This is a genomic window from Streptomyces sp. ISL-43 (assembly GCF_018614195.1).
Lineage (GTDB): Bacteria > Actinomycetota > Actinomycetes > Streptomycetales > Streptomycetaceae > Streptomyces.
This window is the reverse complement of sequence record NZ_JAGGOT010000045.1, coordinates 1-53602: the sequence shown is the minus strand read 5'-3', so window position 1 is coordinate 53602 and position 53602 is coordinate 1. Positions and strand designations below refer to the sequence as shown.

The 53602-nt window shown below is 68.9% G+C and carries 64 protein-coding genes and 1 pseudogene (1 of these 65 cut by a window edge); 39 read left to right on the top strand and 26 right to left on the bottom strand.

The window, feature by feature from the left end:
* Positions 1–241: the 5' portion of a low molecular weight phosphatase family protein gene (locus tag J7F03_RS25725; protein WP_214953418.1), read on the bottom strand. The gene continues 389 nt to the left of window position 1, outside the view; 241 of the gene's 630 nt are visible here — the first part of the coding sequence; it begins with the start codon at positions 239–241; the stop codon falls past the left edge of the window.
* A gap of 76 nt (positions 242–317) precedes the next feature.
* Between J7F03_RS25725 and J7F03_RS25720 the strand changes: the two genes are divergently transcribed.
* The 6 genes from J7F03_RS25720 to J7F03_RS25695 are packed head-to-tail and all read left to right on the top strand — an operon-like array spanning position 318 to position 4707.
* Entirely contained in the window at positions 318–632 is a 315-nt protein-coding gene (locus J7F03_RS25720) for a helix-turn-helix transcriptional regulator (RefSeq protein WP_214953416.1), read from the top strand.
* Positions 633–682: 50 nt separating this feature from the next.
* A complete protein-coding gene (locus tag J7F03_RS25715) occupies positions 683–1477 on the top strand; it encodes an aquaporin (protein ID WP_214953414.1) in 795 nt (264 codons plus the stop codon).
* The gene (locus J7F03_RS25710) at positions 1474–2532 is read left to right on the top strand and encodes an ArsO family NAD(P)H-dependent flavin-containing monooxygenase (RefSeq protein WP_214953412.1); all 1059 of its coding nucleotides are present in this window, start codon (positions 1474–1476) and stop codon (positions 2530–2532) included. The genes J7F03_RS25715 and J7F03_RS25710 overlap by 4 nt, the downstream gene beginning before the upstream one ends.
* Positions 2533–2566: 34 nt before the next feature.
* Entirely contained in the window at positions 2567–3349 is a 783-nt protein-coding gene (locus J7F03_RS25705; protein ID WP_214953410.1) for a MerR family transcriptional regulator, read from the top strand.
* Positions 3346–3654 (top strand): hypothetical protein, encoded by a 309-nt coding sequence (locus tag J7F03_RS25700; protein ID WP_251072474.1) that lies wholly within the window; start codon positions 3346–3348, stop codon positions 3652–3654. The genes J7F03_RS25705 and J7F03_RS25700 overlap by 4 nt, the downstream gene beginning before the upstream one ends.
* A gap of 60 nt (positions 3655–3714) precedes the next feature.
* A complete protein-coding gene (locus J7F03_RS25695) occupies positions 3715–4707 on the top strand; it encodes an arsenic resistance protein (RefSeq protein ID WP_214953408.1) in 993 nt (330 codons plus the stop codon).
* Here the strand turns inward: J7F03_RS25695 and J7F03_RS25690 are convergent.
* On the bottom strand, positions 4694–5092 hold the full coding sequence (locus J7F03_RS25690; RefSeq protein WP_214953406.1) for a heavy metal-responsive transcriptional regulator: 399 nt from the start codon (positions 5090–5092) through the stop codon (positions 4694–4696). The two genes, J7F03_RS25695 and J7F03_RS25690, sit on opposite strands and share 14 nt — an antisense overlap.
* 84 nt (positions 5093–5176) lie before the next feature.
* Here J7F03_RS25690 and J7F03_RS42735 point away from each other — a divergent pair, with 84 nt between their 5' ends.
* On the top strand, positions 5177–6154 hold the full coding sequence (locus J7F03_RS42735; protein ID WP_214953404.1) for an alkylmercury lyase family protein: 978 nt from the start codon (positions 5177–5179) through the stop codon (positions 6152–6154).
* Positions 6155–6268: 114 nt separating this feature from the next.
* Here the strand turns inward: J7F03_RS42735 and J7F03_RS25680 are convergent, their stop codons facing one another.
* The gene (locus tag J7F03_RS25680; RefSeq protein ID WP_214953402.1) at positions 6269–7084 is read right to left on the bottom strand and encodes a sulfite exporter TauE/SafE family protein; all 816 of its coding nucleotides are present in this window, start codon (positions 7082–7084) and stop codon (positions 6269–6271) included.
* A gap of 236 nt (positions 7085–7320) precedes the next feature.
* Between J7F03_RS25680 and J7F03_RS25675 the strand changes: the two genes are divergently transcribed.
* Positions 7321–7884 (top strand): DinB family protein, encoded by a 564-nt coding sequence (locus J7F03_RS25675; protein ID WP_308379964.1) that lies wholly within the window; start codon positions 7321–7323, stop codon positions 7882–7884.
* A gap of 14 nt (positions 7885–7898) precedes the next feature.
* Here J7F03_RS25675 and J7F03_RS25670 read toward each other — a convergent pair whose 3' ends face one another.
* Both J7F03_RS25670 and J7F03_RS25665 read right to left on the bottom strand, forming a co-directional pair.
* Positions 7899–8393, bottom strand: a complete 495-nt coding sequence (locus tag J7F03_RS25670) for a GNAT family N-acetyltransferase (RefSeq protein ID WP_214953400.1) — start codon at positions 8391–8393, stop codon at positions 7899–7901.
* Positions 8390–8755 carry a helix-turn-helix transcriptional regulator gene (locus J7F03_RS25665; protein WP_214953398.1) on the bottom strand — a complete coding sequence of 122 codons (366 nt, stop codon included), beginning with the start codon at positions 8753–8755 and terminating at the stop codon, positions 8390–8392. The genes J7F03_RS25670 and J7F03_RS25665 overlap by 4 nt, the downstream gene beginning before the upstream one ends.
* Before the next feature lie 114 nt (positions 8756–8869).
* On the opposite strand from J7F03_RS25665, the gene J7F03_RS25660 reads away from it, so the two are divergent.
* The 5 genes from J7F03_RS25660 (at position 8870) to crcB (J7F03_RS25640) (ending at position 13254) form a co-directional block, all read left to right on the top strand.
* Complete coding sequence (locus tag J7F03_RS25660) at positions 8870–10228, top strand: FAD-dependent oxidoreductase (RefSeq protein ID WP_214953396.1); 1359 nt, start codon at positions 8870–8872, stop codon at positions 10226–10228.
* Positions 10229–10234: 6 nt separating this feature from the next.
* Positions 10235–11509, top strand: coding sequence for an MFS transporter (locus tag J7F03_RS25655; protein WP_214953394.1), 1275 nt, complete (start codon positions 10235–10237; stop codon positions 11507–11509).
* 568 nt (positions 11510–12077) lie between these two features.
* Positions 12078–12539, top strand: coding sequence for a fluoride efflux transporter CrcB (crcB, locus tag J7F03_RS25650; RefSeq protein ID WP_214953392.1), 462 nt, complete (start codon positions 12078–12080; stop codon positions 12537–12539).
* The gene (locus J7F03_RS25645) at positions 12536–12883 is read left to right on the top strand and encodes a DUF190 domain-containing protein (protein ID WP_214953390.1); all 348 of its coding nucleotides are present in this window, start codon (positions 12536–12538) and stop codon (positions 12881–12883) included. The genes crcB (J7F03_RS25650) and J7F03_RS25645 overlap by 4 nt, the downstream gene beginning before the upstream one ends.
* Complete coding sequence (crcB, locus tag J7F03_RS25640) at positions 12880–13254, top strand: fluoride efflux transporter CrcB (protein ID WP_214953388.1); 375 nt, start codon at positions 12880–12882, stop codon at positions 13252–13254. Before J7F03_RS25645 ends, crcB (J7F03_RS25640) begins: the two co-directional genes overlap by 4 nt.
* A gap of 212 nt (positions 13255–13466) precedes the next feature.
* Here the strand turns inward: crcB (J7F03_RS25640) and J7F03_RS25635 are convergent, their stop codons facing one another.
* Both J7F03_RS25635 and J7F03_RS25630 read right to left on the bottom strand, forming a co-directional pair.
* Positions 13467–14168 (bottom strand): pyrroline-5-carboxylate reductase, encoded by a 702-nt coding sequence (locus J7F03_RS25635; RefSeq protein ID WP_214953386.1) that lies wholly within the window; start codon positions 14166–14168, stop codon positions 13467–13469.
* Positions 14169–14259: 91 nt separating this feature from the next.
* Positions 14260–14583: a hypothetical protein gene (locus J7F03_RS25630; protein ID WP_214953384.1), complete on the bottom strand. Its 324-nt coding sequence runs from the start codon at positions 14581–14583 to the stop codon at positions 14260–14262.
* Between J7F03_RS25630 and J7F03_RS42405 the strand changes: the two genes are divergently transcribed.
* The gene (locus J7F03_RS42405; RefSeq protein WP_308379963.1) at positions 14572–15531 is read left to right on the top strand and encodes a PDR/VanB family oxidoreductase; all 960 of its coding nucleotides are present in this window, start codon (positions 14572–14574) and stop codon (positions 15529–15531) included. The two genes, J7F03_RS25630 and J7F03_RS42405, sit on opposite strands and share 12 nt — an antisense overlap.
* Positions 15532–15584: 53 nt before the next feature.
* Here the strand turns inward: J7F03_RS42405 and J7F03_RS25620 are convergent, their stop codons facing one another.
* Positions 15585–15851: a cation transporter gene (locus J7F03_RS25620; RefSeq protein ID WP_251072472.1), complete on the bottom strand. Its 267-nt coding sequence runs from the start codon at positions 15849–15851 to the stop codon at positions 15585–15587.
* 13 nt (positions 15852–15864) lie between these two features.
* Entirely contained in the window at positions 15865–17028 is a 1164-nt protein-coding gene (locus J7F03_RS25615; RefSeq protein ID WP_214953382.1) for a sulfite exporter TauE/SafE family protein, read from the bottom strand.
* Positions 17029–17747: 719 nt separating this feature from the next.
* On the opposite strand from J7F03_RS25615, the gene J7F03_RS25610 reads away from it, so the two are divergent.
* On the top strand, positions 17748–17978 hold the full coding sequence (locus J7F03_RS25610) for a hypothetical protein (protein ID WP_214953380.1): 231 nt from the start codon (positions 17748–17750) through the stop codon (positions 17976–17978).
* Between the two features lie 330 nt (positions 17979–18308).
* On the opposite strand, the gene J7F03_RS25605 is transcribed toward J7F03_RS25610, so the two are convergent.
* The 6 genes from J7F03_RS25605 to J7F03_RS25580 form a co-directional block, all read right to left on the bottom strand.
* Positions 18309–19010, bottom strand: a complete 702-nt coding sequence (locus J7F03_RS25605) for a Crp/Fnr family transcriptional regulator (protein WP_251072471.1) — start codon at positions 19008–19010, stop codon at positions 18309–18311.
* A gap of 176 nt (positions 19011–19186) precedes the next feature.
* On the bottom strand, positions 19187–19672 hold the full coding sequence (locus J7F03_RS25600; protein WP_214953376.1) for a hypothetical protein: 486 nt from the start codon (positions 19670–19672) through the stop codon (positions 19187–19189).
* An 89-nt stretch (positions 19673–19761) separates the two neighbouring features.
* A complete protein-coding gene (locus J7F03_RS25595; protein ID WP_214953374.1) occupies positions 19762–20592 on the bottom strand; it encodes a class I SAM-dependent methyltransferase in 831 nt (276 codons plus the stop codon).
* Entirely contained in the window at positions 20589–22163 is a 1575-nt protein-coding gene (locus J7F03_RS25590; RefSeq protein WP_214953371.1) for a radical SAM protein, read from the bottom strand. The genes J7F03_RS25595 and J7F03_RS25590 overlap by 4 nt, the downstream gene beginning before the upstream one ends.
* A 29-nt stretch (positions 22164–22192) precedes the next feature.
* Positions 22193–22507 carry a hypothetical protein gene (locus J7F03_RS25585; protein WP_214953368.1) on the bottom strand — a complete coding sequence of 105 codons (315 nt, stop codon included), beginning with the start codon at positions 22505–22507 and terminating at the stop codon, positions 22193–22195.
* Positions 22488–22943 (bottom strand): MauE/DoxX family redox-associated membrane protein, encoded by a 456-nt coding sequence (locus J7F03_RS25580; protein WP_214953366.1) that lies wholly within the window; start codon positions 22941–22943, stop codon positions 22488–22490. Before J7F03_RS25580 ends, J7F03_RS25585 begins: the two co-directional genes overlap by 20 nt.
* 197 nt (positions 22944–23140) lie before the next feature.
* Here J7F03_RS25580 and J7F03_RS25575 point away from each other — a divergent pair, with 197 nt between their 5' ends.
* Together J7F03_RS25575 and J7F03_RS25570 are read left to right on the top strand one after the other, a co-directional pair.
* Positions 23141–24109, top strand: a complete 969-nt coding sequence (locus tag J7F03_RS25575; RefSeq protein ID WP_214953364.1) for a DUF3179 domain-containing protein — start codon at positions 23141–23143, stop codon at positions 24107–24109.
* Positions 24106–24798 (top strand): hypothetical protein, encoded by a 693-nt coding sequence (locus J7F03_RS25570; protein WP_214953361.1) that lies wholly within the window; start codon positions 24106–24108, stop codon positions 24796–24798. Before J7F03_RS25575 ends, J7F03_RS25570 begins: the two co-directional genes overlap by 4 nt.
* A gap of 83 nt (positions 24799–24881) precedes the next feature.
* Here J7F03_RS25570 and J7F03_RS25565 read toward each other — a convergent pair whose 3' ends face one another.
* On the bottom strand, positions 24882–25181 hold the full coding sequence (locus tag J7F03_RS25565; protein WP_214953359.1) for a hypothetical protein: 300 nt from the start codon (positions 25179–25181) through the stop codon (positions 24882–24884).
* 65 nt (positions 25182–25246) lie between these two features.
* On the bottom strand, positions 25247–25819 hold the full coding sequence (locus J7F03_RS25560; protein WP_214953357.1) for an SRPBCC family protein: 573 nt from the start codon (positions 25817–25819) through the stop codon (positions 25247–25249).
* Positions 25820–25975: 156 nt separating this feature from the next.
* Between J7F03_RS25560 and J7F03_RS25555 the strand changes: the two genes are divergently transcribed.
* The gene (locus J7F03_RS25555; RefSeq protein WP_214953355.1) at positions 25976–26644 is read left to right on the top strand and encodes a CDP-alcohol phosphatidyltransferase family protein; all 669 of its coding nucleotides are present in this window, start codon (positions 25976–25978) and stop codon (positions 26642–26644) included.
* A gap of 586 nt (positions 26645–27230) precedes the next feature.
* Complete coding sequence (locus J7F03_RS25550) at positions 27231–27749, top strand: DM13 domain-containing protein (protein WP_214953440.1); 519 nt, start codon at positions 27231–27233, stop codon at positions 27747–27749.
* 84 nt (positions 27750–27833) lie between these two features.
* Here J7F03_RS25550 and J7F03_RS25545 read toward each other — a convergent pair whose 3' ends face one another.
* Positions 27834–28388, bottom strand: a complete 555-nt coding sequence (locus tag J7F03_RS25545; protein WP_214953353.1) for a carboxymuconolactone decarboxylase family protein — start codon at positions 28386–28388, stop codon at positions 27834–27836.
* Positions 28389–28495: 107 nt separating this feature from the next.
* On the opposite strand from J7F03_RS25545, the gene J7F03_RS25540 reads away from it, so the two are divergent.
* On the top strand, positions 28496–29083 hold the full coding sequence (locus tag J7F03_RS25540) for a TetR/AcrR family transcriptional regulator (protein WP_214953351.1): 588 nt from the start codon (positions 28496–28498) through the stop codon (positions 29081–29083).
* 73 nt (positions 29084–29156) lie between these two features.
* Here the strand turns inward: J7F03_RS25540 and J7F03_RS25535 are convergent, their stop codons facing one another.
* Both J7F03_RS25535 and J7F03_RS25530 read right to left on the bottom strand, forming a co-directional pair.
* Positions 29157–29660 (bottom strand): hypothetical protein, encoded by a 504-nt coding sequence (locus J7F03_RS25535; protein ID WP_214953350.1) that lies wholly within the window; start codon positions 29658–29660, stop codon positions 29157–29159.
* 178 nt (positions 29661–29838) lie between these two features.
* Positions 29839–30231, bottom strand: coding sequence for a hypothetical protein (locus tag J7F03_RS25530; RefSeq protein ID WP_214953348.1), 393 nt, complete (start codon positions 30229–30231; stop codon positions 29839–29841).
* Positions 30232–30756: 525 nt separating this feature from the next.
* Here J7F03_RS25530 and J7F03_RS25525 point away from each other — a divergent pair.
* The 3 genes from J7F03_RS25525 (at position 30757) to J7F03_RS25515 (ending at position 32966) form a co-directional block, all read left to right on the top strand.
* Positions 30757–31386 carry a tyrosine-type recombinase/integrase gene (locus J7F03_RS25525; RefSeq protein ID WP_214953346.1) on the top strand — a complete coding sequence of 210 codons (630 nt, stop codon included), beginning with the start codon at positions 30757–30759 and terminating at the stop codon, positions 31384–31386.
* Between the two features lie 218 nt (positions 31387–31604).
* Complete coding sequence (locus J7F03_RS25520) at positions 31605–31811, top strand: AlpA family transcriptional regulator (protein WP_214953344.1); 207 nt, start codon at positions 31605–31607, stop codon at positions 31809–31811.
* 87 nt (positions 31812–31898) lie between these two features.
* Positions 31899–32966, top strand: a complete 1068-nt coding sequence (locus tag J7F03_RS25515; protein ID WP_308379962.1) for a tyrosine-type recombinase/integrase — start codon at positions 31899–31901, stop codon at positions 32964–32966.
* Positions 32967–33052: 86 nt separating this feature from the next.
* Here the strand turns inward: J7F03_RS25515 and J7F03_RS25510 are convergent, their stop codons facing one another.
* Positions 33053–34042 carry a hypothetical protein gene (locus J7F03_RS25510; RefSeq protein ID WP_251072470.1) on the bottom strand — a complete coding sequence of 330 codons (990 nt, stop codon included), beginning with the start codon at positions 34040–34042 and terminating at the stop codon, positions 33053–33055.
* Positions 34043–35188: 1146 nt separating this feature from the next.
* Here J7F03_RS25510 and J7F03_RS41330 point away from each other — a divergent pair.
* The 3 genes from J7F03_RS41330 (at position 35189) to J7F03_RS42730 (ending at position 36914) form a co-directional block, all read left to right on the top strand.
* The gene (locus J7F03_RS41330) at positions 35189–35773 is read left to right on the top strand and encodes a hypothetical protein (RefSeq protein ID WP_251072469.1); all 585 of its coding nucleotides are present in this window, start codon (positions 35189–35191) and stop codon (positions 35771–35773) included.
* Positions 35774–35883: 110 nt separating this feature from the next.
* Positions 35884–36579 carry a hypothetical protein gene (locus J7F03_RS41325; protein ID WP_251072468.1) on the top strand — a complete coding sequence of 232 codons (696 nt, stop codon included), beginning with the start codon at positions 35884–35886 and terminating at the stop codon, positions 36577–36579.
* A 179-nt stretch (positions 36580–36758) separates the two neighbouring features.
* A complete protein-coding gene (locus J7F03_RS42730) occupies positions 36759–36914 on the top strand; it encodes a hypothetical protein (protein ID WP_214953342.1) in 156 nt (51 codons plus the stop codon).
* 112 nt (positions 36915–37026) lie between these two features.
* On the opposite strand, the gene J7F03_RS25495 is transcribed toward J7F03_RS42730, so the two are convergent.
* The 4 genes from J7F03_RS25495 to J7F03_RS25480 all read right to left on the bottom strand — a co-directional run bounded on the left by J7F03_RS25495 (position 37027) and on the right by J7F03_RS25480 (position 40445).
* Positions 37027–38226, bottom strand: coding sequence for an amidohydrolase family protein (locus J7F03_RS25495; RefSeq protein WP_214953340.1), 1200 nt, complete (start codon positions 38224–38226; stop codon positions 37027–37029).
* A gap of 39 nt (positions 38227–38265) precedes the next feature.
* On the bottom strand, positions 38266–39396 hold the full coding sequence (locus J7F03_RS25490) for an MAB_1171c family putative transporter (RefSeq protein WP_214953338.1): 1131 nt from the start codon (positions 39394–39396) through the stop codon (positions 38266–38268).
* Between the two features lies 1 nt (position 39397).
* Entirely contained in the window at positions 39398–39916 is a 519-nt protein-coding gene (locus tag J7F03_RS25485) for a hypothetical protein (protein WP_214953336.1), read from the bottom strand.
* An 82-nt stretch (positions 39917–39998) separates the two neighbouring features.
* The gene (locus tag J7F03_RS25480) at positions 39999–40445 is read right to left on the bottom strand and encodes a helix-turn-helix domain-containing protein (protein ID WP_214953334.1); all 447 of its coding nucleotides are present in this window, start codon (positions 40443–40445) and stop codon (positions 39999–40001) included.
* 283 nt (positions 40446–40728) lie between these two features.
* Here J7F03_RS25480 and J7F03_RS25475 point away from each other — a divergent pair, with 283 nt between their 5' ends.
* The 12 genes from J7F03_RS25475 to J7F03_RS25420 all read left to right on the top strand — a co-directional run bounded on the left by J7F03_RS25475 (position 40729) and on the right by J7F03_RS25420 (position 52675).
* On the top strand, positions 40729–42084 hold the full coding sequence (locus J7F03_RS25475; protein ID WP_214953332.1) for an AfsR/SARP family transcriptional regulator: 1356 nt from the start codon (positions 40729–40731) through the stop codon (positions 42082–42084).
* 589 nt (positions 42085–42673) lie between these two features.
* A complete protein-coding gene (gene tvaA / locus J7F03_RS25470) occupies positions 42674–42937 on the top strand; it encodes a thioviridamide family RiPP peptide (RefSeq protein ID WP_214953329.1) in 264 nt (87 codons plus the stop codon).
* Between the two features lie 227 nt (positions 42938–43164).
* Complete coding sequence (locus tag J7F03_RS25465) at positions 43165–44121, top strand: phosphotransferase family protein (protein WP_214953327.1); 957 nt, start codon at positions 43165–43167, stop codon at positions 44119–44121.
* On the top strand, positions 44118–45122 hold the full coding sequence (locus tag J7F03_RS25460) for a T3SS effector HopA1 family protein (protein WP_214953325.1): 1005 nt from the start codon (positions 44118–44120) through the stop codon (positions 45120–45122). Before J7F03_RS25465 ends, J7F03_RS25460 begins: the two co-directional genes overlap by 4 nt.
* A gap of 239 nt (positions 45123–45361) precedes the next feature.
* The gene (locus J7F03_RS25455) at positions 45362–46066 is read left to right on the top strand and encodes a phosphotransferase (protein ID WP_214953323.1); all 705 of its coding nucleotides are present in this window, start codon (positions 45362–45364) and stop codon (positions 46064–46066) included.
* Positions 46063–46668: a flavoprotein gene (locus tag J7F03_RS25450; RefSeq protein ID WP_214953321.1), complete on the top strand. Its 606-nt coding sequence runs from the start codon at positions 46063–46065 to the stop codon at positions 46666–46668. Before J7F03_RS25455 ends, J7F03_RS25450 begins: the two co-directional genes overlap by 4 nt.
* A 7-nt stretch (positions 46669–46675) precedes the next feature.
* Positions 46676–47893, top strand: coding sequence for a 50S ribosomal protein L11 methyltransferase (locus tag J7F03_RS25445; protein WP_251072466.1), 1218 nt, complete (start codon positions 46676–46678; stop codon positions 47891–47893).
* Between the two features lie 37 nt (positions 47894–47930).
* The gene (locus J7F03_RS25440) at positions 47931–49283 is read left to right on the top strand and encodes a YcaO-like family protein (RefSeq protein ID WP_214953319.1); all 1353 of its coding nucleotides are present in this window, start codon (positions 47931–47933) and stop codon (positions 49281–49283) included.
* A 14-nt stretch (positions 49284–49297) separates the two neighbouring features.
* Positions 49298–49990, top strand: a complete 693-nt coding sequence (locus J7F03_RS25435) for a TfuA-like protein (RefSeq protein WP_214953317.1) — start codon at positions 49298–49300, stop codon at positions 49988–49990.
* Positions 49990–50850: a phytanoyl-CoA dioxygenase family protein gene (locus J7F03_RS25430; protein WP_214953315.1), complete on the top strand. Its 861-nt coding sequence runs from the start codon at positions 49990–49992 to the stop codon at positions 50848–50850. The genes J7F03_RS25435 and J7F03_RS25430 overlap by 1 nt, the downstream gene beginning before the upstream one ends.
* Complete coding sequence (locus J7F03_RS25425; RefSeq protein WP_214953313.1) at positions 50847–51674, top strand: C1 family peptidase; 828 nt, start codon at positions 50847–50849, stop codon at positions 51672–51674. The genes J7F03_RS25430 and J7F03_RS25425 overlap by 4 nt, the downstream gene beginning before the upstream one ends.
* A 164-nt stretch (positions 51675–51838) precedes the next feature.
* Entirely contained in the window at positions 51839–52675 is an 837-nt protein-coding gene (locus J7F03_RS25420; RefSeq protein ID WP_251072465.1) for a hypothetical protein, read from the top strand.
* Between the two features lie 101 nt (positions 52676–52776).
* Here the strand turns inward: J7F03_RS25420 and J7F03_RS25415 are convergent.
* Positions 52777–52962 (bottom strand): annotated as a pseudogene (locus J7F03_RS25415) (thymidine kinase); the annotation flags it as partial.
* A gap of 35 nt (positions 52963–52997) precedes the next feature.
* Here J7F03_RS25415 and J7F03_RS25410 point away from each other — a divergent pair.
* Entirely contained in the window at positions 52998–53585 is a 588-nt protein-coding gene (locus tag J7F03_RS25410) for a hypothetical protein (RefSeq protein WP_214953311.1), read from the top strand.
* Positions 53586–53602 lie beyond the last annotated feature (17 nt).

The following is a 53602-nucleotide window of genomic DNA, read 5'->3' as shown; positions in this document are numbered from 1 at the left end:
TCGGACCGTTCACCAGCCCTTGGGTGTGGGCGAGGGCGTCCAGGCGCTCGGCGGTCAGCCGTTCCGCCAGCACGACCAGGTGCGTACGGACCCGTGCCTGCTCGGCAAGACGTGTGTAGGAGTCGGCGAGCAGGCCCAGCACGGTCTCCGGCGAGAAGTGGCCGGCATACCGGGAGGCGAGGCGGGCAGCCCCCGCGGCCAGGCGTTCGTCCGGCAGGAGGGGTGAAGAGGGCGTGGGCATGGCGTTCCCGTTCAAAGGAGCCAATAAGGTCAGCTCGGACTGGTGTCAGGCCCAGCTGATGTGACAGTATCAGCACATGATGACGTCAGTCGACACTGATCTGATCCGGGTTCTGGCCGACCCGCTCAGGCTCCAGATCGTGACCCTGCTCGCGCGCGAGACCCTCTGCACCACCCACCTTGTGGAGGAAACGGGTGCCAAGCAGACGAACCTCTCCAACCACCTGAAGGTGCTGCGCGAGGCCGGGGTCGTGGAGACGGAGCCATGCGGGCGGTACATCTACTACCGGCTGCGCCCGGAAGTCATCGAAGCCCTCGCCGGTCAGTTCGCCGACCTCGCCCTGACCGCGCGTGCCACCGCCGAAGCGAACCTCAAGCGGTCCTGCCCGTAGCCTTTCGCGGCCCTGTCCGCCCTGCCTCACCTGCCCGAGGAGATCCTGTCTTGACCGCCACCGAGCCCGTCGCCGCCGCCCCCGCAGGGGAGTCCGTCATAGCCGCCGACGTGCCCCAGCCGGCACCCGGGGCGACCCCGCCCCGTACCCCGCTGATCGCCCGCGCGGCCGCCGAGCTGGTGGGCACTGCCGCACTGGTGGCGATCGTCGTCGGCTCCGGCATCCAGGCCACCGATCTCACCGATGACGTGGCGCTCCAGCTGCTGGCCAACTCCACCGCCACGGTCTTCGGCCTCGGCGTCCTGATCGCCCTGCTCGGTCCGGTCTCCGGTGCCCACTTCAACCCGGCTGTGACGCTGGCCGAGTGGTGGACCGCCCGCCGCGGGGGCGCCGGCGTCACTGCCCGCGAGCTGGCCGTGTACGTGCCCTCCCAGATCGTCGGCGCAGTCGCGGGCGCGATTCTGGCGGACGCGATGTTCGGCGAGCCGCTGGTGAAGTGGTCCACCCACGACCGCTCCGCCGGAAACCTCCTCCTCGGTGAAGTCGTCGCCACCGCGGGCCTGATCCTGCTGATCTTCGGCCTGGCCCGCACCGACCGGCTGCGCTTCGCGCCCGTCGCCGTCGCCTCGTACATCGGCGCGGCGTACTGGTTCACCTCCTCCACGTCGTTCGCGAACCCGGCGGTGACCATCGGGCGTGCTTTCACCGACACCTTCGCCGGTATCGCCCCGGCCTCCGTGGCCGGCTTCATCGGCATGCAGCTGATCGGTGCGGTGGTGGGCCTGGCCCTGGTGGCGGTCATCTTCATGCGCGGCAAGACGGACGCCGGGGCGCCGACGGCATGAGCCGGCGCACGGATGTGGTGGTGATCGGCGGCGGCCAAGCAGGGCTCGCCGCCGGCTACCACCTGCGCCGCCTGGGCATCGAGTTCGTCATCCTCGACGCCCAGGCGACGCCGGGCGGGGCCTGGCAGCACACCTGGGACTCCTTGCGGCTGTTCTCCCCGGCCGCCTACTCCTCCCTGCCCGGTCGGCTCATGCCGCTCCAGCCCGGGCAGACGTACCCGGACGCCGCTCACGTGGTGGATTACCTCGCGGACTACGAGAAGCGGTACGAACTTCCGGTCCAGCGCGGTGTCTGGGTCGACGCGGTCCACCGCGACGGCGGGTTCCTGCGCGTCGAGACCGACTGCGGCGACTGGCAGGCCCGTGCCGTCGTCAGCGCCACCGGAACCTGGACCCGCCCGTTCATGCCCGCTGTGTCCGGCCGGCGTGAGTACACCGGCCGCCAGCTGCACACCGTGCAGTACGGCAGCCCTGCCGATTTCACCGGCCGGCGGGTGATCGTCGTGGGCGGCGGCAACTCAGGTGCGCAGATCGCCGCCGACCTCGCCGGTAGCGCCGAGCTGACCTGGGTCACCCAGCGCCCGCCCCGCTACCTTGCCGACGACATCGACGGTCGCGCCCTCTTCGACGCCGCGACCGCCCGCCGCCGCGCCCTCGACACCGGCCGCACCGACACCGGCGGCGTCGCCTCCCTCGGCGACATCGTCGCCGTTCCGCCCGTACGCGCCGCCCGCGAGGCCGGACTCCTGCTCGCGAAGCCGATGTTCAGCAGGCTCACCCCGACCGGTGTGGAATGGGCGGACGGTACCTACGCCGAGGCGGATACCGTCATCTGGTGCACCGGTTTTCGCCCGGCACTGGCCCACTTCGCCTCCCTCCGCCTGCGCGGCAGCCGTGGCCGGATCGCCACCGACGGCACCCGCGCGGTGGATGAGCCACGTCTGCACCTGCTCGGCTACGGCGACTGGACCGGCCCAGCCTCCGCCACCCTCATCGGCGTCGGCCGCCCAGCCCGGGACGCGGCCCGGGAGATTGCCGAGCTGCTGCGGGCTTGACCTTCGAGTCGGGTTGAAGGTTTACGTTCGAGGTATGAGCACACTGCGTATCTCGCAGCTGGCCGAACGCTCCGGCGTCCCGGCCTCCACACTGCGGTTCTACGAGACGGCCGGGTTGCTGCCCGCCGAGCGGACCTCGTCCGGCTACCGCCAGTACGGGCCGGACGCGGTGGAGCGGCTGGCGTTCATCTCCTCCGCGAAGCTGCTGGGGCTGGCGCTGGAGGACATCCGCGATCTGCTGGACGTACGGGACGCCGGTGTGTGCGCGGCTGTGCGGGCGCGGATGGTGCCGCTGGTTTTCGAACGGATCGCGGACGCGGACCGCCGCTCGGCCGAGCTGGCGGCGTTCTCCGCCCGCCTCGCCGACGTCCACCGGCAGCTGTCCGGTCCGGCCCCGGCCGGCGGGTGCGGCCCGGACTGCGGCTGCACCACCACCGGCGACAAGGCCCAGGCGCCGGGGCCGGTCCTGATCGAACTCTCACCCACCCGCCCCCAGGTCGCGGCCGATGAGCCGTGGCGCGAGGCACCGGTGGCCTGCACGCTCGGCGGGGCCGAACTCGTCGAGCGCACCGCCCAATGGCAGGACCTGATCGCGCAGGCCACGAGCCGCGAGGAGTTCGCGGACGGAGTGCGCCTGACCTTCCCCAGCACCCCGGAACTGGCCGCCGAACTCGCCTCGCTCGCCGCAGCCGAACAGGACTGCTGCGCGTTCTTCGACTTCACCCTGAACCTCGCCCCCGCCCGGCTGACGCTGACCGTGCGGGCGCCCGAAGCCGCCGGCTCCCTGCTGACCGACCTGTTCGGAGCCACCGCATGAACCCCGAGACGAAGTCCTCCGGCACGTCCCTCCTCGGCGTGGGCGCGCTCGCCGCCCTGGCCTGCGCGGCGTGCTGCATCGGCCCGATCCTGGCCTTCCTCGGCGGGCTGGGGGCACTTACCGCGATCGGTTCCCTCTGGGTTCCCGCCCTGGCCGGCGGCACCGTGCTCGCCCTGGCCGCCATGGCGTGGGTACTGCACCGGCGTCGTCGTGCCGCCGCCTGCGCGAGCGCGCCGGGTCCCGTGGACCTGGGCCTGCCCACCACCCCGCCGCCGGCGGCAGGAAACGCCCGCTTGCCACAATGACCCCGCCGCCCACAGGGCGGCCACACGATCAGTACGCACGCACGGCAGGGAGTCAGCAAGGTGTCGCAGGAACCGCAGGGTCTGGTCGAGCGCATGGAACAGCACCAGATCGCGATCTACCTCGGCACCATGGCTCTCGGAGGACTACTCGGCTGGGCGGCCCCGGCTACCGGCCCCGGACTCGAGCTCGCCATCAACCCCGTCCTCGGGGCGCTGCTGTTCGTGACCTTCCTCCAGGTCCTGGCCGCCGACCTGCTCCGCTCCCTGCGCGACGGCCGGTTCCTGTCCGCGGCCCTGGCCGTAAACTTCGCTGTCGTGCCCCTGGTCGTCGCCGCGATGTTCACCTTCCTGCCCGCCGATCAGGCCGTACGCATCGGGGTCCTGCTGGTTCTGCTGTGCCCGTGCGTGGACTACGTCATCGTCTTCAGCGGCCTCGCCGGCGGGGACAGCCGCCGCCTGCTGGCCGCCACCCCGCTCCTGCTCGTCGTGCAGATGCTGCTCCTGCCGGGCTTGCTGTACCTGTTCATGGGCCCGGACCTTGCCGACATCGTCGAGGCCGGCCCGTTCCTCGAAGCCTTCCTCTTCCTCATCGTGATCCCCCTCGTGCTGGCCTGGGCCCTCCAGGCGTGGGCGGCTCGCACACCGGCCGGGCAGAAGGTGTCTGACGCCGCCACGACGACGATGGTGCCGCTGATGGCCGCCACCCTCATCACCGTGGTCGCCTCGCAGGTCCCCAAGCTCGGCGGCAGCCTCGGCGACGTGGCCGCCGTGATCCCCTTCTACGCCGCGTTCCTGGTGGTCATGGCCTTCACCGGACGGGTTGTCGCCCGCCTCTTCCGCCTGGACGCCCCGGCCTCGCGGGCGGTCGTCTTCACCGGCGCGACCCGCAACTCCCTGGTCGTGCTGCCTCTCGCGCTCGCTCTCCCCGACGAGCTGGCGGTCGCCGCGGTCGTCGTGGTCACCCAGACCCTGGTCGAGGTCATCGGCATGGTCGCCTACGTACGCCTCATTCCCCGCCTCGTCCCGGAACGGGAGCCGGTCACGGTCGCGTGAGGATGGTGCAGATCCCGCCTTCATGGCAGGTGTCCGGGTCGGTGGCGGCGGCCCGTCGGGCGAGCTCACGCAGTGCGGTGCGGGTTTGGCGGAGTTCGGCCATGCGCCGCTCAATGTCCGTCAGGCGCTGGTCGATCAGCGTGGTGACGTGGCCGCAGGGGGCTTCGCCGCTGTCGCGGATTTCCAGGACGGACCGGATCTCGGCAAGGGTCAGACCGGCGCCCTGGGCGTCGCGGATGAACGCCAGCCGCATCGCAGCCTCCGGCGGGTACTCGCGATAGCCACCCGTTGTGCGGGGCGGGGCGGGCAGCAGGCCGGCCTGCTCGTAGAAACGGATGGCCTTGGCCGTCACCCGGCCGGATGCCGCGAGCTCACCAATGCGCATACCCCCACGCTACGCCTTGACCTTCCAGTGCACTGGAAGGTCTACCGTCGGGCCGAGGGCCACACCACCACGGAGGACAGCGGAATGCGGATCACGATCCTGACGGTGCCCAACTGCCCGAACGTGCCGGTCGTACGGGAGCGGATCACCGCCGCACTCGGCCCGCGTACCGCCCACGTCGAACTGATCGAGGTAAGTGAGGAGACGGAGGCCGAGCGTTTGGGCATGACGGGCTCGCCGACCGTGCTGCTCGACGGCGTCGACCCCTTCGCGACGCCCGGCGCCCCGGCGAGCGTGTCCTGCCGCCTCTACCGAGACACCGGCGGCCGCACCGAGGGCGCGCCGAGCGTCCCTGCCCTGCGACGGGCTCTGTCCGGCGTGAGCCTTGCCGCGGCCGAGGCAGGCCAGGAGTGCTGTCAGGCGGATGTCCTGGATCCGGTCGGCCGGGCGGGACGAGGCCGCCGCGCCCCCGCCGAGCGCGGACTGCGGGCCGTGCAGCAGGCGGTGCTGCGGCACTTCGCCGAGACAGGGCTCTCGCCGGACATGCCGGTGCTCGAAGCCGTTGCCGCGCAGGCCGGGAGGACCGCTGCCGAGGTGCTTGCCGAGCTGGACCGGGAGGACTTCCTGGCCCTGGACGACGCGGGCCGGATCCGAGCGTTGTACCCGTTCTCGGCGGTGGAGACCCGGCACCGGGTACGGCTGGCAAGCGGAGTGGAGGTGTGGTCGATGTGCGCCATCGACGCCCTCGGCCTCTCCGTGATGCTGGGCCAGGACATGGTGATCTCCTCCTCGGACCCGGTCGACGGCCGGCCGGTGACCGTGACCTTCACCAGCGGCACCACGGTGTGGGAACCGGTGGCCGCCGTCGTGTTCGTCGGCCGCCGCGAAGGCACGGGACCCACAGCCACCCTCTGCTGCGACGCGCTGAACTTCTTCACCGGCCACGCCACGGCCGAGCAGTGGCAGCAGGAGCACCCGGAGCTGAAAGGGCAGGTCGTCAGCCAGGCCCGTGCCGTGGAGATCGGGCAGCAGACCTTCGGCCCGCTCCTCCAGGACGGCTGACCGGCGTGGTTCTGTTCGCGAGTTGAGTTTCGACAGCGGCTTGTTCAGGGCTTCGGGAGGCACCCAGCTCAGGCCAGAGCCGAAGTTCATGAGATGGGGAGGCGCCGGGCCCGATCAGCCGTGACGGGCAAGCTTGAGCGCTGAGGCGAGGAGGATCACGGCTAGCGCGGGGATGAGCACCAGATCCGGGAACACGCCGAGGAGCAGTCCGCCCAGCACCGCCCCGGCGACGGAGCCTGCGGCCATGGTGAGGGCGAAGCGGAGGCTGGCGCTGAGGATGGCGAAGCTGCCGTCGCGGCTGTAGCGGGCGAAGGCGACCAGCATGGTCGGCAGGGAGACCAGCAGGGAGAGGCTTCCGGCGGTCTTGATGTCCTCTCCGAACAGCAGCACGATCGTCGGGATCAGCAGCTCGCCGCCGGCGACTCCCATGATCGCGGCGACGACGCCGATGCCGAACCCGGCCGCAACTCCGGCGGGGATCTGGGCCCAGAGCGGCAGCGCGAGGTTGTCCAGGGTGGTGGTGTGGGTGAGGACCAGGGCGGCCGCCATGAGGACCATCAGCGCTGCCAGGACCTTGTAGAGGGTGGTGCTGCGCATGCGTACTGCCCAGCTCGCTCCGGCCCAGGCTCCGAGGAGGCTGCCGGCCAGTAGGTTGACCACGACGGGCCAGCGGGACGCGACCTCGGCGGCCGGGACTGCTGCCAGGCGGGCGGGCAGCGCGACCAGGACCACGACCAGGCTCATCGCCTTGTTCAGGATGACCGCCGAGAGGGCGGCGAACCCGAAGAGGCTGATCAGCAGTGGCAGGCGGAATTCGGCACCGCCCAGGCCGATCATCCCGCCCAGCACTCCGATCGCCGCACCCGCGCCGAACACCACAGGTGCTGAGTGCGTCGGCCGGAGGGGATAGAGGGTCTGGTCCGTGGTCATGACGGGCATCCTCGCTGGTGGCCCACCCCTGTTGCTACGGCACGCCCCCACCTTCGGGGCAAGGCACCGGGAGTCCGCTCTGGATTCGTTCGGACCTCCGAGAACCAGCAGTGACGGCCGCCCCTCTCGTTGTATTCGGGGATGCCCGTGCCGTCGAACTCGTTCCCGTGAACAGACCGAACCGGCGCCTTACGCTGGTACCAGTGCTCGGAAGCCGCCATCATCACAAGCCCCGAGTGCCGATCGAAAGATGGCAGGCCATGGCGCACACCGACCCGATGGACCGGCAGGCCGTGAACGAGGACTACGAGCGCGCCCGCCGCACCTTCCACCAGCTGCTGGACTCAGCCTCCAAGGCGGACTTGGCAAGGCCCACCCGCGGCACCAAGTGGACCAACGAGCAGCTGCTGTGGCACATGCTGTTCGGGTACATGGTCGTCCGCGCCCTGCTGGTCCTGGTCCGCGTCTTCGGGCGGCTCCCCCGGAGGGTCGGCAAGGTGTTCGCCCACTTGCTGAACGCGGGGACCGTACCGTTCGACTGGATCAACTGCGTGGGTCCGCGCGGGGCGGTGACGGTCTACGGGCCGCGCCGGATGGGCGCCGCCTTCGACCACGTCCTCGACGCCTTGCAGCGCCGGCTGACCGCGGAGTCCGAAGCAGAGCTTGCCCGCGGAATGCACTACCCCGTCCGCTGGGATCCCTTCTTCCAGGACTACATGACACTCGCGGACATCTACCGCTACCCGACTCAGCACTTCGATTTCCACCTCCGCCAGCTCACCCTGGACGGCGGCAGCTGACACCGGCAGAACAGTCAGGTGATACGCGGGCTGCGGCGCTCCAGCAGGACGACGTCACGCCACAGGCCGTGGTGCCGGCCGACGCGCTCGCGGGTGCCGATGATCCGGAAGCCCGCATGGTCGTGGACGGCGAGGCTGGCGGCGTTGTCGGGAAAGATGCCGGACTGGATCGTCCAGATACCCGCGGCCTCGGTCGACTCGACCAGCGCCGCGAGGAGCTGCTTGGCGACGCCCCTGCCGCGGGCGCCCGGGTGAACGTAGACGGAGTGCTCGACGACACCGGCGTAAGCACAGCGGTCGGAGACTTTGGTGGCGGCCACCCAGCCGAGCAGTTTGCCGTCGGTGGCGAGTGCGGCGAATCGGTGTTCGGGCAGCTTCGCCGCGTCGAACTCCGCCCATGTCGGTGCGGCGGTCTCGAACGTGGCGTTACCCTCCTCGATGCCCGCCTGGTAGATCGCCAGGACCTCGTCCGCGTGCGCCCAGGTCAGCGGCGCGATGGTGACGCTCATACGGAGGCTGCCCGCGTCAGGAGCTGGCCCATGGCAGCCAGTACGGCCGGCTCGACCCGGTAGTACACCCAGGTGCCGCGCCGCTCGGAGGAGAGCAGGCCGGCGTCCTTGAGCTTCTTCAGGTGGTGGGAGACCGTCGGCTGGGAGACGCCCACGTCGGAGATGTCGCACACGCACGCTTCGCCGCCCTCGTGCGAGGCGATGGCGGAGAACAGTCGCAGGCGCACCGGATCTCCGAGCGCCTTGAACATCACCGCGGCCCGCTCGGCCTCCGCAGCCGTCAGCGGGCGCTCGGTCAGGGGCGGGCAGCACGGGGCCATGGCCTCCGGCTCCAGCAGCGGCAACGCCTTCGTAGTGGGCATGCCCCCATCATCCGATGAACTTCGACAGATGTCTATGTTGACGGACGTCGATGTGGGTGTCACTCTTGAGTCGTCAGGACATCGACAGGCGTCGAATCAAATGGGGAGCCCGCCGTGAACGCATCCACCGAAGCCCTGCCCGTCGTCGTGATCGGAGCAGGCCCGGCCGGCCTCGCCGCCGCCGCGCACCTCACTGAGCGCGGCATTGAACCCCTGGTCCTGGAAGCCGGACCGGCCGCCGGCAGCGCGGTGCGGGACTGGGGCCACGTACGCCTGTTCTCCACCTGGTCCGAGCTCGTCGACCCGGCCGCCGAGAAGCTCCTTGCCCCCACCGGGTGGACCGCCCGCGACGGCGCGACCTACCCCTCCGGCGCCGACTGGTCCGAGCAGTACCTCCAGCCACTCGCCGACGTCCTCGGCGACAAGGTCCGCTACGGCGCCACGGTGACCGGCGTCTCCCGCCTCGGCCGCGACCGGATCGTCGACGCCGACCGCGAGCAGCAGCCCTTCACCATCAGCATCCTCAACGCCGACGGCACCGAGGAGCGGATCACCGCCCGCGCCGTCATCGACGCCTCCGGCACCTGGTCCACTCCCAGCCCCATCGGCGGCGACGGCCTTCCCGCCCTCGGTGAGAAAGCTGCCGCCGCCCGGATCTCCTACCGGATTCCGGACCTCAAGGACCCGGCCGTCCGCGCCCGCTACGCAGGCAAGCGCACCGCCGTCATCGGCTCCGGCGCCTCCGCCTTCACCGCCCTCGCCTACCTGGCCGACCTTGCCAAGGACGAAGAATCCACCCACGCGGTGTGGGTCCTGCGCCGCGGCATCAGCGGCTCCACCTTCGGCGGCGGCAGCGCCGACCAGCTCCCCGCCCGCGGCGCCCTCGGCCTCGCCGCCAAGGCCGCCGTCGACGACGGGTACGCCGACGCGGTCACCGGCTTCCGCACCTCCGCCATCGAGCGCCACGGCAACCGGCTGGTCCTCGTAGCAGAGGACGGCCGCCGCCTGGACCCCGTAGACGAGGTCATCGTCCTCACCGGCCTGCGCCCCGACCTCACCTTCCTCAACGAGCTGCGTCTCGGCCTCGACGAGCGCCTCCAGGCCCCGCTGGAGCTCGCGCCGCTGATCGACCCGAATCAGCACTCCTGCGGCACCGTCTACCCCCACGGCGTGAACGAGCTCTCCCACCCGGAGAAGGACGTCTACCTCGTCGGCATGAAGTCCTACGGACGTGCCCCGACCTTCCTCGCCATGACCGGCTACGAACAGGTCCGCTCCATCGCCGCCCACCTCGCAGGCGACCGCGCGGCAGCCGAACGCGTCGAACTCACCCTCCCCGAAACCGGCGTGTGCGGCGGCGCCGGCCTCTTCGACCAGCCCCAGGCCGCCGAAGAGACCGGTGGCGGCTGTTGCGCGGCCCCCGCCACGCTCACCATCGGCGTCGGCGCCCCGGCCCAATCCGGCGGCTGCTGACCCACGGTGACCGACCTCCAAAGCAGCGGCGCCGCGACCGGAACGGGGGACCGGTCGCGGCCCCGCGCCGTACTGCCCGCGCTCTGCGCCACGCAGATCACCAGCTGGGGCATCGTCTACTACGCCTTCCCCGTCCTGCTCCCGCGGCTGACGGCCGCCACCGGCTGGTCCGTCAACGGCGCGACGGCCGCCTTCTCCCTCGCGCTCCTCATCTCCGCCGTGGCCGGCATCCCGATCGGCCGGATCCTCGACCGCCGAGGGCCGCGCGCCGTGATGACGGCAGGCTCCGTACTCGCCACCCTCGCACTCCTCGGCATTGCCGCCGCCCCCAATCTGGCCGTTTTCACGGTGGGCTGGATGCTCGCGGGAGTGGCCATGGCGGCTACCTTCTACCCGCCCGCCTTCGCCGCACTCACGCGCTGGTGGGGGCCCGACCGTGTCCGTGCCCTGACCATCGTCACCCTCGCGGGCGGGCTCGCCTCCACCGTCTTCGCACCCCTGACCGCGGTCCTCGCCGAGCACCTGAGCTGGCGCACCACGTACGCGGTCCTCGCCGTGATCCTGGCCGCCGTCACCATCCCCGCGCACGCCCTGGCCCTACGCGCGCCCTGGCCGCCCGCACCACCAGCGCCACCCGTCATCCACCGCACCCCGGTCACCCGCAGCCGCTCCTTCCTCCTCCTGGCCGCGGCCTTCACCCTCTCCGGCTTCGCCATGTACGCCGTCGTCATGGGCCTCATCCCGCTCCTCACCGAACGAGGCGCGAACGCGACAACCGCAGCCTGGGCCCTCGGACTCGGCGGCGCCGGCCAGACCCTCGGCCGCACCCTCTACACAGGTCTGTCAGCCCGCACGTCCGTCACGACCCGTACGGTCACCCTCATCACCCTCGGCGGCGCGACCACGGCAACGCTGGCACTCATCCCCGGACCCATGCCCCTGCTCGTCCTCCTTGCGGTCGTCGCCGGAGTCGTCCGAGGCAACCTCACCCTCCTCCAGGCCACCGCCGTCACCGACCGCTGGGGCACCACCCACTACGGCCGCCTCTCCGGACTCCTCGGCGCACCGGCCCACATCGCGGCAGCCCTGGCCCCCTGGGCAAGCGCAGCCCTCGCCGCCCCACTCGGCGGCTACCCCCACCTCTTCGCGGCCCTCGCCACACTCTCCGTCGTGGCCGCATGCCTCGCCCTGGTGGCGTCGGGAGGAGGCCGCATCCGGCCGCAGTCCAGGTCGGTTCCGAGCAGGAGTCCAGCGTCACGCTCGCGCACGCAGCGCCCATAGCGCCCATCACTTACCTCGACCTGGGCGCCGGGGACCAGCTGGTCGTCTACACCGACGCCCGGTGGAGACCCGCGACCAACCCCTCGACGACCGCATCGGTCTCCTCCTGTCCCTGCTCGCCGGCCCCCACCGCGACCTGGAGGACACCTGCGACCTCCTGCTGCGCGAGCGCGGCACCCCGGTGACCACGACGACGTCGCCCTGCTCATCGCCCGGACGCTGGCCCGGTACGGGGAGTGACCGGGTTTCCCCGTCCGTGAGCGGGACGAGTTCATGGCAGGTGGCAGCGATGACAACGTGGGTCCTCGATAGTGCTGTGACCGGAAGGCTTGCCGGGTCGTGGTCAGGCCGTCGTGGCCGGCCACCCCGTCGGAGGCCGGAGCAGCTGGTCCCACCCGTTCGTTCGGGGGAAGGCTGGGCAGGTAATCTGGGGCAGCGGTGACCTCGCGGGGCGCCGCCCGGCGGTGGGGCCCGCCGTACCCGAACCGCGGCATCCGCGCCGCCAACGGTCCCTACTTGTGACGGCGTGTGCCCGGGTGCGGGTGCCTTGCAGGTAGGAGACGTGTCCATGGGAGCCCCTTCCACTCGCGATGGCGAGCTTTCTGTTCCGCCGCAGCGGCGTGATGTCGCGCGGGGGCTGTGGCCGGTCGTGGCGGTAGTGGCGCTCGGGGGTGCGGTCGGGGCCTCGGCCCGGTACGCGGCTTCGCTGATATGGCCGACCGCGGTGGGTTCGATTCCGTGGACGACACTGCTGGTCAATGCCGTGGGCTGTGCGGTGATCGGCGTATTCATGGTCGTGATCACGGATGTGTGGGCGGCGCACCGGCTGGTGCGGCCGTTCTTCGGAACCGGTGTGCTCGGCGGGTTCACGACGTTCTCGACCTACGCGGTGGACATCCAGAAGCTGGTGGCCGGCGGGCAGACCCTTGCCGGGCTGGCTTATCTGACGCTGACGGTGTTCGCGGCGCTGGTGGCGGTGTGGAGTGCGGTGTGGGTGACGCGCCGCGTACTGGCATGGAGGCAGCAGTGACCAGGCTGACGGGCAGAGCCCTCAGGGTGACGATCTTCATCGGCGAGACCGACCTGTGGCACCACAAACCCGTGTACACGGAGATCGTCCACCGGGCGCGCAAGGCGGGGCTGGCGGGCGCGAGCGTGTTCCGCGGGATCGAGGGCTTCGGGGCCTCCTCCTTGATCCACACCCAGCGGTTGCTGTCGCTGAGCGAGGACCTCCCGGTGGCGGTGGTGATCGTGGACGCCGAGGACAAGATCCGGGCGTTTTTGCCGGAGCTCGACGAGCTCGTGGCGGAGGGGCTGGTGATTCTCGACGACTGCGAGGTCATCCGGTACGTGGGACGGGAGAAGGCGAAGTGAACTGGCTGCTGGTTGCCCTCGGGGCCGCGGTCGGCGCCCCGCTGCGATTCCTGACCGACCGCGCGGTGCAGAAACGGCACGACACCGTCTTCCCATGGGGAACCTTCACCGTCAACGTCGTGGGCTGCCTGGTGCTGGGGCTGGTGACCGGCGCGGTTACGGCTGGGGCGGCGTCCTCGCAGGTGCAGCTACTGGTCGGCACCGGCCTGTGTGGGGCGCTGACCACGTACTCGACCTTTTCCTACGAGACGCTGAGGTTGGTCGAGGACGGCGCGAAGTTCTACGCCGCGGTCAACGTGATCGCCAGCGTGGTGGCCGGGCTCGGCGCGGTCTTCGCCGGGGTAGCGCTGGCCGAGGCACTCTGGGCCTGAACTGCCGGCCCATCCGGGCTCACTTTCCGGGCGGGGTCCGTTGCCGCAGGCCAGCCCATGCGGAACAATCAGCCGCCGACGGCGTCCGAGCCCGACGGGGCGGTCGCGCAGGATGCGGCGCCAATTGCTTGGATCCCGTGAGGCCCGGCACGGGCGGCTTGCACCCCCACTCAGGCCGTCGAGACCATGTGGGCAGGGTGGTGGACCCGCGTCTACCGCCTGGTGAACCCACCGGGGTCGGGACGAGGTGGCGGCGCCGGTAGTGGGGTCTGGGTCTGTTCCTCATGTGGGGGTGCAGATGATTCGGTCTGCGGCGAACGCGTTACCTCGCCCTCGGCACGCATTCGCTCGGTGAGTTCGCGGTGCCAGGCGGCGAACTCCTGGCGGATTGCGGATGCGGCCGGGCCGCCGCCCGCGAGCGCGGTGGCGTCGTCCAGCAGCCGCTCGTCGTCGACGACCAGTACGCGGCCGATCGAGGTGAGCGCCCGTTCGGCGAGCGCCCGGGCCTCGGGGGTGACGGTGTCGGCGGCGTACATCACGGTCATGCCCTCGGAGACCTGGGAGGCGACGTTCGGCATGGCGCGCACGACGTGCGGGGCGCCGAGGAGTGCGGCGAGGATGGCGGTGGGTACGCCGGCCATCACCGAGACGAGGGTGACGTCGTGGAAGGTGCCGGGCGGCTGGCCGGCGGCGAAGGCGGCGAGGGCCTGTGGTGGGATGGCGAGCACCGTCACGTCGCCGGGGTGCGGCACGTACTGGGGTACGGCGTCGATGCCGTCCTGCCGCAGTGCTGTGAGACGTTCGGCGGAGGGCTCGACGACGGTCAGCGGTACGTCCGGCAGGTTGCGGCGCAGGCCGTGGACGATGACCGAGCCCATGTGACCGGCGCCGATGACGACGATGCGTCGCTGCATGGTCTTCTGTCCTCCCTCCATGGGCCCGAGCGATGGGCCCGAGCGGTTCGTCTGAAATATCCAACGGGGTGCGGGTGGGCGCCTGTGGGGTTCAGCTGCGCCACCACGGGGCGCGGATCACGTCGTTGTCGTCAGCGGCGCAGTGGGTGCCGTTGGCGACTTCGCCTTTGCCGATGTCCCAGCCGACGACGCCACTGGCCTGCCGTTCGAGCTCGATCATCCGGGCGCGCTGGGGGCCGGTGCCGGCGTTGACGTCGCAGCGGACGACGCTGGACCAGGACCGTCCGTCCAGGGCGGCGGTGACGGCGAGCACGGGCAGCACGACCAGACCCAGGACGAGCCCGGCGATCCATACGGCGTCGGCGGCGCGCTCGACGTGCTGCCGCCCGGCACGGACACGCGCGTGACCGCCCAACCCCCCGGATCCCGGGCCGCCGTGGTCCAGGACGTACGAGCGGTCGCTGATGGCGTCGTATCCGTCGAGTTCGCCGCCGAGGACGGGAGACTGTTCGCCCCCTGGGAGCCGGGTGCCCATGTCGAGCTGGCCTTGCCATCCGGCCGTATCCGCCCGTACTCGCTCTGCGGCGACCCGACCGACCGGCAGACCTATCGCATCGCCGTACACCATGACCCGGCCGGGCGCGGCGAATCGGCGGAAGCCCGCACGCTGCGGGCAGGCCGACGGGTCGCGGTGAGCCGGCCCCGCAGCAGGTTCCCTCTGGTCCTGGCCGAGCACTACCTGTTCATCGCCGGCGGTATTGGCATCACGGCGATCCTGCCGATGGTCCGCGCGGTGGAGGCGGCAGACCGGGAGTGGAGCCTGCTCTACGGCGGGCGATCCCGCACATCGATGGCCTTCACCGGAGACCTTCTCGCCCTCGACGGCGACCGCGTCGAGCTCGTACCCCAGGACACCTGCGGCCTACCCGATCTCGCCGCCGCACTCGCACGGACCCCGCCGGGGGCGGCCGTCTACTGCTGCGGGCCAGAGCCGCTCATTGCCGCGGTGGAGCGGCTCATGGCGGCCGACTTTCCCGACCGGCACCTGCACACCGAGTGCTTCGGCGCGCCGCCGCAGACTCCAACCACCGCGGCGCGGGACTTCCACGTCGAGCTGCGGCGCAGCGGCCGCGTTCTGCCGGTCCCGGCCGACCGCACCCTCCTCGACGTGGTGCGCGAGGCCGTGCCCGGCGCCCAGGCTTCCTGCGAGGCGGGCTTCTGCGGCACCTGCGAACTGCGCGTCCTGGAAGGCGTCCCCGACCACCGCGACACCGTGCTGACCGGCCGCGCCCGCGAGCGCCGGGACGTCATCTACCCCTGCGTCTCCCGGGCCGTCAGCCCACGGCTCGTCGTGGACCTGTGAACCGGACCGCCCCGGCGAAGGAAGTCGCCGGGGCGGTCGCACGCAGTGCGGCGTCAGTCGGAGGGCCGGGCCGTGTACTCCCCGGCCTTCTGCACCGCCGTGACGAGAACGGCGGCATCCACCTCCGCGCCCTCCTCCAGGCGGACGACCGTACGTCCAGCCCGCACGTCGGTGCTGGACGAGCGGACGCCGGGGATTTCCTCGAGCTCGTCGTCGATGAGCAGGCCGCAGCTGGTGCAGTGCATGCCCTCGACCAGGAGAACCACCTCGGGTCCGGTTTCGGTCATGGTCTTCGCCTTCTTACGGCTGAACAGGCTCATGTCCAGGGTCTCTCTACTTGAAGTCGATGGTGCCGGTCTGCATGCCCATGGCGCAGGAGAAGCGCAGGCTGCCGGCCTTGCGGGTGCCCAGGTCGATCTCTGTGTCGCCGTTGCGCTTGACGATCTCCTGGACGCCGAGTTCGGGGATGGTGAAGGCGCGTGTGCAGCCGCCGGAGTCCTTGCCCCGCAGAACGAGGGTCGTGGGGGTGTCGGCCTTGGCGGGGAACTGGGTGGTCTCGTAGAAGTCGGTCACCGTGAGGGTGAGGATCTGCTGTCCGGAGGCATCGATGCGGACGGGGGCGTCGGCCGGTGCTGACGTGCCACCGTCGGCGCTTTCCTCGGCATCGGGCTGGTCGGTGCCTTCCACGATGAACGGTCCGCTCGCCGTGGCCTGCTTGGCCGGCGACTGGAGGGAGACCCAGCCCCCGGCCTGCAGTCCGGACATGACCGTCCAGGCGGCGATGGCCACCACCACCACACCCGTCAGGAAGGCCAGCTGGCCCGAGAGCGCCCTGCTGGTACGGCGGAACACGTAGCCGAGGGCCGCGAACAGCGGCGCGGTCCCCAGCACGAATCCGAACATGGCGGCGGCTCCGGCGATCGGCGACCCGGAGGTGATGGCGAGGAGCTCCACGGACAGCGTCACCCCGCACGGCACGAGGACCGTGGCGAACCCGATCAGCGCCGGGGTGGCGGCGGAGTCGGTCTTCGCGCTGCGCCGCAGCAGCCGCCCGAACGAGGCGGGAGGCCGCGGCACCAGCCGCCCCACCGCCTTGACCCCGAACAGGTCGAGCGCGAACAGCACCATCAGCAGTCCGGCGGCGACCACCATCCCCGCCTGGACGCGGGGGCTGGGCTGCAACGCTGAGCCGAAGATCCCCAGCAGCGCTCCGAGGATGGTGTGCGAGAGCAGCTTCCCGGCAAGAAACGCACCCACCGGAGCCAGCTGTCCGGCCAGCGGCTCGGGCGCCGGGGGCGCCGCGAGCCGCTGTGCGGTGGCTGTGCGGCCCGCGGACTTCGGCCGCTTCGCGGACGCAGCGGCGGCGAGGACCCGGGCGGGGGTGCGGCGGGTGACCGCGCCGGCGAGTAGCCCCCCTTGTACGGCGGCGCAGGAAGCGCCACCGGCGAGCAGACCGGTGCTGACACCGGTGACGAGCAAGGCAATGGACGACGGCATGCGTCGTAACTCCTGTTCTGCGACAACGGCACGCACGGGGGCATGCCGAAGTGGACGTGGGACAGCGCGGCGTCCCGCGAGGCAGGGCCTCACGAGAGGGGAGCTGTCACGTCCGTGACACACACAGCCGGTGCAGATCAGGAGGGGGGAGTATGCGAGGAGGCGCGTTGGGCTGCGCCACCAGGGCAGTCGACGAGCAGGCCGCAGCGTCCGACGCATCGTCGAGCACTGGCGTGTTCGGACCGTCCTGGACGACGGTGCCCTTCGGCGCCTCGCACTGCTGCCGGGAGGTCGGACACCCCGGTCCGCTGTCGCTGGCATCGCTCACCATCGCCGCATGCCCCGCAGTGGCATCGGAGCCGACCGACGCGGATACGGCCCCCATAGGGCCGGCCATCGCCATGGGCATCGCCATGGCGGAACGCCCCAGCCCGGACAGGCAGAACATCAGTGCGCACACCAGCAGTGCCCCGGACCACGTCCGGAGCGCCGGGGGCAGGCGTCGCGTCATGCGCGCCATCGTAGGCCACCGCGTGTAGCCGTCGGGCAGTGACCACGAGGGCGAATCATCACGTCCACCGATCCGGGCGACGAGCCGGCCCGTCGCTCTTGACCGTGCCCCAGGGGGAAGGTTTTAGCGTCGTAATGTCAGGCATATGGAGGTCTGCTCTCCTCCGTGGCGCCTGACGACACCGCCAGAACGGACCGGAGGATTGGTGATGGACAAGCTGCTGTACCTGCTGCCGCTGCTCGCCTGCCCCATCGGCATGGGGCTGATGATGTGGTTCATGATGCGCTCCAAGCATCCGGACACCGCACAGCCGCCACAGACCACCCCCACGGCCGAACAGGAACAGGAACTCATCCGGCTGCGCAAGGAGGTAGAAGCCCTGCGCGACGAGACGACCCCGAAGGCCGCCCCCGACAGCGACCGGGACCGCACGCCGTGATGGGCATCTGGCTCCCACTGGCCGTGACTCTCCTCGCCGTGGCCGTCATGTACGTGTGCTGCATCCGCCCGATGCGGCGCAAGGCCGGCTGCCGTACGACCCCAGCCCCGCGTACCCGTGAGAGCGTCGATGCGGAGATCAGGCGCGCCCGCGAGGAACTGCGCCGGCTCCGCGAGCAGGCTGCCACGCGGCAGGCCCAACCGCCAACCGCCTGGAGGAAGCAGGGCGGTCGCGGAGGATGACGACCGGTGAGGAGCCTACGACGGCGCGTCTCCGCCCATGGCAGTGGCAACACGGAGGGTGCCACGGCGTGGTTCGGGTTGGGTGACGTCATCCGGCGTGATCGGTCAGGCGTTGTGGGTCGAGGACGGTGATCCGTCCGCGTGCGAGCCGGATGAGGTGCTGGTCGGCGAAGTCGCGCAGGACCTTGGTGGTGGTTTCCCGGGAGGTGCCGGCGAGGGCGGCGATCTGCTGGTGGGTGAGGGCGATCTGCGGGCTGCGGGCGCCGAGCACCCGGGGGCGGGTCTCGGCGGCGAGGGTGAGCAGGGTGGTGGCGATGCGCTGGGGTACGGATTTGAAGACGCTGTCGGACAGGCGTTGTTCGAGGTCGGTCAGGCGTCGGCCGAGGATCTCGGTGATGCGTGCGGAGATTCGGGCGTCGGCCAGTAGGAAGCGGTGGACGTCAGTGCGGCTCATGACGCAGACGGTGACGTCGTCGAGGGCTTCGGCGAAGTTGTCGTACATGCGCTGCCCGAGCAGCACCATCTCCCCGAAGATCGTGCCGGGAGTGATGATCGCGCAGGTCAGGGCGCGCCCGTCGGCGGCGACCCGGAAGATGCGGATGCGGCCCTTCTTGAGGATGAACAGCACCTCGGAGGGCTGGGAGGGGGAGTAGAGGAGCTCGCCGGCACTGTAGGTCTTCATGGGGGCCGCGGCGGCGATGGCGTCCATCTCCGCTTCGTTCAGGTCGCGGAAGATGTCGACCTCGGAGATGCACCAGGTCTTCTCGTCCTCGCCGCCGGTGTGGTTCATGTGGTGTGGTTCCTCGCGTCGTCCCGGTGCCCACGGCGGGGGCGCGACTCCCCACGGCGGGCTGGCCAGCGTGTTCGCGCTGCTTGCCAGACAGTAGTCGTCCGGGGCACCGAGGAGAGGTTCAGCGCCCCGGAGCGGTGTGCCGGGACCGGGCGTTGACGCTGGTGGTATCGGTGTCATCCCGCGGCCCGGCCGGTCCGCGTGCCCGCCATCCGGGCGATGCCGAAGAAGGTGACTCCGGCCAGGAGGCCGAAGACGAGGTGGCCGCCGAGGCTGGAGGCACTGACGTCGTTCCACTCGAAGACCGGCATGCCCATGTTGGCCGGCATGATCCACAGGGCTCCGAGGGTCCACCACAGGGCGCCGTAGATCAGGCCGAGGACGACGGCGGGCGCGAGGCGCTGCGCGAGGTGACCGAACACGACGCCGAAGGCGGTGCCGGCCGTCACCGCGATCGCAAGGTGGATCAGCCAGCCCGCGAACGCGTTGGTGGAGCCGAGCAGCCCGGCGACCATCGTGATCATCGCGGTGTCCATCATCGGTCGGGAGACCGACATCCAGATGCCGAATCCGATGCCGCCGACCAGGCCGGCCGCGGCGCCCCAGGCGGCGTGGACCGGGATCTCGGCGGTCTTGGGGGATACGTGTGCTGCGGTGGCCATAGTGATCATCTCATCTGGTGGGTTCGCTCTGTTGCTTTCGCCGCTGACGCTAGGACGCATGGCGTGGGCAGGTATGTGACCGCCCTTACCTACGCGCTGGTAGTTCCGCTCTCGGCCGGATGGGGAGTGTGCTCGGCGATGAGCAGGGAATAGCCGAGGACACCGTCCGCCACTGCTGTGCGGGCCGCGTCCAGGACGGCGGGGGCGGCGTCGAGGTCGACGCCGGCGGCGGTGAGCCTGGCCGGCGCGGTCATACGCAGCAGCCGCAGCCGGGCCTCGATCTGGTCGATCATGCGCAGCATGGCCTCGTCGTGGCGCTCGGCGCGCAAGGTACGCAGGCCCGCGGCTGCCAGGATCTCGGCGTACTCGTCCAGGGGCCGGGCGTCGGCGATGCAGGCGATCCGGGCGCCGAGACCGGTGAGTTCAGGCGGGAGCCGGGCGGCGTCGACGGTGACGTCGGTGATGCCCAGCCGGCCACCCGCCTTGAGGACGCGGGCGAACTCGGTGGCCGCTTGTGCCTTGTCGGGGAAGGTGCACAGCGCGCACTCACAGACCACCACGTCGAAGACGCCCTCGGGGTAGGGCAGCTGTTCGGCGTCGCCGGTGGTGAAGCGTGCCCTGTCGGCGAGTCCTGCGGCCTGGGCGGCGCCTTGGGCCAGGGCGGTGTTTGCCGGCGCGTAGTCCACCCCGTCGACCTCGGCGCCGTAGGCGTCGGCAAGGAGCAGGGCGGTGGTGCCGCGGCCGGAGGCCACGTCGAGAACCCGCGCGCCAGGTGTGAGGGTGAGACCGTCGGCGAGGCGGCGGGTCAGCGCGGTGCCGCCAGGGTGGTAGGAGTCGCCGAGCAGCAGGGCGACGATGTCGGAGGAGTAGGCGGCGGCGCAGCACGCCTTGAGCTCCTCGCCCGTGGGTGGCTGTGTCATGACGGGGACTCCGCTTCTCCAGAGGCGGTGCGGGAGGTCTTGGACCCGTACGGGGTGGCGGTGAGACGGTCGACGAGTGGCAGCGCGTTGGGCACCACTTGGGCGACCGGCACGCCGGACATTGCCGCGCGGACCTCTTCGCGGTAGCCGACGGAGTTGTATGCGCAGAACGGGATGAGGCGTCCGTCGGGGGTGATCTCCTCGACGCAGCACTTCATCAGCTGCTTGACGTTGAGGGTGTAGGGGTCCTGGAAGTCCTGCACGACGATCATGAACGTCTTGTCGTTCAGCTGCTTCACCGCCTGCGGAAGGTCGATCCCGCAGCTGTCGGTGCAGTCCAGGGCCTCGGCGGTGGCCCGCAGTTTCTCCTCGGTCGTGGCGGTGCCCATGGACGCGGAGGCCGACCACAGTTTCTCCAGGGCCTCGCGGATTCCGGCGTCGGGCATGACGCGGTTGGTGACGTAGTCGAGGTAGTCCTCCACGTTCAGCAGTCGAGGGATGGGGACGACGGTGCGGTTGCCCGGTTCGCCGTCGACGAGGAGGTAGGTGATGGAGCGGCAGGTGGGGAAGCAGCACGGCACGGGGAAGAAGTCCCCCTTCTGGAACCAGTCCGGCCGCTGCTCATTGATCAGCCGGATGACGTCGGGGTTGGTGAGCCGTTCCAACGGGTCGAACTCGACATGCCGGCCGGAGTGGGTGACAGGCTGGAACGCGACGGAGCGGACGGCGGGGTGGTCGATGCCGTACTCGATGATCGCGCCGAGCTCGTGTTCGTTCAGGCCACGCTCGACGGCGGCGACGAGGGTGACGGTCAGCCCGGCCTCCGCGCAGTTGTCCAGCGCGCGCTGTTTGAACGTGCGCAGGTCCCGGCCCCGGATCTCCAGGTGGGTGCGCTCGTCGAAGCCGTCGAACTGGAGGTAGACGTTCACGGACTTGCCCAGCACGTGGTTGCGCTTGCCGAGCTCGGCGACGAAGGCCCGGTCGGTGGCCAGGCGGATGCCGTTGGTGTTCAGGGTGACGTTCCTGATAGGGCGGGCCTGGGCGAGATCGATGAAGTCGAGGATGTGCTTGTGGATGGTGGGCTCGCCCCCGGAGAACATCACCACCTCCGCCTCGCCCTCGCTCTCGACGAAGACGTCGAGCATCCGGGCGCACTGCTCGTGCGTGATGGCGTAGCCGTCCGCCTGGTGGCCGGAGTCGGCGAAGCAGATCGGGCAGTCCAGGTTGCAGCCGGTGTTGACCTCGATGATCCCGAGACACGCGTGCTGCTTGTGCTCGGGGCACAGCCCGCAGTCCGACGGACAGCCGTCCTTCACCTCGGTCTGGAACGTGAGGGGGATCGTGCCGGGCTTGTTGAACCGTCCCGAGGCCATGTACTCCTCGGCGTCCCCGTAGACCAGCGCCTCGAACTCGCCGTGATCACGGCAGCGTTTACGCAGATAGACCTTGTCGTCGCGGATGTTGACCTGCGCGTCGACGGGTGTTTTGCACAGCGGGCAGATGGATTTGGTGAACTCCACGAACACCTCGTCCCGGTCCACCTTGCGCCGCGGCGCCGGGGTCTGGGTCATCGAAGAAGTCCTCTCCATGGGGGGCGGTGTCAACCGTCCAGCGGGCGTCGCGGTGCCGGGTCATCCTGGTCGAGGGGCTGAGCCGGGACGGTGGGGCAGCAGTCCTCCTGTCCGGCGCCCCTGCGGCGGCGGACCCGGCACCGCAGGACGTAGCCGGTCCCGGTGAGGAGCACCACCGCTCCGACGGTGATCAGCCACGGGTCGCCGAGCCGGCCGCCGGCGGCGCCGAGCGCCCCGCCGGTCACGCGGAGCGGACCTGCGCAGCGGGCCACCATGAGCAGCGCGGCGCCCACGGCCGCCGCCACACCGCCCAGGCCGGATCGTTCACGGGATATGGACGCCACGACCCGCCTCCCCTCGGTCTGCGTACGCACGGGCGGGAGCCGTGCGGGCGGCACGCAGCAGAACTCCCGCGTAGAGCAGGGTCAGGGCGCCCTGGAGCAGGACGAACCAGCTCAGCCGCTGAGTCAGGTAGATCCCGAAGCAGCCGCAGTTGGCCACGGTGAGCCCGCGTGCGTACGCCTGTGCGGCCAGGACCGTCCAAACCACCGAGACGGCGGTATACACCCACACCGGGGCCAGGGCCTTGGAGCGGGGCCGGGCCAGGAACCAGATGCCGCACACCAGCTCGCCCACGATCAGGCCGACGGCCAGTGCGGTCGCGGCGCCGCCGGTCACCAGCCCGTACGCGGACAGGATGGCGGGCATGTGCCTGAAGGAGGCGAGCTGGCCGATGGCCATCGCCGTGTACACCGCGCCCAGCACGATCCTCAGCACCATGATCCGAACGTAGGCCCCGCGGCGGGGCGAGAACTGTAAGCGCGCTCACCGAACCGTTCCCTCGCGCGCGGGACCATCAGCAGTGCGAAAGCGGTGTTCGCCGTGGAAGCCGGTGTCTTCGGGGGTTCGGGAGGTGCCAGGTGAATGGTCAGCAGGCTCCCCGCCCGTCGAGGCGGCAGGCCGTCAAGGGTGCGGGCATGATCGGGGGAGTCGTCGTCCTGCTCGTGGGCGGGGGTGTGGCCGGCTGGCAGGCCCTCTCCGATCGCCCCTCCGAGCCGGTGACAGCCGTACAGGCGGGCCAGGACCCGTCGCTGGAGGCCCTGGCCGGCGCCGCGGTCTCCGGCGGACCGGGCAAGGACGGCATCCCCTCCATCGACAAGCCACGCTTCGTTCCGGCCCGCGACGCCGGCTTCCTCAGGGACGACGACCGGGTGTTCGGCCTGGAGTACGGCGGCGAGGTGCGGGCGTATCCGCAGCTGGTGCTGGTGTGGCACGAGATCGTCAACGACACGGTGGGCGGTGAGCCGCTCACGGTCACTTACTGCCCGCTGACGGGCACGGTGATCGGGTTCCGTGCACCGCCCGGCGTCCAGCCCCTGTCGTTCGGCACCACGGGACGGCTGGTGAACTCCAACCTGCTGATGTACGACCGGCAGACCGGATCCGAGTGGCCCCAGCTGATCGGCACTGCGGTCAGCGGCCCGCTGAAGGGCACGAAGCTGGACACCGTCCCGCTGGTGTGGACCACCTGGAAGCAGTGGCGCACCGCTCACCCCGACACCGAGGTGCTGTCCACGAACACCGGGGCGCTGCGCAGCTACGGCAGCGACCCGTACGGCTCCTACCCGGGCCGCAGTGGCTACTACGTCAAGGGCGGCCCGGTCTTCCCGGTGATGGCCACCAGCGACCGCTTCGACGACAAGGACGTCGTCATCGGCGTACGCGTCGGCACTGAGCGGCTGGCGATCCACAAGGACCTCGTGCGCAAGGCCGGCACTGTCCGTTCGACGATCGGCGGCACACAGGTGGAGGCCCGCTGGGACGGCCGGCTGGGCACGGCCCGGGTCGTCCAGAGCGTCGGCGACCGGTGGGAGACGGCGGACTTCCTCGACTCCATGTGGTTCGCCTGGTACGCCTTCTACCCGAACAGCCAGGTCCGGCAATGAAACGGCTCGCCGCAGCCCTCGCGAGGGCCGGTGACGCCTGGGACGCGGCCATGGCCGCCGCCGTGGGCACCTCGCGCCGCGTACGGGCAGCCCTCGGCGTACGCCGCCACAGGCGGGCCGCACTGATCGCTGCCGCCGTCACTCTGCTGGTGTACCTGTTCTCCATCGGCGACCTCGCTGTGTCCGCCTCCGGCCGGTCCACCGGCGCCCCGGTCTTCCAGGCCGAGCCCGGTCAGCTGCTCCACGCCCGGGCACCGTACCTGTTCGAGCCGGTCCTGGCCTGGCATCCCTCCGATTACGTGGCGGTCTTCGTCAGCCCGCCCAACCTGCTGCTCGGCGCCCTCGTGGCCGCGCTCGTCGGCTGCAACGTCGCAGTCGCCGCGTTCGCCGCCCGGCAGGCAGCCTCCTGCCGGCGTACCAGGTATGCCCGGCTGCTCGGCGTCCTGCCGGCGTTCCTGCTCGGCTTCGCCTGCTGCGTGCCGGCCTTCCTGCTCGTCCTCGGCACGAGCACCGCCGCCGCGCTCCTGCCGGTACTGCTCCCCCTGCGCCCGGTCTTCTACCCGCTCACGCTGGTGATGCTGCTCAGCACCCTGATCTGGGGCGCATCCCGGACCGCCCGGCAAGCCGGCCCCGCCCGCGGCACCGACGGCCCGCCCGACGCTGTATCCCCACAGGCCGGGACGCAGTGACGGAATCTTCGGGCCGACACCCGGTCCGAGCGATCGGGCCGGCAGGGGAGGTCGACGCCCGGTACAGCGTGCCGTCGCGATGGTCAGCCATAGCCGGGCGGCAGCCAGCAGAACACCGCGCGCTTGAGCGCCCGGTACAGCCAGTCACCCACCCTGGCACGGACCAGCACCAGACGGGTGGCAGCCGCGGGCTCACCTCCCTCCGCGTCCGGGCGCGGACCGTTCGGCGGAGTGTTCCTTCCGTCGATGGTGCGGGCCCGCCCAGCCTGCGTGACCAGGCCCTCGACGCGCCCGGGCTGGTCGAGTCGGCCTTCGCGGTACGCCGTCTTGAGGTACCCGAGGGCCTGTTCCCGCTCGGTGCGAGACCTGCGCTGAGACACCATGACCGACCTCCTGCGACCGGATGCCTGTGCGGAACGCGGCCGTCAGCCGCAGAGGCGGCGCCAGCTCACTGCAGTGCTGCGCGCCTCTCCGCCTCCTGCCTGACCGAGGCCAGGGAGGCGGCGACCGTCTTCTCCCAGCGCGCCGCCACCAGCCGCCCCCAGCATTGCCCGAGCGCCCACCCGTCGGTGCCCAGCTCCCCCTCGTACACCAGACGCGTCCCCGCCTCGGTCGTGGTGAGGACGAACGACTCCACGACATGGGGCACCGGTCCGCGTACCAGGTGGAAGTCCACCCGCTCGGGCCGGGTGAAGCGCACCGTCTCCACCGTGACAGCCGTCAGCCTCCCGCCGGCCACGGGGGTGGAGTGCGCGGCGAGGACCATGTCGCTGCCGCGCTCCAGCACCCGTACCTTCTCCCGCATCGCCCGGGTGGCCCTCCCGAGGTAGGGCTGCGCGATCACGTCGAAGACCACGTCCCGAGGGGCCCGGATGTCGACGACCTGAGGTCCGAGCGGGCGGATCCGCCGGCCGACGCCCACATCGAGCGGCATCGCCCCTGTGACCAGCCCCAGGTAGCAGGCCGCAGCACCGCCCCCGCCCACCGCGGCCACACCCGCCAGCTTCGTCAGCCACGCCATACCCGAGCCCTTCTCGTGTTCCAGCCCTTACTGTCCAGGAACGACGCTACGGCCGACCGGCCCCAGTGAACGGTGAGCGCGCTTACGTTCCGGCGGCGAGTCAGGCGCTTACCGTGGGCAGCACATCCCGGGAGGAGAAGAGAAAGGCCGGCCCGCGTGCGCGTAGCGGATCTCACCGACAGCCGGGCGGCGACCGACGCCCTGCTGGAACTCTTGAAACGAGGCCGCTGGACTCCGCGCGCCGTCGCCCGTTTCCTGTTGCAGGCCGGGGACCGGTCGGTGCGCCAGGCGGCACGCCGTCCACAGGCACTTGTTCAGATCACGGCCCTGCACGGCCTGCTCGCCGGCCTCGCCCGAAACAGGCGGCCGGGGCCCGGCTGGGTGGCGGCCTCGTGGGCCCTGAGCGTTCTTCACCTCGGCCTCCTTGACGAGCGCGACCACATCTCGGCCGCCGATACGCTCACCCTGGCGCGTGGCAACCTCCCCGCCACCGCCCTCGGCTCGACCCGCTGGTCGGGGGCGCTGGCCATCGCCCTCGACCTGGCCGACGGCCGCTTGGCCCGCCATCAGCACACCGTCACCCCGTTCGGCGACTACGCCGACACCTTCGCCGACGCCGCGTTCTGGACCTGGCTCACCCTGCGCCACGAACCCAACCGGCTGGTGCGCGCGGCGGCGATCACCGCGTGGGCCCTGCCGATCGCCACGGTCACCGCGATCGGCATCCGCCACGGCACGATGCCCGAGCGGCCCCGCCCCACCCTGCTGCGACCCGCGGCCGCGATGCAGGCCGTCGTCGCAATGCGCCACCTCCTGCGCCGCTGACCCGGGCACCGCTCTCACACGCTGCCGTGCCCGGCCACGGGTCCTCGCGCGGCCATCCTGTGGCGGTGTCCTCGATCTCCGCGCACCCTCAACAGCCTGATGCCGCAGGCCGGATGGTCGTTTGCGACGACAACGGCCTCGCCCACCGGCTGACCGTCGAACTCCGTGACGTGCGGGCGACGCTTGTGGTGCCGGGCGCCGGAGAACCGCAGTCGGATCCGAGGCGGCGGCCCGGCCTGGGGCGCGGGCTGCTCGCGCGGCTTCCGGCCGCGCGGGTGCGTTCGGCCGACGGGGGCGGCGCGACCGTACGAGAGTTGGGCCTGTTGGAGTCTGTGGAGCCTGACGAGGAGGCGGTGTCTGCCGCTGGGGTGGTACGGGCTCGGGGCGCTGGCCCTGGCCGCCGCCGTCGCGATGTGGATCTCCGCCTGTAGCGCTGAGGCGCCGTAAGGGAATCGTCACGCGGCCGGGCATGGCGCCACCGGCGTCGAGGCCGTTGACTGTGGGTGACACATTCAGTGAGGGAAATGGCGAGGGAGCCGACGTGGGATTCGGGGGAAGGCGCGGACGGCTGATCGCCAGTGCGCTGATGGCGGTGGTGGTGGTGCTGGGCGTCGGCTTGTACTTGTTCCAGCCGTGGAAGCTCTGGCAGAACGAGACGGTCAGCGAGGCGCTGCCGACGGTGCAGGCCGCCCCGCCGGCTGGTTCCTCGCCGACGGCGGTCCCCACGGATTCCCCTCCTGCCCCTCCCGGTCCGCAGACCCTCCTTCAGGGAACCTTGGTCAGCCACGAGCACACCACCACCGGCACGGCCAAGCTGATCCGGCTCTCCGATGGCACGCGCACGCTGCGGCTGGAGAACCTCGACACCAGCAACGGGCCGGACCTGCGCGTCTGGCTGACCGATGCCCCGGTGAAGGAGGGCAAGGACGGCTGGGAGGTCTTCGACGACGGCAAGCACGTCAGCCTGGGCAAGCTCAAGGGAAACAAGGGCGACCAGAACTACGAGATCCCGGCCGACGTGAAGCTCGCCGACTACTCCAGCGTCACCATCTGGTGCGACCGCTTCAACGTGTCCTTCGGCGCGGCGGCACTCGGTCCCGCGTGACGCCCCGCCGGCCTTCGGCGTGATGCCGCCGGGGCCCGCCCGGAAGAGGCGGGCGGCCCCACGCCGTCGCACAACCGCGCCGGATCAGCGGGCGACACCGGCGAACGGGGTGACGAGCGGCCACTCGACGTCCACGTCGAGCGATTCGTTCACGTAGTTGGTGAAGATGTTCCGGACCGTGTTGGCGATCGTCTCGACGATCTCCTCGTCGGTGAGGCCGGCATCGCGTGCCGCGCCGAACGCATCGCTGTCGATACGGCCCCGGCTCTCTGTGATCGCGACCGCCAGGCGCAGTACGGCGGCGGCCTTCGGCTCGGCGCTCGTGCCCCACCGGGCTGCCTCGATCTCCTCATCCGGCAGCTTGACGACGTTGCGGGACACCATGGTGTGCGCGGACAGGCAGTAGCTGCAGCCGTTGAGCTCGGCGACGGCAAGGGCGATCCGTTCCTGTATGGCAGGGGAGAGGACCCCTTCCTTCAGGGCGCCGAACAGGCCGAGGAATCCCTTGAGGGCCGCCGGGCTGTTCGCCATCGCCCGGGCCATGTTGGGTGTGACGCCCAAGGTCCGCTGAGTCGCTGCGAGTTGATCGGCGGCGGCGCCGGTCGCGGTGGCCGGGTCGACGAGGTGCACGCGGGTCATCGAGGCTCCTTGGCATCGGATCGAACAGATCTGTCTGTTCGGTTTGATCAAGGTAGGGTCGTCTACCTGCGTTGTCAAACAGATCTGTTCGTTCGATACTGGTTGCCATGGGCCACAAGTCAGGAGTTCCGCCGGTACGTGAACGGCTGCTCGCCACAGCGGACGAGCTGTTCTACGCCGAGGGCATTCACGCGGTCGGCATCGACCGAGTGATCGCCGAGAGCCGCGTCGCGAAGTCGTCGATGTACGTTCACTTCCGCACCAAGGAAGACCTCGTGGAGGCATACCTGCGAGGCCGTACCGACACCTGGCGGGAGCATGTCGCGCGCGAGGTCGAGGCGCGGGCCCAGGATCCGGCAGCCCGGGTCCTGACTGTCTTCGACGTCTTCCACGAGGCGATTTCCCAGCCCGGATTCCGGGGCTGCCCCTTCACCAACGCCGCCGCCGAATACCCTCACCACGAGGGCATCCAGGCCGTCATCGCCTACGACCGCGCCTGGCTGCCGGCCCTGTTCGCCCGCCTCCTGCAACCGCTCGGCGCGGGTGGGGACGGCGAACTGGCAGCCGCCCTGGTCCAGCTGTGTGACGGCGCCATCGCGGCCGCCCACCTCGACAAGTCACCGACAAGCGCCAAGACGGCCAAGGCGACGGCCGAGCTCCTGCTGGCCGCCCGACTGCCGCGCGGCGCTGCCTGACCGAGACCGCGAAGACGCGACGCCCCCGGATCCTCGCCGGTGGCGCGCGCCTTCTCGGTAGGAAGGTGCTGCCTCAGCCGCGCAGCTTGAAGTCCAGGAGTGCCGCCTTCTGTCCTTGGATCGTGGTGGGGGTGCTCTCCACTTGGCCTGAGGCTCCGCTGAATTGCCCGGTTCCGCCGATGACTGCGAACGTCACCTTCTTGGCTACGTTCGCGGACTCCTCGCCGCCGCTGAAGACCAGGTTGCCCTTGGCCAGCCGGACGGTGCAGTCCAGCAGGAAACTGCCGTCCTTCAGCAACTGGATCCGGGTCAGCGAGTCTCCGATGGGCTTCCCCGACTGCGGGTCTACAGCGGGCTCTTCGAACAGCAGGACGTTGCCCGGCGTCATGGCATTCATGTCGCCGAAGACGGGTTCCTTTTCCAGCAGGACGACCTTCAGTGCCTCGGCTTTGCCGGCCTGTCCGCTTGCCGCGGAAGCGGTGGCTGTGGCAGGTCCGACTGCGACGAGCGTCAGGGCGAATGCGGCCCCGAGCGTCGGCACCAGCCGCCGTATCCGGCCCGTTTGAGTGGGGTGCATACGCACTTCCTCTCCGTCCCCATATGGCTGGGGACTGCCTCACCGGGGAAACTCCCCGGATTCTCCGCCACTGCGCAGATGAGCGTGGCGCGAGTGATGGGGCACCGTGGCGGCGGCGTCCATACACGCACCACGGTAAGTCCCCCGATCAGCCCTCGCCCGTTGGGCCGCTCGGGGCTCAGGCGCTGGGATACCGGCTCTGTGTGAGCGCGAGAGCCGTGCGCGCGGTCTGCTCGAAGGGTTCGAGGGTGCGTGAGGCGCGGCACAGCACGTGGGCGCCTTCCAGCAGGGTGATGAGCATGGCGGCCAGGTCGTCGGGCTCGCGCGGTGCGACACCGGCGGCGGTGAGTCGTTCGGCGAGCTGCTCGATCCACGAGTCGAAGGCGGTGGCCGCGACCTGACGCAGCGTGTCGCTTTCGGGATCGGGATCGGGGTCGACGGTGACGGCGCAGCCGCTGCCGGTGGTGGCGGCTTCGATCACCGGACGGACGAAGGTCAGGAAGGCATTCACTACGGCGTACGGGCTGCCCGCAGGCGGCGCGGCGAGGTGGGCGTGAATCACCCGGGTCACGATTCAACCGCCGCCGACACAACCGGCCTGGGCTGACCGGTAGTCCGGTTCGACCCTGGCCAGTCCCGGGCCGGTCTTCAGCTTTCTCGTTGTCCGGTACGGGCTCGTGGGCCCTGTCAGCTTCGTGGCATGCCCTTGATCGGCTACGGCAGAGGTTCATGCGGAGGATAGAGCAGGTGCTTAGAAGGCACCTGCTCTGTTACGCGGGTGAAGTAGCCGGGCGAGCGGACCCGAGTGCGGTACCGCTTCGGGGGTTTCGTTGGCATGCCGATTCGCCGACGGCAGACACATTGAGGGCGCAAAAGACTGGAACGGTGCGGCAAAGCAAGCGAATCTGGAGCTGTCTAGAGAAGTGCGGTGCAGCTCTGCTTGCTACTTGCCTGTCCTTGGATGCCGGAGCGTTGAAGTGGGTGGAGTGTAGCCCACGATCCCCGGTCAGCCTAACCGGGGATTCTCCAGATCATTGAAATATCGCGCGGAGCTTCGCGTGGTGCTCTCTGTTGTCTCTCCGAGGAGTTCCTGGCTATGTCCGTTGATGCCCTGAAGGAAGAACGACTGATTTCGGTGGAGCAGGTTCGATCGCTGCTTGAGTGGATTCGCGGGCAAGCGGACGGCAATCGTTCGGTCCACCCCTTCCTGGCCACTGTTGCTGAGCAGGCTCTGCGTCCGAGTGAGGCTCGCACGGTGCGGGTGCATGATGTGGTGCTCCTGAACGAGGGCTGGGGCGAGTTGACAGTCCGCCGCGGAGGGGTGGCGAGGGTTATTCCCCTTCAGCCCTATTTCGTTGAGTTCCTGGGCAGGTGGATCAGCGAGGCTGGTCTGCAGGAGGACGATCTGCTGTTTCCCGGCATGAACGGTGGGCCGCTGTCCGTGTCGGGCTACCAGCGGCTGTGGCGACAGGCTCAGGAAGCTGTCTTGCCTCGGGGTGATCTGTTCTTCCGGCGCTTGGGGGAGCCGGTCTCCATCCTCCGCGATTCCCGTCTTGCGGAGTGGCTGAGGCTTGGAATCTCGCCCTTCGCCGTCGCCGAGTGGGCCGGAGTGAAAGCGAGTTGGCTCTCCGTGCGCTATCCGCACTGCTTCCGCGTGCAGGGTACCGAGATTGACTGGGATCACCTGGCCGAAGTCATGGCTCTCCCGGACCCGTCCGAGCTGTAGGTTCTGGCGCCACGTCTTAGCTGCCAAAGGGTGCACGGCCGCCGTCAACATCCGGCCGGGCGTCAGCTCTCTCGTTGTGGTGAATCTTCAGCGTCGTACTTCTCCGTTACACGGTCTCAGTCCCCCGACAGGGTTGATTCATCCGCCTGACCGGCGCCCAGCCTTTGATGCCCGCATGTCGGACGCCTCTCCTCCCGACCCCAGTCAAGGACCCACCCATGCCTTCGCGCCTCCTGTCCATTCCCACCATCGCCGACGCGCTGGATGTCGACCGCCGGACCATCTACCGCTTCATCGCTGCCGGCGAGCTGCCGGTCGTGGATCTGCGCACCGGTACAGGACGCTCACGCGTCCGTGTCCCCTCTGCCGCGCTGGAGGAGTTCATCAGCAGCAGGGCGATTGCCGCGCCGATGCGGCGCCGCTGACCTGAACCGTCTGCAACGCCGACATCTAAGAGAAGGAGTCGTTCCGCGTACCTGCGCAAACTGAAGACCGGCAAGTGGCAAGCGACCGTGCGCAACCGGGCCGGAGGCCGGTTCAGCGAGTCGTTTCCCCTCAAGGCCCAGGCGCGTGCCTGGGGCGTCGAAATGGAAACCCAGTTCAACCGCGGTGGTCTGCGCGACCCACGAGCTGGCGAGGTCTCGTTCCGCGAGTGGCACGACCGGTGGTGGAACGCCCGCATAGTCGAACCTCATACGCTGCGCGGCGATGGATCCAGCATCAACAACCATGTTCTGCCCTACTGGGCGGACTGGGAGATGCGGGCCATCACCCGCATGGACATCCAGAGCTGGATCCGGGCCCTGGTCGAGAATGATGTCGGGCCCTCCGCGATAAAGCGGGCGTACAACCTGGTGTCCTCGATCGTGCGCGCGGCCGTTGACGACGACGTGATTGCGGTGAGCCCGTGCCGCAGCATCGACCTTCCTCAGATCGCGGTCAAGCCACCGCAGTGGTTCACGCTCGACCAGGCACAGAGCATCCTGGACGAACTCCCGGCTCCCTGGCAGACGATGTGCCTGCTCGGCTTCTATACCGGACTGCGCTGGGGTGAGCTCTCCGGCCTGCACCGCCACCGCATTGACCAGCGCCGCTCGCGCCTGTTCGTCGTAGAGGTCAACACGAAGAGCGGCATCAAGGAGTACCCCAAGAGTTCCAAGAGCCGGCGGGAGGTCCCGCTCCCGCCGCACGTCCTCGACGCGTTCGAACGTCACATTCACCGGCTCGACCGCGACGCGCTGGTCTTCACCACCACCACGAAAGGCCGGGCCGGCCGCCGTCTCGACGACGGCAACTGGCGACGCCAGACCTGGTGGCCCTCGGTTGAAGGCGCCCACTTCTTCGATGGTGATGGCGAGCAGCAACTCGTCCCGCACTACCCGCCGCACTCGATGCGCCACACCTGCGCCTCGTGGCTCGTCCAGAAAGGCGTTTCGCTCTACGAGGTCCAGCACCTACTGGGTCACGAAAGCTTCCAGACCACGCAGCGCTATGCGCACCTGCAGCCGGACGCGCACAAAGCCGTTCTCGGGGCGTGGGAACGCCTGTATGCACCGCTGACCGTATCCCTGGCCATATAGCCAGCCCTTCGCCCCGTCCTTCCACGGACGGGGCGAAGGCGTTTCCGTGGAGAGACGCGCTCGTGCGCTGATGAGACTTTCACAGCTCACGGACGCGGACCGGTCTGAATTTCGGCAGGCCCAGTCCAGCGTCCTCGTGCATCGAACGGCCACGGAGAGGTGGCCGGATCGGCTTTCAGGAACCTTCGGAGCGACTCACGGTCCGCCGAAGGGTCGGGCGGAGGGGCGAGGGGCGAGAGGAGCGGATCCGTCTTGGCCGCGTACTCTTCGGCCCACTGCAAGCATTGGAGTTCGCCCGTCGAAGGGGTGCTCGCGTCGGCTCTCGCGCGCGCCGCACGGCAGAAGTCACGGATCTCGGCGGCTCGACGCCATGCTTGTACCTGCTCGAGCAATATCTCGGCCCGGTGCTCTTCGATTTGACGCGCGCGTGCCTGAGCGATGACTGCGTACTGACGACGCTGCTGCTCGGCCTCGCGGAGCTCCTTCTCCCGCTGGATGCGCTCGGCTTCTGCCACGGAGTGCTCGAAGCCCTGGAGAAGGTGTCCCAGCCGGGATTCCAGTGTCCAACGAGGGCTGTCGCTGTATGAGTACGAACGATGCTGCCAGCTGCCGGCGGGCGCACCGACCGAGAGCCGGCCGTTGGGCTTCTCGTCGTACTTGGGCACCTGCGTCCATCGGTTGCGTTCCTGTCTGCGAATCTCCTCGGGAGTCGGCTCGTGCGGCACCTTGGTAGTGAGCTCAGTGAGTGACAGAGGGAAAGCCCTACCACGGATGACCACGGCCACCGAGTGCACAGGCTCGCCGCGATGCAGCTCCGTGTGCGCCTCGACCTGGTAGCCGCGGTTCTCGGCCTCCGTCAGGAGCGCGTCCATGATCCGAAGCGCTCGGTCGACGAGTGGACGCGACAGGAGGAGGGGGATGACCTCGGGCGCACCTCGGGTGTCGACCATGGTCCGGGACCTGCCGAGGGCCTTGCGCGTCGCACGGACGAGTGGGTGGGGGCGGTTTAGGACGTCCGGAACATTGATGACCGGCACTGGCTCCGGCCGGGCCGCCTTCTCGGCTTCCTCGTCCACTAGCGTGAAGGTACTGTCGCCTCGCTGGCGGCCGACCCAGCGGAGTTTGTGGCCGTCGGGTATATGTCCGTGGTGGAGCGCGTCGTAGTACGCCACCGGCCCCGGGTCTGCAGACCTGGATCCGTAACGGTGACCTTCCCTGCCGAGGTGCGCAGCCGGGAGATAAGCGCGGCTCCGTCCGCGGGCGCAAAACCAGCTTGCTCGGCGTCTGCCTCCAGCCGTTCCTTCTCGGCCCGCGCCTCTCCAGGGTGTTTCCCGTGCTTGAGAAAGGATCGGCCGTCCGCGGTGATGACCGCGACGTGACCGCTGCCGCGCCATGTCCTCTTGATGAGCCCACGCTGCTCCAGCGCCCAAGCCGTCTGAGAGTCGCCAGGCGGGACTGCCACGGCACCGGAGGCAGCCGCGATCGTACGTAGCACGGCGACCTGCTTGTCCGTCAGGGTGTACTTCACCGCTTCAGGCTCCATTCGCCTCGACGTGTCGCGGACGGACAGTCACGATAGGGCAGAGCAGGAGCCTGGTCGGTGTTCGCTTCTCGTACGGGTCTCGCTTCGGATCTCTGGGCCCGGAGCCGGGGCCGGTGGTGTAGGAGGGTGCGGCCTCGTAGGTCCAATCGGCCGGGTGCGGTGACGCTCATTTGACGCTCGGGGTCTCCGAATAGTCGCCTGATAGGGCAGGGAGTGTCGCCTGACCTGCGGTTTATCGTGACCCCCGGCAGGCTGACGTGTTTTCGATGACCCACCACGTGGAGTGCGTGGCGATCCTCGAACCGGTCGCGAAGAGCTCCTGACCTGCAGGTTTGTCCATGTGCATTATGTGCACTGTGGGCGTTACGGGCGATATCTTGACGCTGAAATGACGCTCGTGACGCTCATTTGACGCTCGCTGGGCTTGGTTCCTGACGATGTGTCAACAATGAAACGTCGTCCCTCGGGCCGGGCTGCGCGCCTGCTCCGGAGGCGGCTTTCTGCGTGCGGTGGCGGGACGGATGCCGACTTTGTCCGGGCGTTGGCCGAGCTCTTCCCGCGCACACGCTCTGTAGTGGAGCGCCGCTGCACTGCCGCCCTCCGGTACTCGTCCGAGGAATACGTAGGGGCAGGGAATTGGGTACAGGGGGATCTGCTGGTGAGAGCGTGAGGTGGGTGCATGCACCGCTGGTCCCCGTTGAACGACCGACAGCGAGAGCTCCTGCGACGGCTGGATGCCGACGAGGAGCCTGGCGTGGCGTCGGCTGAACGGCTGTCCGCGTACGCGTTGCGCGATCGAGGGCTGCTGGTCGTCGTACGCCGTGGCGGGGCGGTGCGGACCGAGGTCACCGGGGCCGGGAAGTTCTACCTGGAGCACGGTCACCATCCGGAGGATCCGCGGTACGCGGCCGAGCCGCCGGAAACCGGCAAGAAGACGCCCATGCCGTACTCGGAGCGGCCTGCGGCCCGGGTGTGGCGCGCCAAAGCGGCGGAGCTTATCGAACGGCTCGTCGCTGAACGGCGGGTGGTCATCCCAGAGCCCGACGAGGCGACGGAAGCGGAGTACAGGCAGGTCATCGATTACGCGAAGCGACACAACCTCGCCCGCCCGGGAAGCGCGTCGAGAAGCTCCGCCTGTGGAGCCGCCGCGACCTCCAGATCTCACTCGAAGACGGCCCGCACCACAACGCGAAAACCGAGAGGTCGGAGAATGCGCCGGTCATCCCCGTGCCCGCCCAACTGCGCACCCTGCATCCGGTGGTAGCCGCTCTTAAGGAAGACCAGCACCGACTCGCTGTGCCCGCGGCCGTTCGGAGCAGGGCTCTCTGCCTGCTCCATGCCCTGTGCGCGGAAGCGGTGAAGCGCGGTCATACGGTGCGAGAGCACCTGGTGGCGGAGCACTACCGGAGCCGTCCCTATTCGTCCCGTGGTACGTACATCCCCTCCCGTGACTCCCGGCGCGAGGGCGACCTGGACCTGGGCGTCGGCGACTTCACGTGCACGGTGACGATCAAGCAGGAGTTTCCGCAGTCCGCAGATCCGGAGCGGGCGCAGAGCCTGATGATCGAGCTTCCCCATAGCCGCTCGGGCCGTCAGGACAAGTGGGCCGACCGGAAGCGGAAGAGGCTGGAGGACGTTCTCGGCGCGATCCTGCGGGAAGTGGAGGTCCGCGCGGGGGAGAACACCCAACGCCGGATCGACGAGGAGCGGGCCAAGGAGGTCCGGTGGCAGGCGGCAATGAATTCGGCTCGGGAGCAGGCGATCCAGGCCCAGCTCGCCACCGCCCTGCGCGAGCAGGCGAAGGACTGGCATGAAGCGAGGGCGCTGAGCCAGTACTGCGATGCCCTGGAGTACCGGCTCGCCGCCTCGGCGGTTCTGGTGTGCCCGGAGGCCGCCTCTGCCCGGCACTGGCTGGAGTGGGCCCGCGCCTACGTACGATCCCTGGATCCGCTGCGGGAACTTCCCGGCATGCCGACGACCCGCGCCCCGGAGCCCGAGGGGCTGAAGCTGTATCTGAAGGGTTGGAATCCGCGCGGCCCTGAGGTGCAGGACTACCCCTGGCGGGATTGATCAAAAGGCTCCCTACCTGGCATGGGCAACCCCGATGCGCTTGGCGCCGGCCGCTTCGATTGGGTCGGCAACCCGTGCCAGGCCGCTCGAGACAGTGGCCTCCGTCGCCCGCCGGACCGGGCCGCCGAAGGCAGCTCGTCGCTGGGGTACTGCGAAGGGCCAGCGGACCGCAGTGGCCGGTGGGGCCATGGCTGGCCGCGGCGGTCGATGAGGCCCTGCTCGGGCTCGGCGAGGACATCACCAAGGTCAAGAACCAGACCCCCACGGCCTACCAGCGGATGCAGAACTATGCGTGCCTGTGCCCACCGAAGAGGGTCAAGCTGCTGTCTACCTGAAGGCCGACCCGGCGGAGGTCGACCTCCTGCCCGGCTTCGCTCGGGACGTGACTGGGCTCGGCCACCACGGCACCGGCCACGTCGGCTCCACCATCCGTCCTTCGACGGTCGGTCATCGGCGCTTCGTGGGCGGGGTGTGGGGGTGGCCGGCGGACATGACCAGGCGGACGTCGCGGAGGTCGGCGAGGTTTGTGAGGGGGTCACCAGTGACCGCTAGGAGGTCGGCGCGGTAGCCGGGGGAGAGGCGGCCGGTATCGGAGGCGATGCCCAAGGCCAGGGCGGCTTCGACCGTGGCCGAGTCGATGGCCTCGGCGGGGGAGAGGCCGATGTGGCGGAAGAACTCCAGGCTGGAGACAAAGCCGTTGAAGACGGCGTGGGTGACGCCCGCGTCGGTGCCCGCGATGAGACGGACTCCCTGGTCGGCCATCCAGCGCAGGCGGTTGAACATTTCCTCGGCCCGCTCGGGGCCGAACCGCTGGGCGAAGCCGCGCCAGTCGGGGCTCGCCGCCGGGCACACCCGGATCTCCTTCGCCACGATCTCCGCGACGAGATCGTGCCGTACGTCGAAACCGTCCTGCGCCATCCAAGTGCAGTGCTCCAAGGTAGTGACGCCGGCCGCGACTGCGGCCTCGATGCCCTCGGTGCCGTGCGCGTGGGCCGCCACGGGCAACCCGGCCTGGCGTGCCTCGGCCACCACCAAGCGCAGCTCGGCGGTGGTGAACTGGGCCTGCCAGATCGGCGGACCGCCCTTGGTGATGCCGCCGCCGGTGGCCATCACCTTGATCACATCGACGCCGTCCTGGGCGTTGCGCCGGACGAGCTCGCGCAGGGCGGCCTCACCGTCCACCTCGCCGCCGAAGAACCAGCAATGGCCACCCGGGCGGGTCAGGGGGGTGCCGGCGCTGAGGATGCGGGGGCCGAGTACTCCGTCGTGTGCGATCGAGTCGCGCAGGCGCAGAGCCAGGCCGTTGCGGTCGCCGAGGTCCCGTACGGTCGTCACACCCGATTCGAGCAACTGCCGGGCCCGCTCGGCCATTCCGGTCAGCAGATCGGCGTCGTCCGTGTCCAGCAGCGTCGTCACGGGATCCGGTCCCGCGTCGAGTGCGAGGTGGACATGGCAGTCGATCAGGCCGGGAAGCAGCGTGCTGTTGGGGAACGCGATGGTCGTGGCCTCGGGCGAGGCCAGGACTTCGATGTCGGGTCGCGGGCCCACGCCGACGATTCTTTCGCCTCGGACGAGTACGGCGCCGTCCCGTAGGCGCTGACCGCCGGGGCCCGTCACGACCTGCCCGGCGGAGATCAGGTATTCCATGGAGTGTCACCCTTGTGTATGGCGCTTCGGAAATTTCATTCAGGCGGGGCGGGCGGTCCGGAGCGCGTCGGAGAGGAGGACGAGCTGGCGCACGTCGTCGTCGAGGTCGTCCCCTTGGGGCAGGGCGATTGCGACCGCCGCTGAGGGGGCCGGTGCCCCGGCTGCGTACGCTTCCAGCGCGCGATTCAAGTGGTCGGCGACCACCTGGGGTGGCAGGTGCTCGACTGGCCCCGCCTCCGTGAGCTGCGCGAGGTACGGACTGAGTCTTACGAGGCCGTCGCGGCATTCGATCACTCGGCGGTAATACCGGTGGTGCATGCCCCGGGGGGTGAGCCGACTGCGCCACCCGTCGGACGACGCCCGGTGCAGGACGTTCTCGGGGAACGCCTCGTGCAGGGCCACCCACAGCGGGGTGAGCCGGTGGTGGGTGCGCCGGTGCCGCCGCCGAAGGCGGAGCGAGGCCAGCTGGCTCGCGGCTCCCGGATAGATGACGCCGATGACGAACAGCGGGATCGCCATGTCCAGCAGCAGCTTGACCCCGGTGATCACAGCCGCTGGCACGGTGCCGTCGAACGCGCGGACCACGACGAGAGCTCCGCGGAGGGCGTCCGCGCCGACCATGCATGTCAGCGAAACGGCGACCAGGCGTAGTCCGACAGTCAGCGAGCCACGGGAGACCCCGATGTATCGCAGGGTCCACCGCAGCGCCATCGCGAGCGCGTACGCCAGGTAGATCCCAGCTGCCAGGTAGAAGACGGCGATGCTCGCCACCTGCATGTTTGCCGTCGCGTAAACATGGCCGCGCTCGCTGCGCGGGGTCGTGAGCGTCGCCGCCGTGATCACGACTGCGGTGATGGCAAGCGGGATGAGTTCGATCCGGGCGCGTCGGCGGCCTGTGCGTGGATCCGACGCCGATTGCAGGTAGAAGCACATCAGCCAGTACACGGTGCCGAGCAGCAGGATGTTCTGAATCAGCTTCGCCGTACCCGCGCCCAGCGTGCCGTCCACGTCGTTGGCGACGCTCCGCAGCCCCATAGGGAAGGACAGGGAGGCGCAGACGATGCAGTAGGTCACGGCCCGAAGCGGCCGGTCGTGCGGGGCTTTGACGATCTGGTGGAACATACGGACGAGGGCGAGGAGGAGCACCACGCCGAGTAGCAAGGTCAGCATGTCACAGCCACCCGCGCCGCTCGGTCAGAGCTGTTTGGATGCGATGGGCTGCGGAGTCTTGAGTGACCGGCTGGGCAACGGTGTTCAGGATGCAGGCCCATTCGAGGATGATGGTGGCCATCATCTCGGCCTCGTGCTCGTGTTCCTCGTCGTATGAAGTGCGTCCCAGGAGCCGCTTGACTACGTCGAGCGAGATGCTCGGCGTGATCGCGCCAAGCAGCGCATCGTCGAGCCCGCCGCTCTGGTGGTCGGCCAGGATGTGCCCGATCTCGTGCACGATGATGTGGTTCTGGTGGGGCTTGCTGGTTTCCTGCTGGTGGAAGATGTAGTCGGTGGTGTCGGTGGCGATCCACAGTCCGTATGGGCCGTGCGCTGGCAGCCTGTAGGGGACGAGCTGTATGGGGCGGTTGCGGCGCTCCCCCAGAAGTCTGCACAGGACCGTGATGTTCAGCGGTGGCTGGATCCCCAGCGACCGGAGTTCACGCTTGCAGCGCCGCCGTAACTCTCGATCTTTCAGCAACGTTCGGTTCCTCCCCCGTGCCTCACCGGCCGCATGCCTTCATGCAACATGAGTCGGCTTCGGACAGACAGGGGGAATCAGGTCATGATCGTGGCTTGTCCTTCGGTGCGTCCTGCGGCAGGCCCTCCAGGGCCCTGACGTGCTCGATGAGTTCGCCGATCGAGTTCAGGCTCGCAGAGGAGAGGCCGGCGGCCCGCAGAGCGACGTGCTGGACGTTGGAGTCGCGCAGCGCCGCGAGGAGGGCGAGTTGCGTGTGGACTTCTGAGGCGACCTGGTCGTTGAAGAAGTAGGCCGGAGGAACTCCGAAGAACTTCGCCATTCCTTCGAGGTGCTTGAGCGTCGGATTGTCGCGCTGCCCCTTGCGGAGTAGCCAGATGTAGCTTCCGGAGATGGGTATTCCGGCCTCCGAAATGGCCCGGGCGACCTCTTCGGTGTTGTAAGGCTGACGACTGCCCTGCACTACCGTTTCGAACAGATGATTGATCTTGTCAGCGAGGCTGAACCGCGCTCCGCCGTCCGTCTCGGCCAAGGCCGCACCTCCCTGTCTCGGGGGCAATCTACCGGTATTGACCGTGATCGTCGATGGCGGGCGGTCATGTTGACACGGGTCGGGCCAGAGGCTAGCGTCCCCGTCCAGATTGAGCTTCGACTCATGTTGGATGCAATTCACCTTGGGGCAACCCTAGTTGGTGTGGCCGGCTCGACGCTGGCCTCGAGACGGCCTCCACGCTCGGACGAGGGAAGGCATGGAACTTCGCATACTCGGACCGACTGAAGCGCTGAACGACGGCCGGGCCCGGTCGCTCGGCGGGATGCGGCCCAGAACCCTGCTGGCGACACTGGTGATCGCCGGCAAGCGCGGGCTGGCTGAACATGAGATCCACCAGGTGTTATGGGGAACCGCTCGGCCTGTAACCGTGCGCGCCCAGGTGCACACGTACGTCTACGCGGCCGGGGGCATCGCCCAGGCCGCCGAGCTGTTCACGGATGCCCTCGGACAGTGGCGCGGGCCGGCCCTCATTGGTGCAACGGAGTTCCTGGAGGCGTCAGAGGCACCCCGGCTCGAGGAACTCCGGATGCCCGTGCTGGAGGAGAAGGCGGCCGCCGACCTCTCTCTCGGCCGTGCCCGGAGGGTTGTCGAAGAACTCGCCCCATGTATGCCGCTGTTCCCTTTCCGCGAGGGGCTGAGATCCCTGCCGATGACCGCACTCTCCCACTGTGGCCGACAGGCCGAGGCCATCGCCCTCTACCACGAGGGCCGGTCGGTCCTGGCCGAACACCTCACTGTGGATCCGGGAGACGAACTGAACAGCACCTTCCAGTCCCTGCTCGCCGACACCCTCATCGCCCGCCCGACGCTTCCCGAGGGCGCGGACACTGCAGTCCGACCCGAGGCTGTGTCCTCTCGCGAAGAGGCGTATACGGCGCTGCCCCCCGACCTCGTGGACTTTACCGGTCGGCATGCCGAACTGCGTCGGCTCAGGGAATGGCTGAAGCCCGCACCGGACGGCACCGGTTGCGCCGGGCCCGTCGTGGTCACCGGCCTGGCCGGCAGCGGCAAGACCGTACTGGCCGTGCGGGCCGGGTACGGGATCGCTCCGGCCTACCCCGACGGCACGTTGTTCGTCCGCGGCCGTGACACCTCGGGATACCGGCGTCCGCCGGCCGACATGGCCGGAGACCTGCTGAGAGGGTTGGGTGAACGGGTGGCCCCGACGGCGGGGTCGGAAGAGCGCGTGTGGCGATTGCGGACCCGGCTCACCCAGAGCCGCTGCCTTGTCATTCTGGACGATGCCGCCGATGAGGCACAGGTGCAGGCCTTGGTCCTGGGCAGCGGACGGACCCAGTTTCTGATCACCGGACGACCGAGGTTCGCCACCCTGCCCAGGGTGCGCGTCATGGCCCTGGGCGGCCTCCAACTGTGCGAAGCGATGGACCTGCTCAACGGGATCACGTCCGGCGTGGGTGTCACCACGGACGACGCCGAGCGGTTGGTCCGCCTGTGCGATGGGCACCCCGCCGCCATTCGTGCCGTGGCGGCCCAGCTGATCGCCAAGCCGAACTGGACGCCGGCCTACCTCGTTGACCGATTGGCCGACCCGTGCCGAGACACCCTCGGCCTGCTGCGCGCCAAGGTCGAGTCGATAGCTTTCTCTTTACTGAACTGAAGGGGGATGCGGTTATGAATACTGCGAGCCAATTCGGCCGGACGTAGGAAAACTCGGAGGCATGTCACCAGCGGCTATGGAGTCTCGCGCGGCCAGGCAAGGCTTGATAGTTTCGATCAGTCCAACAGCCCCCTACCGAAAGGGCCTGGCATGTGATTGCCTTCAGCAGAGATCACATCACGGGGGATTCTGTCGACTTTCACGGCAGGTGGATATTCCGACGTTCAACCACACCGGCGCCTCGCAGCCTCATGGCACCGGCCCGCCAGGCGCTGACGAGATTGAGCTTTGCCGGTTTCACCTGAGTCTCTGAATCGCCCATCGTCGGCGAAAGGTCGGCGCGAACCGCCAAGGACCTATCCCCTCCTACACAAGTCCAACATTCACCGAGTCCAGCATCCAAATTCCTTCGTTAGAGTCGCCTGCCGGAAAATGTCGGTGGGTAATTTCCCATGCCTGAAAATGGGTCTCGAATGAACAGAAACGGAATATCAGAAACCCGTTGACAGGTCGATCGTAAATTTGTTCAGATTGCTATCGCCCATTCGATTCCCCTGCTGCTTGGCAGGGGATGAAGTAGGAGGATCAAATGTCTGAAGCAATGGTTTCCGTAGTTGACGAGACTGCGTTTGCCGACCTCGTCAGCAAGATCCAGGACGCCGAGGCGTCGATGACGGACGAGCAGCGCGCCATCATCGACCCTGCGTCTGGCGAGAAGGCCCTGGAGGAGCTCGCCGGCGTCAGCCCGGAAGAACTGCAGGCCTTCCTCGAGGAGAAGGCGGGCATCTCGCCCGACGAAGAGGCGCAGGGAAGCGTGATGGCGGCGGCCGCCACCGTGGCCTTCCACTGTTAATCTGAATCGTCCACGTCATGATCACTAGCGCTTCGCACGGCCCGGCCGACACTGCATCGTCAGAGGTTGGGCGGGTGGGGAGCAACACGTCTTCGCCTTGGTTCGGAGCGCTGCCGAACGAGTCCGGGCCTGAATCGGCCCGGACTCGTTCCTGGCTCGCTTCGCTCGGTATCGAACGAGGCCCCATTGAGCGAACCCAGACCTTCACGGCACGCAACAGTGTGGCGATGCTGCATTTTGTGGACGGCACCGCGCTCGTCCTGAAGCAGGTGGACCCCGCCACCTCGAAGGCCGTCGGCACCGCAATGGGGAACGAGGAAACCATGCTGAGGCTGATACCTGAAGCGGGAATTCCGGATTTCGCCAGAGCGTCCATTCCTCGCTTCGTCGGAGCCGACCCAGAAACCGATACCGTCATCATGGAAGGGATGACCGGCTTCACTTCGATGCGGGAGATTGCTAAGAGCTCGCCGGACATTCCGGTTCCCGCGCTGGTCGCGCTCGCATCGGTGGCAGCCGGAATACACACGACGGCCGTCAACCACATCATCGTGAATGAAAAGTACGCCCCTCAGCGCATAGCATTCCCGTTCGCATCGTTCGTCGCGCTGACTCCCAGCGAGCTCGCGAGCGGACCTGGAATGGACTATTCCGACTATGCGGCCGCCATGCAGTCGGTGGACGAGAGCGTGGCGCAGCTGCGGGACGACTGGGGCCCAAAAGGTCTGGTGCACTTCGACCTCCGGGACGACAACATCCTCTTCAAGAGCCCCGATAGTGAGCGCCCCGAGGTCGCGCTGGTCGACTGGGAACTGGCCGGCTTCGGCGACCAGATGCTGGATGTGGGGACGATCGTCGGCCAGCTGCTGATCCAGTGGCTGCACACACTCCGGGGCGATGTCGGCCGCCTAACCTCCTCTGACGCATGGGTCACCGCCCGACGCAATGTCGGTCTGTTCCTCGCCGCGTACGAACATAGTGCTCCGCTCAACACGGGGCAGCGGGAGGCGGCCTTCCGGTATGCCGGCCTGTCCCTCTTGATGTACGCGGCCGGACGCCTTGAGCAGATCGGTTCGCTGGGCCGGATCGGGCATCTGTGCCTCTTCGTGGGTTGCAAGCTGCTGAACAATCCGCAGGGCCTGGCCAAGCTCCTCGCGCCCAGCACCCGGAAGGCGGGGGGATGAACCAGTACGAAGCAGCGTTCTCCGCTATCGCGGAGGACGTGGAAGTCCTGAACGAGTCGGCCTTCCACCACCGGGAGTGGGGCGAACTCAGCCCGGCCCCCAGCGTCGAGCCCGACCCCCGAGAGCTCCCGGTTCTCGCTCACTTATCCCGGTTTCTCTACCTGAGCTACTACGCCGGAGACACCCGTGCCGCCCGTTGGCTGATCGACGGCGCACCGGTGGTGCTGGGTACCCGCAGACGTGAGGACCCGGCGGTGGCAAGCCTGTTGACCAAGGCCAACCAAGGCACCGGCTACTGGGACGCTGGCTGGCAGACGCTCGGAGAGGGTCCCGAGGGCCGTCAGGTGCGCAAGAGTGGCCTGACCTTGACCGTCGCCGAGCGGGAAATCATGCCGCCGGTCTCCTCGGCAGGTCACCAGGTAAGCGTGAGGTTCCCACCGGACCGGCCTTACAGGTATCCCGGCTGGTATCTCGCCATCGGAGACGAGGGAATGCCTCGCCACGGCGAACGGCCCGTTGTCCGCCTCTACTACACGCCCCGAGACCCCTCGGCCGCCGCCGGCCTGCTGCGGGCGCTCACAGGTGGGCTGTGCACCGCGCGCATCCCGTACCAGCTGAAGGCGGCCAACCACCCCGAGGGCTACGAGCGGCGGGACGCGCTGGTTCTCTACCTGTACCGGGACGACTGGCGCCGCTACGAGCGGGAGCTGGTGGACATCCACCGCGAGCACGTCAACGAGCTGCGGGACACCGGTCCCTGCCTCGCGCTGGAGCTGGGTAAGGGCTGGTGGCTGGCCGATGAACCCGAGCAGCGGCAGGGCAGGCTCATGAGCTTTGGACAGCACCGCTGTCTGCTCGTCGCCGAGGGGCTACTCACGGCCTGGAAGGACGGCCGCACCACTGCGACGGGCCGACTACGTGCCATCAAGGCGCGGTACCGCGAAGAGGGTCTTGACCCGGCAAGGCCCTACCTCAACGCTCAAGGGAGCACCGCGCCATGACTGAAGCCGCTCCCCGGGCCACGCACACAGTGCGTGCGCTGCCAGGCCCGTTCGTCACCCGCGTCTGCATCCGGGTCGACGGCAGTTACCGCTGGGGGGAAAGCATCCCAGCCGCCGCACCAGCCTATCTCGGCGCCGCCGGACTCCGTGCTCTCGCGGAGGCGATCGCACGGAGCCCGGCAGCTCGGTACGCGCGGATCCCCACGTTGGCCGACGCTCGTACCGCGGTCTATCCAGCGGTGACAACTCCCGGTCTCGTCAGCGACACCGTCTTCGGCAACGATCGTCCCGCCACCACGCAGCCGGTCGTGGAACGGGCATTCCGTGAGCTCGGAACCTTCCTCGCCCACCTGCACGCCATCCCCGTTGAAAGCGTGGCCGAGTTACGGCCCAGGAGCCAGTCGGCCTGGCTGGAAGCGGCGCCGGACGCTGCGGAGGGCATACGAGCGGCCCGCAGCCGTCTCACTGCGACCACGGCACCCGTGATCTCCCGCCTCGCCGGCACAGTCGCGTCCCGCCCGGCAGCCACGCCTGTCCTGGCATTGGTGCACGGGCGGTTGTCGACTGGCTCCTGCGTCCCTGGCCCGGTGCCGGGCGTGCTCGGCTGGCGGGAGGCCGGACTCGCCGACCCCATGACCGACCTCGCCTTCCTACTGCGCGACCTGGTGCAGGCTGCCGCCGCCATGGGTGGCGAGGAGCGCCAGGCGGATCGCGCCAGGCTCACCGTCGACGGCTACGCAACGACCAGAGGCGCCCCCTTGAGCAGCGACGAGCACCTGCGACTCGCCAGCCACCTGGCCTCCTACGTACTCGACCATGTCGCATTGCGGGCTTGGTCGGCATCCGATCCCCAGGGTGCAGCCGCCCTGCTGCAGAGGGCCGAGCTCACCCTGCCGGGCATCCTCAACGCCGTCGGAACCGGTGAGGAGGTGAGCGGCGGATGACCGGCCTTGCCACGAGCCCCCAACAGGCCCTGGCCAAGGTGAGGCTCCTGTGGGGCGTGTGTGGTTCCTTCTCCGCCGTGACGGTTCCCCATGTGAACGCCTGGCTGCGCGGCACCGTCGGTGTCGAGGAAATCCGCACCATCATGACCGCCCAGGCCCGCGACCTGATGGGCCCGCGCATGATCGAAGCCGTCACTGGCCAACCACCCGTGACCGACTGGGAGGACCACAAAGGCGGAGGCGCCGCCCACGTCGCGCTGGGCGCTTGGGCGGACGTACTCGTGGTGCTGCCAGCCACCGCGAACTTCCTGGCGAAGGCTGCTCACGGTGTCGCGGACGACGTACTGACGGCCACTTTGCTCGCCACCCAGTGCCCCGTGGTCATCGCTCCCGTCATGAACGCGGCCATGTGGTCCAAGCCAGCCGTACGCCGCAATGTCGAACGGCTCCGTGAGGACGGCTACGAAATCGTCGAGCCCAAGGAGGGGATCTCGCTCACCGAAGGCCGCCGCGAAGCCGGCTCGCTCGGCGACTTCCAGCCCGCCATCTCCGCAGCCCTGGTCAAGGCCGCTGGCCGACCCGCCCACCCACGAGGACAGTGATCACCAGATGCCGAAACTCACACCTGACACCGTGCTCCACCGGGCACCGTCCTTCATCGCCGAGGTCGACACCAGCAACGAGACGAAGGTCCACTACGAGAGCCGGATACTCAAGTTCGGCCATGACGCGCTCGCATTGCTCGATCTCTTCCACACACCCCGCACGGTTGGACAGGCGCTGACCCTCCTCGGACCGCGTCTGAAAGGCCCCAGGGCCACCCGCGAGGCGCTGGCGACTGTGGTCTCGCTCCACCAGGCAGGGCTGCTGCGCACCGAGCCAACGGAAGGGTTCAGCAACCAGCCCTTCCCCAAGGGTGGTTACGACGCGGCCTTCGTTCACATCGCCATGCTGGAGGATCCAGTGCGCAAGGCGGCCTTCCAGCAGGCCGTCCGGGAGACGGTTCGCGACGGGGACGTGGTCCTCGACCTGGGCACCGGTTCCGGCATCCTGGCGATCACCGCAGCCCAGGCCGGAGCCCGCAAGGTCTACGCGGTCGAACCGGCCGGCATGGTCCACCTTGCTCAGCGAATCGCCGAACGCAATGGCGTGGCCGACCGCATCGAGTTCATCCGCGGCTGGTCGCCGCAGCTGGAGCTGCCCGAGCGAGCCGATGTCCTGCTGACGGACATCGTCGGCAACGAGGCACTGGACATGCAGATCTGGGAGACCGTCCAGGACGCCCGGCGCCGACTGCTCAACGACTCGCCGCGCCTGGTCCCCGGCAAGCTGACCGCGTTCGCGACCCTCGCCCGGATCCCGGATGCCGTGCTCGACAAACACCGGGTCACGCGTGATCATCTCGCGCGCTGGAAGGAGATGTTCGGTATCGACTTCAGCCCGATGGCGGAGGCCGAGAGCCGGCGCTCCATCGGCTTCTACGAGCGCCCGGAGACCGTACAGACCTGGGATGTCCTCTCCAAGCCGACCGAGCTGTACCAGGTGGATCTCCACCAGGACGCCTCAGGCGGCCTGGAGACCCACTGCACTCTCGCCGCCAGCCACACGGGCGAGGCCAACGGCGTCATCGTCCACTTCGAGGCGCAACTCGGCTCCAGCACAACGCTGTCGACGGCGCCCTGGCTGGGCTGCGCCCGCAGCCACTGGTACACCGCCGTCTGGGCACTCCCCGAGGCGGTCAAGGTCGAGCCGGGTCAGGAACTCAACTACTCCTACCGGTACTTCGGCGACGGCACATCCAACATCGAATCCGTCAGCGGCCAGTAGCGGGCCCAGCAGACACGGCACCCAAGGAGTTCTTACGTTGAAACTGCGTTCCAGCGTCCCCAAGATCACTGGCAACGGCCCGCACCGGGAGATCACCGCCGAAGCCACGTACGCGCGCATGGCCCCTCACCTCAAGCGGATTGGGGTGACCAGAGTCGCCAACATCACCGGTCTCGACCGGGTCGGCATACCTGTCTACAACGCCATCGTCCCGCGCGCGTTCGACATCATCTCCGTCTACAACGGCAAGGGCGCCACCGAGATCGACGCCAAGACGTCGGCCATCATGGAGGCCGTTGAACGGTTCTCCGCCTCCCTGCCCATGCGGCCGGCGGCGGTCGCCTCCTACCCCGAGCTGGAGTCGTCCGGGCGTCGCGTACTCGACCCCAGGTCATGCAACTTCGAGCTGCACCACGCCTACAGCATCGATACCCCGATCTCCTGGGTCGAGGGCTACGACCTGATGCATGAGCACAGCGTGCTCGTGCCGCAGTTCCTGGCCGGTTACTACATGAGCTACCACGAGGTGCCCTGCTACCCGGTCTCCACAACCAATGGCATCGCCTCCGGCAACTCCCTGGAAGAGGCCATCTGCCACGCCCTGTGCGAACTCGTCGAACGCGACGACTGGACGATGGCCGACCTCATCTCCAACCGGCTCGGCAAGCTCGCCGCCGATGCCGAGGGCAGTCCGGTCGGGGCCGCCATCCGTGCGTGGGCGCAGGAACGCCACCCCAGCCTCGACCCGTCGACGCTCCCGCCGCGTGCTCAGTTCTTCATGGAGAAGTTCCACAACGCCGGCATCGACATCGAGGTCAAGAACATCACCTCGGCCACCGGCATCCCCAGCTTCCAGGCTGTGGTGTCCGAGTTCGTGGCCGAGTCGTTCTCCCGCTCCCACCACGGGATCGGCACCCACCCGGACGCCGAGGTCGCGGTCATCCGTGCGATCAGTGAGGTCGCCCAGTCCCGCGTCGTGGACATCCAGGCCATGCGAGAGGACATCACCGCTCCCGGTCAGCCCGTGGAGAAGGCCCTCTACCACGTGCGGCGCAGCAACCGCGCGAATCCCGAATCGTGGGCGATCAAGCCATCCGCCCATTCCGTCCGGCTCCAGGACGTCGCGTCGCACCCCAGCACGGATGTCATGGCCGACGTCCGGCTGCTGCTGCAACGGCTGCGGGCCCGCGGACTCGACCAGGCCATCGTCGTCGACCTCTCCGCGCCCGGCGTTCCCGCCACGGTCGTACGGGTCATCGTGCCGGGCATCGAGTCCTGGACGGTCGACCGCAACAAGCTCGGGCCTCGTGCCACGCAGGCGTGGAACAGCACGCTGGCGACAATCCACTCCGCTCAGCAGCAGCTTCGGACAGCCGGTTCCGTACAGTGACAGGAGAAAGCACCATGCGCACGGTCGTGTTCCTCGGCCCCAGTCTGCCGCATGAGGAAGCGGCGGCGTACCTTCCCGACGCCGAGTTCCTGCCGCCCATCGAGCGCGGCGACATCGACACCCTCATGTCACAGGGTGAGCCGCCACGACGTATCGGCATCGTTGACGGAAAGTTCCTGCAGAGTTTCTCGATCTCCCCCAAGGAGATCCTGAAGGCCATGGACCGCCGCGTCCGGGTCTACGGCTCCTCCAGCATGGGAGCCCTGCGGGCTGCCGAACTCGATGTCTTCGGCATGACCGGCATCGGCACGGTCTACGACATGTACGCCTCCGGCACGGTGGAGGACGACGACGAAGTTGCCATCACGTTCGACAGCGAGTCGCTGCGTCCGGTGTGCGAACCGATGGTCAACATCCGGGTCGCGATCAGCGAAGCGCTGCGCCGGGACGTCGTGAGCACGGAGAACGCCGAGATGTTCCTGGCAACGGCCAAGTCTCTGTACTTCCCCCAGCGCACCAGCGCGGCCGCCCTGCACGAGCTCAAGGGCACCATGCACGAGCCCGACCGGCAGCGCCTCGCCGAGTTCCTGCGCTCGCCCGAAGCCCCGGACGCCAAGCGGGAAGACGCCATCGCCCTGCTCACCGCCATGCAGAAGGACACCGAGCCCGCCGGGAAGCGCGCGCTCGCCACGGAGGTTGCCGTCTGATGACCGCGGTCGCCGCAGACCTCGCCGAGAGGTTCCGCACGGACGGATACGCCTTCCCCGTGGACGCACTCACACCGGCCGAAGCCGATCGGGCAGTGGACGACTGTCGTATGTATCTGCAGACCGTCAGCGCCGTGGGCGGCGCACTGGCCCGGTACGCCGCCTTCCCGAAGATCCACCTGGTGTCGATGTGGGCAGACCGTATCGTTCACCATCCCGCGATCGTCGACGCAGTCGAAACTCTGCTTGGCCCAGAGCTGCTGGTGTGGTCCACCAACCTCTTCATCAGGCCGGCACACAGCGGAAGCTCGCTTGCCTGGCATCAGGACGCCGTCTATCTGGGGCTGGATGGATTTCAGCAGCACGCAGTGCGTGTCTGGGTCGCGCTCACCGACACAACAGTCTCCAACGGCACGATGCGCTACGCGCGAGGCTCACATCTGCAGGGCACACTCCCGCACCGGTTCTGCAGTTCCAACCTCGAAGACATCATGCGCGGCGAGGAGATCGCCGTCGAGATCGACGAGGCGATCGCAGTCGACGTCGTCCTCAAAGCCGGCCAGTGCAGCCTGCATCACCTGGCCATGGCCCATTGCTCAGGTCCCAACCACACAGGCAACGGACGCTTCAACCTCGCGATCGACTACATCAGCCCGCAGGTTGTCCCCACAGCGGGAGAGGACAGCGCGCTCCTCGTCCGCGGTGAAAGCATCGGCACCTTCCTCCCCGAGGCCAGGCCCGTATCGGACTTCGATGGGGCCGCACTGCAGCAGTTCTACGCCGCCGCAGCCCGCCGCCAGAAGCGGATCGACCAGACGATTCTGAACCGTGGCACCACTCAGAAGCAGGACCGGGCATGACTGGCGAACCGACAGGGCAAGACACCCCGCCGAACACCATGACCGCCGACGCCGCCTATCTCTCCCGGATCCAGCCCCCCTGGTGGAGCAGCGGCCGGACACCGGAACACATGGACCTGTCCAGCTGGATGCCGCCCGTGATCAACCAGGGCCAGGTTCCGCTGTGCACCGCCGCAGTCGCCACAGCCATAGCCGGCTACTACGCCCGCCGGGCTGAGCGCGTGGAGTTCACCGGCTCGGTCCTGTTCAATTACCGCCTCTCCCGCGTACTCGCGGGATCCGCCGACCGCAAGGGCTCGCGGCTGGAACACAGCTTCAGGGCCTGGGCGGAATCCGGGCTGTGCGAGGAAGCAGCCTGGCCCTACGATCAGCACGGCCTGACCAGGGTGGATCGAGACCCACCCGAGCACTGCCGTGCCACCGCCCGGCGCACACACCCCGTAATCAGCCGACTGTCCACCCCCGACGGAGCAGGCGCGCTGGACCTGACCCGCCGCGCGATTGCCCTGGGGATCCCGGTGAGCGTGGAGATCCGGCTCTGCCCCTCGATCTCCATGTCCTTGGTCAATGGCGGTGTCATCCCCGTACAGATGACGACTGAGCAGTCCGTGGGGCCACACGTCATCCTTCTGACAGGCTACGACGACCACGTCGACACCGCTCCGTACGACCGAGGCACCGGGCGAGGCGCGTTCCAGGTGCGCAACAGCTGGGGGACCCAATGGGGCGACAAAGGCTACGGCCTCCTGCCCTACGCATTCCTCGAACAGCAACTGACCGGTGAACACTGGATTGTCGTAGAACAGGACTGGGTGAAACTGTGACGGCCGCCATCGAGGCCGGGTCATCTCTCTGCGGTGCACCCTCCGCGCTCTGATTTATGCGAACGAATATGGCCACCAACACACTTACATCCGCTTCCTCATGAAGAGGTGCCTGCCATGATTGCCAGGACACCGAGCACCCGCGCAAGGACAGGTGAGTAACGTTGAGGAAGTTCTTGGCAACCGCTGCCCGGTGGGCGGCACCCACCGTGGTCCTCGCCCAGGTCTGTCTTGTATGGACCGGCGTGTTCAGCTTAGGCGAAGCTGTCGCGGTGGGGCTGCTCCTCGAACTCCTGCTGGCCGGGATCGTCATCACTGAAATCACCCTGGCCAGGCGGGCGTTCCGCGCCTCTAAGAGCCAGGGAGCCGACGGGCAAGAGGCCCTCAACCAGGCGCTGTCCGCAGTGTTGCCAGCACCCGTCGCCAAAGCGATGGGGATGGAGTTCGGACTCTTCCGTGCACTTTGGCGCTGGATCCGTCGGAAGCCCGACGCGCCTGAAGGACATCAGATCCTGAGCTATGGCTCCGAAATCAAGCCAATTATGTGGGTGATGGTCTTCCTTGTGCCACTGGAGATCCTCGCCGTCGAACTGCTGATCCCATGGACGGTGGTGCGCATCGCCCTGCTCGTGCTCTCCGTATACGGGACGGTATGGGTGCTCGGATTCATCGCGGCACTCTCCATCCGCCCTCACACGGTGGGCGACGGCAAAATCGTCCTGCGCTTCGCCCACTTCACTCAGATCACCATTCCGCTAGAGCTCATCGAATCCGTTCGCTCGTCCCGACACAGCGGCTACCGCAGGGCGGTCAACATCAGCGATGGGGTGTTGGCGATGCCGATCGGCGACTCCACCACGCTGAGCATCAAGCTGCGCGAGCCCTACTCGGTGGCGCCCAAGCCCGGGAAGCCGACGCAGGAGGTGCGAGAGGTTCGCTTTGCCGCGGACAACACCCGCGAAGCCATCCGCGTGCTCACAGCGAACATCTCCGGGAGCTGATCCGACGCGGAGTCGCTGCCACGGCTCAGGTGCGCTGCCCAGCGCCAGCAGGCACCGTTTCAGCGGCGATCTTGATGGCGCCGGCCACGATCAGTGGCTGGCACCACGCCCGCCGTGCCGCCTCTGGAGAGCTGGTCCACGAGGTACCCGTACAGGTCCACGTCCTCGGTGGCCTCGACCGCCGCCGTGACCAGGCCCAGCCGGGACGACAGCTTCCCCCCGCCCGCCCGGTCGTCCCGCGTGAAGATCACATCGTGTAGTCCGAGGGTCGTACGGTTACGTCCGATCCGGCTTCGACCGACGGCGGCGCCAAGGCAAGGGGGTGCTCCTCGGGCTCGATCACCTGCCCGCCACCACCTACAACCGATTCTGCGCTTCCGCGATGGAGGCCATTCGCAACGGGTACCACGCGATACGCGCCGGCGCGGCCCACGCCGTCGTCCTCGTCGGCGGTGTCGAATTGCCCTCCAGGGCATGGGGCCGCAACAGCGACTCCTGGTCGGACACCCACAACCCGCTGTTCGCCGACGCCGAAGCCCTGACGGCTTTCCGGACCGAGGCAGGGAGCACGCCGTGGGCCGAGCCACGGGAGTCGGGCAGGCAGCCGGACCCCTACATGGACGCGGGGCACGCGGCGGAGAACATCGCCGACCACCTCGGTATCAGCCGAGCGGAGATGGACGATGAGGTCGATGAGTTCGCGGTGCCAGTCGGTGAATTCCTCGCGGATGGCATGCGCAGCCTTGGCGTCGAGGCCGTAGGCGGCGAACTGCCTGTCGGTGTGATGCCCGACCGGGGCGAGGGCGGACACGTGCTCGTCGAGGTTGGGCGCGGCCGGCGTTCTTTAACCTCGCGCTTTCATGAAGCGAGCTGTCCGACGGATGGTCAGGTAAGCGAAAAGTGCCTCTGACCAGCAATGCCGGTGAT

Bases quoted from the DNA above. Each gene is read 5' to 3' on its own strand.
- J7F03_RS25535 (WP_214953350.1), bottom strand. From the start codon at position 29,660: ATGCACCCCACTCAAACGGGCCGGATACGGCGGCTGGTGCCGACGCTC.
- J7F03_RS41330 (WP_251072469.1), top strand. From the start codon at position 35,189: ATGCACCGCTGGTCCCCGTTGAACGACCGACAGCGAGAGCTCCTGCGA.
- J7F03_RS25425 (WP_214953313.1), top strand. From the start codon at position 50,847: ATGACTGGCGAACCGACAGGGCAAGACACCCCGCCGAACACCATGACC.
- J7F03_RS25460 (WP_214953325.1), top strand. From the start codon at position 44,118: ATGAACCAGTACGAAGCAGCGTTCTCCGCTATCGCGGAGGACGTGGAA.
- J7F03_RS25540 (WP_214953351.1), top strand. From the start codon at position 28,496: ATGGGCCACAAGTCAGGAGTTCCGCCGGTACGTGAACGGCTGCTCGCC.
- J7F03_RS25560 (WP_214953357.1), bottom strand. From the start codon at position 25,819: ATGGCGTGGCTGACGAAGCTGGCGGGTGTGGCCGCGGTGGGCGGGGGC.
- J7F03_RS25575 (WP_214953364.1), top strand. From the start codon at position 23,141: ATGATCGGGGGAGTCGTCGTCCTGCTCGTGGGCGGGGGTGTGGCCGGC.
- J7F03_RS25600 (WP_214953376.1), bottom strand. From the start codon at position 19,672: ATGGCCACCGCAGCACACGTATCCCCCAAGACCGCCGAGATCCCGGTC.
- J7F03_RS25705 (WP_214953410.1), top strand. From the start codon at position 2,567: ATGAGCACACTGCGTATCTCGCAGCTGGCCGAACGCTCCGGCGTCCCG.
- J7F03_RS25445 (WP_251072466.1), top strand. From the start codon at position 46,676: ATGCCGAAACTCACACCTGACACCGTGCTCCACCGGGCACCGTCCTTC.
- J7F03_RS25635 (WP_214953386.1), bottom strand. From the start codon at position 14,168: ATGCAGCGACGCATCGTCGTCATCGGCGCCGGTCACATGGGCTCGGTC.
- tvaA (WP_214953329.1), top strand. From the start codon at position 42,674: ATGTCTGAAGCAATGGTTTCCGTAGTTGACGAGACTGCGTTTGCCGAC.
- J7F03_RS25545 (WP_214953353.1), bottom strand. From the start codon at position 28,388: ATGACCCGCGTGCACCTCGTCGACCCGGCCACCGCGACCGGCGCCGCC.
- J7F03_RS25610 (WP_214953380.1), top strand. From the start codon at position 17,748: ATGGACAAGCTGCTGTACCTGCTGCCGCTGCTCGCCTGCCCCATCGGC.
- J7F03_RS25665 (WP_214953398.1), bottom strand. From the start codon at position 8,755: ATGCCCACTACGAAGGCGTTGCCGCTGCTGGAGCCGGAGGCCATGGCC.
- J7F03_RS25490 (WP_214953338.1), bottom strand. From the start codon at position 39,396: ATGCTGACCTTGCTACTCGGCGTGGTGCTCCTCCTCGCCCTCGTCCGT.
- J7F03_RS25690 (WP_214953406.1), bottom strand. From the start codon at position 5,092: ATGCGCATTGGTGAGCTCGCGGCATCCGGCCGGGTGACGGCCAAGGCC.
- J7F03_RS25520 (WP_214953344.1), top strand. From the start codon at position 31,605: ATGCCTTCGCGCCTCCTGTCCATTCCCACCATCGCCGACGCGCTGGAT.
- J7F03_RS25700 (WP_251072474.1), top strand. From the start codon at position 3,346: ATGAACCCCGAGACGAAGTCCTCCGGCACGTCCCTCCTCGGCGTGGGC.
- J7F03_RS25680 (WP_214953402.1), bottom strand. From the start codon at position 7,084: ATGACCACGGACCAGACCCTCTATCCCCTCCGGCCGACGCACTCAGCA.
- J7F03_RS25450 (WP_214953321.1), top strand. From the start codon at position 46,063: ATGACCGGCCTTGCCACGAGCCCCCAACAGGCCCTGGCCAAGGTGAGG.
- J7F03_RS25595 (WP_214953374.1), bottom strand. From the start codon at position 20,592: ATGACACAGCCACCCACGGGCGAGGAGCTCAAGGCGTGCTGCGCCGCC.
- J7F03_RS25670 (WP_214953400.1), bottom strand. From the start codon at position 8,393: ATGAGCGTCACCATCGCGCCGCTGACCTGGGCGCACGCGGACGAGGTC.
- J7F03_RS25720 (WP_214953416.1), top strand. From the start codon at position 318: ATGATGACGTCAGTCGACACTGATCTGATCCGGGTTCTGGCCGACCCG.
- J7F03_RS25495 (WP_214953340.1), bottom strand. From the start codon at position 38,226: ATGGAATACCTGATCTCCGCCGGGCAGGTCGTGACGGGCCCCGGCGGT.
- J7F03_RS25570 (WP_214953361.1), top strand. From the start codon at position 24,106: ATGAAACGGCTCGCCGCAGCCCTCGCGAGGGCCGGTGACGCCTGGGAC.
- J7F03_RS25550 (WP_214953440.1), top strand. From the start codon at position 27,231: ATGGCGGTGGTGGTGGTGCTGGGCGTCGGCTTGTACTTGTTCCAGCCG.
- J7F03_RS25435 (WP_214953317.1), top strand. From the start codon at position 49,298: ATGCGCACGGTCGTGTTCCTCGGCCCCAGTCTGCCGCATGAGGAAGCG.
- J7F03_RS25565 (WP_214953359.1), bottom strand. From the start codon at position 25,181: ATGGTGTCTCAGCGCAGGTCTCGCACCGAGCGGGAACAGGCCCTCGGG.
- J7F03_RS25430 (WP_214953315.1), top strand. From the start codon at position 49,990: ATGACCGCGGTCGCCGCAGACCTCGCCGAGAGGTTCCGCACGGACGGA.
- crcB (WP_214953392.1), top strand. From the start codon at position 12,078: ATGGGAGCCCCTTCCACTCGCGATGGCGAGCTTTCTGTTCCGCCGCAG.
- J7F03_RS25620 (WP_251072472.1), bottom strand. From the start codon at position 15,851: ATGAGCCTGTTCAGCCGTAAGAAGGCGAAGACCATGACCGAAACCGGA.
- J7F03_RS25580 (WP_214953366.1), bottom strand. From the start codon at position 22,943: ATGGTGCTGAGGATCGTGCTGGGCGCGGTGTACACGGCGATGGCCATC.
- J7F03_RS25590 (WP_214953371.1), bottom strand. From the start codon at position 22,163: ATGACCCAGACCCCGGCGCCGCGGCGCAAGGTGGACCGGGACGAGGTG.
- J7F03_RS25475 (WP_214953332.1), top strand. From the start codon at position 40,729: ATGCGGCCCAGAACCCTGCTGGCGACACTGGTGATCGCCGGCAAGCGC.
- J7F03_RS25710 (WP_214953412.1), top strand. From the start codon at position 1,474: ATGAGCCGGCGCACGGATGTGGTGGTGATCGGCGGCGGCCAAGCAGGG.
- J7F03_RS42735 (WP_214953404.1), top strand. From the start codon at position 5,177: ATGCGGATCACGATCCTGACGGTGCCCAACTGCCCGAACGTGCCGGTC.
- J7F03_RS25525 (WP_214953346.1), top strand. From the start codon at position 30,757: ATGTCCGTTGATGCCCTGAAGGAAGAACGACTGATTTCGGTGGAGCAG.
- J7F03_RS25465 (WP_214953327.1), top strand. From the start codon at position 43,165: ATGCTGCATTTTGTGGACGGCACCGCGCTCGTCCTGAAGCAGGTGGAC.
- J7F03_RS25615 (WP_214953382.1), bottom strand. From the start codon at position 17,028: ATGCCGTCGTCCATTGCCTTGCTCGTCACCGGTGTCAGCACCGGTCTG.
- J7F03_RS25605 (WP_251072471.1), bottom strand. From the start codon at position 19,010: ATGAACCACACCGGCGGCGAGGACGAGAAGACCTGGTGCATCTCCGAG.